A 57671-nucleotide genomic window follows, 5' to 3' on the forward strand; every position below is an offset into this window, starting at 1 on the left:
CCCTCGGCGATCCGGATCGGGTCGACCGACTCCAGTGGCACGAACGCGTCGATCTCGATCGCCTTCGCGGTCGGCAGGGGCAGGTTCGCGAGGTCGTCGTCCGTGACCGGGATGAGCTGCGTCTTCGTCAGCTCGTATCCCTTGCCGATCTCGTCCTGGGGGACCTCGCGGTCCTCCAGCTCGCACACCTTGCGGTAGCGGACCCGGCCCTGGTCGGGCAAGTGGTACTGGTGGAAGTGGATGCTGTGGTCCTCCGACGCACCGACCACGTTGATCGGCACCGTGACCAGGCCGAAGGTAATCGCGCCGGACCAGATCGTACGGGGCATGGCACACCTCTCCCACTCACCCCGAGCACCACCAGGCTATGAACCCACCCAGGGGCCCCGCACCCGCGCCCAGGCAACCACTGGCCGGGGTCGCGGCGTACTCCCGCTCCGCATCCGTGAACTGTCCCCCCGGAGACGAGCCCGCAAGAAGGACCTCCGGGCGCGCGCCAAGTACGCCGCGAACGGTCTGGCCTCCTCACGGGTTCCCACCGTTCTACCGGCGCAGTGAGGTCGCCGCAGCGGTTGCGTCCATCGGCAGCCGCGACGTCGACCACGACAAGCCCCGGCTCTCTGATGTGCGTCTCGTTGATCGGGTTCACGTACAACACCACGCCGCGACCCCCGCGAGGGTTCCGCCAGCCCGACGCCGCCCACCACGGGGCCATCCCCGCGGGCGCGGGGAGCAGCGGTCATCTCAGGTTCCTCTCGCTGGTGGTCGGGGGCCATCCCCGCAGGCGCGGGGAGCAGTGGGCGATGCTGTTCTCATTCGGGTTGTAGGCGGGACCATCCCCGCAGGCGCGGGGAGCAGCGCGAGCTCGCCCGCCGGGCGCCCGATGGGACGGGACCATCCCTGCGGGCGCGGGGAGCAGGCTACGGCAGCCGTGATGCGTCGCACCGTGGAGGGGCCATCCCCGCGGGAGCGGGGAGCAGGAGCACCTGACCGAGAAGTACGGGTCCGTGTCGGGACCATCCCCGCGGGCGCGGGGAGCAGTCGGGGTCGTCGGCTGCTGGTCTGGGTGCCTGGGGACCATCCCCGCGGGCGCGGGGAGCAGTCCACATCAAGCCGAAAACCTGCAACAGTGGCGGGACCATCCCCGCGGGCGCGGGGAGCAGTGGGGCGTTTGCCCGGTGTGTGGGTGATTGGGGGGACCATCCCCGCGGGCGCGGGGAGCAGATCGCGTCGGTCACCTCGGCCTGCAAAGGCAAGGGACCATCCCCGCGGGCGCGGGGAGCAGTCCACGGGCCCGAAGACGGAGGAATGGGTGGCGGGACCATCCCCGCGGGCGCGGGGAGCAGCAGCGCGGCGTCGAAAGCGTCCTCTTCAGGGAGGGACCATCCCCGCGGGCGCGGGGAGCAGATCGACGGCGAGAAGGTGCCGCTCGGCGGGGTGGGACCATCCCCGCGGGCGCGGGGAGCAGACTGAATGACCTGCGGTTTTACTGGCGCTGGGGCCGGTTTCCGAGCACTTTCTCCAACTCCGGCAAATGGGGCAAATGGCTTCTGGTGTGCATCAGCCTCTCCCGAACCTTCGGCGTTTGGCGGCTCTGCTCCAGCCGGATGGCGGGCCCCTCCGGGGAGCCGGAGCGGTGGGGGGTGCGTTCGGGTCGGGGCGGCGGATCAGGGTGATGCCTTCGTGGTCGGCTGGATGCCAGGCGTGGTCGTGGGTGCGGAAGGTGAAGCCCTGTTCGTTGTTGGTGGTGTGGGCGAGCAGGGCGCGGCCTTGCCCCGCGTACTGCTGGATTTCAGCCCAGAGCGCGTCGCGGATGCGGGCTGAGGGGTTGCCCACGAACACGCCGGCGGAGATTTCCAGCATCCAGCGTGTGAGGAAGCCGCGTAGTCCGGCGGGGCAGTTGGTGAGGACGATGACGGTCACCAGAGTTCGTCCCCGTAATCAGGCCCGTCGTAGTTGACGCCGGAGGCGACCTGGTGGTTGTGGTCGCTCTGGAGCGTGACGATGTCCCGGTCGTCGCCGGGGTCCGGGGTTGTGACCGTCTGCGGTAGCAGGAGGCGTTTGATGTCGTCGACGCACCGGCCCAGCAAGGATGTCTCGTTGATGCGGTCTCGCAGCGCGCGGCGGGTGCGGGAGCCGACGTCCTCCTCGCCGTGTGCGGCCACGTCGAAGGCGACCGGAATGCCGATGTCCGTCTTGTAGAGGTCGGCGATGTCCAGGACGAAGGACAGTTCGTGGCCGGAGTGGACGAAACCGAGAGCCGGGCTGCATCCCAGGGAGGTGACGACGGCATGGGCGATGCCGTACATGCACTGGGCGGCGGCGGTGATGGCCTGGTTGACGGCGTCGCCGCTGGCGAAGTCGCCGGGGGTGTAGCGGCGGCCCCGCCAGGGCACGCCGGTGCGGGCGGCCTGGGCACGGTAGCAGGCCTTGAGCCGTCGTCCCTCGCGGCCGAGCAATTCGTTCCTGGTGAGGCCGGCCGGGTCCTCGTCCGGGAACCGCAGCCGGTACATCTCGCGCGCGACGGCGAGGCGGCTGCGCGGGTTGGCCCATTGCCGGGCCTGGGCCTCCATGAGGGCGGAGGAGCGGCTGAGGGCGCGGCCGGAGGCGTAGTAGCGCACGCCGTGTTCGCCGACCCAGCAGACTGCCGCGCCGGTCTCGCCGAGCACGCTCATGGCCTGGTGGGTGACGCGTGTTCCGGGGCCGAGGAGGAGGGTGTTGATGGTCGCCGAGGGGATGTGGGTGGTGCCTTCGGCGTCCTGGGCGGTGATGGCGTTGGCGTCGCGGTGGACCGTGCAGCGTTCCAGGTAGACGAAGGAGAGGCGTTCGTCGGTGCGGGTGAGCTGGCGGGGGGTCAGTGCGGGGCGCTGGGAGGGTGTGCTCATGGTGTCTTCGGGGTGGGCGGGGTGAGGGGGGCGAGGGTGAGGAGGCCGCAGCCGTAGGCGCGGGCCCGGCCGATGCCCTGGGTGAGGGTGCGGCGCAGGGCGTCGGGGTCGGTGATCTCCAGGCGTCCTTCGAAGGTGACGGTGACGACGGTGACCGGCTTGTCCCGGCGGCCGCCGGCGCTGCGGGTCTTGTCGAAGGCGAGGGACCGTGTGTCTCGTATGGCCAGTTCGTAGCGGTCGCCGGGGTGGGGGCGCTGTTGGTGGGTGGTGCCTTCGGGCAGGAGCCGGCGGCCGGCCGGTTTCTCGCAGACGCGGAAGCCGAGGCGTTCTTGGCGTTTTTCGTCGAGCAGCCAGCCCATCTGGTGGATGGGTGTGAGGTGGGCGGTGATCTTGCGGGGTTCGCCTTCTGTGCGGCGGATGGTGTGCACGGGGTTCGCGGTCAGGCGGAACGCCCAGCGGTCACCGGCGGTCAGCCGGTCCAGGAGCGGGGCGTAGGGGCGGGTCTGCCAGCCGGGGTTGTCGGGGCCGGCGGCGGCGGGCCATCCGGCCTGCTCGACCAGGTGGGTCAGGTCGGGGCGCTCGGGGCTGACGATGTAGAGCAGTACCTCGGCGCGGGCTTGCTGGTCCAGGCGCCACAGGACGCGTGGTGCGCCGGGCTGTGGGGTGTCGGAGGGCAGGATGTGCGGGAAGGAGGACATGACGGCCGCGTGCATGGCCTGGGGTGAGGACAGCAGGCGGCGGGCGCCGGGCCGCGCGGTGTTGACGCGGAAGCGGGTGATGAACATCAGGCGCTGTCATCCTCCAGGACATCGAGGGCGGCGAACGGATCGTGCGTATCCCGCGGGCCGCCGCCGGCCGGGACAGGGGTGGGCACGGGGGTGGTGACGATGGTGCGCAGTGTGTGCCGCCGGTGTGCGGCGTCGAAGCTGACCGGCTGGTCGCGCAGGACGTCTGCCGCTGTGACGGGCTCGCCGGGTGCCCTCTCGCGCAGCACGGTCAGGGTGTGCGGGGTGGGGTGGCGCCTTTGGTACCAGTCGGAGGCCTGCCAGGGCACACGGATCAGTACGTCCTCCAGGCGGGTGTCGGCGTACAGTCCGAGGCCGACCGGTTCGGTGGGCGGGCAGGAGCGCCGTCCGAGGTAGGGCGGGTACGCCGGGGTGCGCAGGGCGTCGTGCAGGGTGGTGAGCAGGGTGTGGTCGCCTTCGAGTGCGGCGACGAAGACGGCGTCGGCGAGGTAGAAGCGTTCGGACAGGGGCATGGACGCGCCGGTGACGCCGTGGTGGGCGGTGTGGAAGTCCCGGATGCGGGTGCCGGGCTGGTCGACGCGGACGCCGAAGCGGAGCGCCGCCAGAGGGGCCAGGCTCGTGTCGTCGCCGCGTTCGATGCCGGCGGCCGCGGCGAGCAGGCCGACGACGCCGCTCTTGGTCGGGGCCGATTCGGTGGTGCGGCGGGTGAAGCGGGAGGCGGCGCCCCAGGACTGCAAGGGGCCTGCCAGGCGGAGGGCGAGGACGCCCGTGCGGCTCATGCGGGCTTCTCCAGGCGCTCGGCAACGGCCCGGGCGACGGCGGCGGCGAGTTCGCGCTGGCTGCCGGTCTCGGTGCCGAGCTCGGCGAGTTTGTGCGTGGCGGGGCCGACGCGCAGGACCCAGGTGAGGGTGGTGTCGGGGTCGCCGTAGGCACGCTCGACCTCGGCGGCGTAGGCGGCGAGCCGGTCTGCGGCCTCGCGCAGGTGGCCGCCGCCGTCGCTGCGGACCGGGTCCTCGAAGGCGGCGACATAGCTGATCGGCCGCGTGGTACGCAGCCTGACGACGACGGCGTCGGGCTGGGTGTGGTGCCCGAAGGTGTTGATCTTCCCGGTGGGCAGGGAGGAGACGAAGGCATGCACGAACGCCTCGACGGCGCGGCGTACCGGCTCGGTGCGCGGTTCGTCCTCGCGCAGGCCCTGGCCGAGGTTGCCGGCGAGCTGGTGCACGCCGAGCGCGGCGTAGCGGTAGAGGGTCGCGGAGTTGAAGTCGACGGTGCCGATCATTCCGGCGCCGGTCTCCTCGTCGGTGTTCTCGTCGTCGACGGCTGTGTAGTAGTCGGACTCGTTGTCCACCCGGTGGACGCTGAGAGCGTGTGCGACCTGCACGGCGGCGTCGACGTTGATGTCGGCGACGTCGGCGACCATACGGCCGAACAGGGCGATGTCCACGGAGTGGCGCAGGTCCGCGAGTTCCTTGGCCCGGGCCTTGTTCTCCTTGGTCTTCAGAAAGGCCGTGATGTCGGCTGCGCCTTCGAGGGCGTGGCGGGCCAGGCCGTCGAGTTGCCGGGAGCTGAGGAAGACCAGGTATTTGCTCTCAGGAGCGGGGGCGGGGACAGGGTTTGCGTCCTTCTTCGCCTGATCGGCTTTCCGCTTGGGGACCTCGGTCTTGATGCCCGCTGCCTTGATGATCTCGTCGGCGAGCGTGAGCGCGGTCTCCTGTCCGACGGACGGGTCGAGGGCGGTGATCCGGTCGGCCAGGAGTTCCACGACCTTCTTGGTTCGCACGCCCAGCTCGGCGGGGTCCAGGAGGTGCTCGTCCTTGAAGTAGGTGCGGATGGCACGCTTCCATGCCTGGCTGGAGACACGGGCGCGGGGGACGCCACCGTAGACGGCCGTCTTGGGCGCGCCCGTGTCGTCCCGGTTGAGATTGCTGGGCGGGACGGTCTGCAGGGCGTGCACGTCCAGGAAGATGCGGTTCACGAGGTGTCCTTATTCGCTGTCCGGGGTGGTGTTCTCGTCCGAGGCCTGCTGGGTCTGTCGCTGCTCGTGGAAGGAGCGGCCCCACGCGCGGCGGACGGTGGCGGGCCCCTCGGGCCACTGCCAGAGGTAGAGCTGGCCGGCCAGGAGGGCGTAGTCGAGCGGGATGTCGTCGCGGCGCAGCAGGGTGACGATGTCGCGCAGCCGCTGGGCGAGCGTGACGAGGTCGGGGGCGGTGCCCGCGCGGACCAGACGCTTGCGGACGGGCTCGTCGATGCCGTCGGCCGGCATCAGGCGCCTCACCGCCGCGCCCAGGCCGCCGGGCCGTTCCCAGGCGTGCCGGCGGTGCATGGGCGTGCCGCGGGACTGCTGGTGGAACGCCCACAGGGTGCAGGCGGCGTGCAGCGCGTTCTCAGCGCGCACCAGCTCCAGCTCGCCCAGCGGCCGCGTCCCCTCAATCTGAGTGTGCAGCGGGTCGGTGTCGATCAAGCTCCACAGGTCGGGGGTCTCGCCTGCCTCACGGCCCGCACCACGGCGCAGGCGGGCCAAGGCCGCGACGGCCTGGGGCCTGTCCTGGAGGTATCCCTGCTGCCAGGCGCCGATGTGCGTGGCGGCGAGGTCCGCGACCCGCCGGTGCACCGGGACCGCGACGGGCGCAGCCGGTGCGGGTACGGGTGTTGCGGGGGTCATACGGGCACCTCCGGGTCGGTCGCGGCGTGATCGGTTTCCGGCAGACGGGCGGGCCCCGGCCGGGGCGAACCGTCGTCGCCCGGGACGGCGGTACTCCCGCCGGGGCCCGCGGAGGCGGGGGCGTCGGGGTTTCCGAGCGCTCGGGCCAGGCGTCCGCGGAACCACACGTCGGCCAGGCCCGCGTTCAGCCAGTAGGTGCCGCCCTTGTCGCCGGTGTGGAGTCGCCCCTGCCAGGCCGCGTCGCCCGCGGCGGCGATGAGACGGTCACCGAGACGGCCCACCGTCTGCCGTACCAGGCGCTGCCAGGTCTCACGGTGCTCGAACGGGTCCTCGGCTTCGCCGAGTTCGGACAGCCAGCGGCGGTAGGGGTGGTCCAGTGCGTCGAACCCTTCGGCACGGGCGGTGGTCTTCGGTCCGTCCTGCTCGGCCCCGGTCGCCCGGGCCAGGTCGGCCGCGAGGTCCCCCAGGGCCCGCACCGCCCGGTCGGCGTCCTCGGCCGCGGCGATGGCCTGCCGGGCGTATGTGGGGTCCTGCTCGTGGAGCAGGACGACCGGCATGACCAGGCGGTCGTCGACAACCTCGTCGATCACAGACTGCTGGGTCCCGTACCCGACCCCGGCCACCCGGGCCCGGATCAGAAAACGACGGGGCAGGTGGCCCTCGGTCACCAGACGGGCGACCCAGTCCAGGATCCGCGGCCGCAGACGCGCCGGCCCCCCGGCACCACCGGTCTCCTCCAGCCGGTCGGCCAGGAGCGCGCTGATCCCCCGCCACGCCGAACGGGCCGGATCGTGCTCCAGGGGCAGGTACACAGGTGACTGCCCCAGCTTCTTCTCCTGCGCGGGGCTGCGCCGCCACGCAGTCATCGGCTCACTACGGTGCATGTTCCGCCAGGCGAGCGGGTCGCCGTAGCCGAGGACGACACCGTGGACGCCGTCCGCGTCGTGATGCAGCCGCACCCGGCGCGACTGCCAGGTGTACAGGTCGCGCAGGCCGCTCGCGGCACGGCCGGCCGAGCCTGGCCCGCACGGCTCCCGGCGCCAGGCCGGCCGGTCACCGTCCGAGAAGTCGAGTGCTTCGGTGTCCGCCGCCACCAGGTTGAGCAGCAGCGTCTGGCGCAGCGTCGCACCCTCCACGAAGACGCCGCCGAGCCCGCCCGCCCAGCCGGTGCCGAGCGGATACACCTTGCCGCCCTTGACCCGGTCGTCGCCCACCATGCCGGTCTTGATGCCGGAGGTGTCACAGGCGTGGACGTGCACGACCCAGCGCGCGGCCTCGGCGAAGGACAGCCGCTCCACGTCCGGCATCCGCGCGGTGAAGAACGGCTCCCCGGCGGGCACGTCGGCCACGATCCGGTTCAGTGAGAACACCTCGTCCTTCGCGGTACGCAGCCCGGCGCTCTGCAGGAACGGCGTGAGCGGGTGCAGAAGGTCGAACCGCTCGCGGTGCTCTTCCAGATAAGCCTGGACGGGGGCGAAGCAGTCGGGGTCCTCCCACAGCTCCGCCCACTCCTCGATGTCGGCCGGACCGTCCAGGGCATCGTGCGCGACGGCCAGCAGGAGGCGGACAAGGGCGAATTCCTGCGTGGCCAGGTCGCCCACGATCCGTCGCAGATCACTGGCGTGGGCGAAGACCTGACTCAGCGATAACTCCTGCTGAAAACCGTTGCTGTGCAGCACCGGGATCCACGGTCGGCGGGTCAGGTCGAAGGACAGTGCCTCGCCCGCACCGGCACCGGGTAATTCAGTCGTCTGCATCCTGGGTCACCTTCAGACCGTCGCTGGGGCTGTACTGGAGCGAGAATCCTGCCAGCCGGGTCTGACAATCCTCATCGAGCGCGAGAATGAGCTGGTCGGAGAGCCACGGGCTGTCCTTGCCCTGCCACTTGCGTACGTACAGCTGCTCCAGCTCCTGGATGGCCCGGTCCATGGTCTCGCCGGAGAACTGCATGGGCAGCCGCAGGGCGCAGCTCGCGGCCGTACGGGCCGCGAACCGTGTCGGCGTGGCGTCCTGCGGCAGGGCGAGGCCAGCTCGTTGCCGCTTCTTGCTGTCCGGCTTGAGCCACGGCAGGGTGGCAAGAGTTCCGTCGCCGCGGCGCTGGACGACGACGACCTCCAGGCTGTCGCGGCTGTCGCGGACCTGGGCACGCCCGGTGGGGGTGTCGTCCGTGTCCCCCACCCCGGCGGCGACCCAGCCGAACAGCGGACGCCCCGGTTTGCCGACACCCCCCAGACGGAACACGGCGGCACGCGCGGCCTGGTCGTCGCGGTGATGCTCGAACTGTTCGCGTGCCCTCTTCAGCGCGTCCTGCCAGTGCTCCGGGCCGACCGGTGCCTGGCCGTAGGCGCTCTGTACGAGAGGGCTGATGTCCGCCGGGAGCCGCACCGGCCGCCCGGGCTCCCCGTCGAGGTGGGGAAGGAGTACCGCGGCCGATCGCAGCAGGGTGTACTGCCCGTACACGGCGACCGACCCCCGCACCGGGGTCGGCACTTCTGCCGTCCAGTCGGCTCCCGTCACCAGGCAGCGTGCCGTCCGCAGCCGTTCGGGCCGCTCCCCCTGTCTTGGGCCGCGCTGGTGGCGGTGCAGGCGCCCCATGCGTTGCAGCAGCAGGTCGACGGGGCACAGGTCGCTGACCAGCAGGTCGAAATCGACGTCCAAAGACTGCTCGGCGACCTGGCTGGCCACCACGATGTGTCGGCCCGTGGGCCTGTCGTCCGTCTTCTCCGGCGGTCCGAACAGGCGCAGCAGCGTGCTGTCCTTGTCGGCCCGGTCGAGGTCGACGAAGCACGAGTGGGCCACGGTCACGTTCCCGGCCCCGAACCTGTCACGCAGCGCACCAGCGGTCTCGAGCACCCGCCTGACCGTGTTCCGGATCACCAGGGCGCACCCGCCGTCGGCCAGCTCGCTGGCCAGCCGATCACCGAGGACATCCAGGTCGTCGTCGAGGCGTTCCAAGCGGACGGCTGTCGACCGGGCCGACGCCTGCGGGCGGCGGCACAGCGCGGTGCCGCCCGGGGCCACTGCCGTCAGCAGCGGGTACGCGTCCGGTGCGGCCGTCTCCGGCTCGGCATCCGTCCGGCCGGAGTACGCCGCAACGAGTTCGCGTCTGCGGGAGGCCGGCAATGTCGCGGACAGCACCACCACTGGCACCCGGTAGGCCCCCAGCCAGGACAACACCCGGTCCAGGTACACGCTCATGTACGTGTCATAGGCGTGCGCCTCGTCGATGACGATGACCTTCCCCTCCACGGCGAGGTGCCGCAGCGCCAGGTGCCTGCTCTTCAGCCCGGCGAACAGCAACTGGTCGACGGTGCCCGCGACGAACGAGGCCAGCATGGCCTTCTTGTGGCCACGCAGCCAGGCATGCGCCACGAGTTCGGCAGCCGCACGGCGCCGCTCGTCGTGCCGCTGCCGGGATGCAGGCGGCGCTTCGTCCACTCCGACAGCCACGACCCGCCCGGCACGGGCCATCAGGCCGGCGAAGTCCTCGTTCAGAGCAGCCTTGGAATGCGCCAGATGCACCGAGCGCCGCTCACCGGCCACCCCCGGCAACCGCTCCAGCCAGTCCAGCAGGCGCGGGAACATGGCGTTGCCGGTGGCCATGGTCGGCAGGGCGAAGAACACGCCTCCCGCGCCCGAGCGCGCCGCGAAGATCTCGGCCACGGCGAGCGCTGCCTCCGTCTTCCCCTCCCCCATCGGCGCCTCGACGATCATCAGCCCGGGCGCCTCCATCTCCCGGACGAGTTCCACGGCCGCTTCCTGCACCGGCCGTATCCGCGCCTGCGTCGGCAGTGCAAACCGGGAGGCGAACAACTCCTGTGCGCTCTGGGCTGTTTCCTCGGCCCTCCAGGGTTCCGGCAGGTCCAGTCCCTGCCAGGCCGCGGCGAGACGCTCCTGGTCACCGCGGGACGCGCCGTCGGGGAAGTACGGGAAGAGATCGGGGTTGCTGGCGATCCAGTCGGAGACGATGACCAACGCGGTGAGCAGCACCTGCACCGGCTGCGGCAGCTTCACCGTCCGCCATGCCACCAACCGTTGCGCCACACCGAAACGCTCGGCGCAGGCGTCGAGCAGCTCGGTCTGCACCTGCCGCCACACGCGCCCGCTCGCACCAGGAGTACGCAGCAGCTCCTCGTGCTCGTACAGGGCGGTGATCTGGGCGTGTTCGGGCGGCACCCCGTGATGTCCGCCCACGGCCACCGTGAACTGCCCGGTCCGGGCAGGCGCCCACCCGTGCCGTTCCTCCAGCCACTCCCCCAGCAGCACCTGCCCGGCCAGGCCGTGCGGCGCGACCCGGCGGTCCGGCCCCATCGCCTTCGCCGAGCGCATCTCCAGCCCGTGGCCACGCATCGTGTCGGCGAGCTGATCGACCTGGCAGGCGAACGCCGGGGTGGCCTTGCCGATGTCGTGCACACCGGCAAGCCACACGGCGAGGACACGGGCGTCCGCATCACCCTGCGGCAGCGCCTCGGCCACCAGCCTGCGCACCCCTACCGGCAGCCACCGGTCCCACAACAGACTCGCCACCGCGGCGGCATCCTCCATGTGCCGCCACAACGGCAACCAACCCTCGGTGTCACGGTCATACTTCGCCCACACCGACCGGGCCGGCCCCCCAAGCCGGCCCAACAGGCCGGAACAAGCACTCCCCACACCACTCATGAGCGATAGATACAGGCAGCGACCACCACCTCACACCAAAACAAGCCAACCGGAGCATCTGCAGGGCAAACAGCCACCCCCGTCACGTAGGATCATCCGCTTGCCCCGAGCCCACGGAACACACCTACGAGACCAAATGCCACCAATGCCCCATTGGCCGGAATCCACGATAGTTACTGAAAACGTGTCCCCGCGGCAATAAACCCGCAGGTCAGCAAGTCTGCTCCCCGCACCCGCGGGGATGGTCCGACCTCGACCACCCGGTGTCCGACGCCGCCAAGCTGCTCCCCGCACCCGCGGGGATGGTCCCCTGTGCAGCTTCGCCATGGCGGGCACCACCCACTGCTCCCCGCACCCGCGGGGATGGTCCCGGCACCGCCCGCTAGGAGACGAGATGGCCACCCTGCTCCCCGCACCCGCGGGGATGGTCCGCCCTCTGGGGGGCTCCGAAGCTCGACGCCAACTGCTCCCCGCACCCGCGGGGATGGTCCCTGCACTCCGTCCAGGCCCGCGAGGCGCTGGGCCTGCTCCCCGCACCCGCGGGGATGGTCCCCAACGTGGCCAAGGCCATGGCGAACACCAGCACTGCTCCCCGCACCCGCGGGGATGGTCCCTGATCGCCGACAAGGGCGCCGACGGCAAGGAACTGCTCCCCGCACCCGCGGGGATGGTCCCGCCTCCCCGAGCCTCCAGGAATACGGCACGATCTGCTCCCCGCACCCGCGGGGATGGTCCCGAGCCCGGTGAGTGGTGACGTACCAGCCGTCACTGCTCCCCGCACCCGCGGGGATGGTCCCGAGAACGTGCCGTTCAGCGAGAACGAGCACAGCTGCTCCCCACACCCGCGGGGATGGTCCCTCGGCGGTTACCGCCCCGATTTCCCGGAGCGCCTGCTCCCCGCACCCGCGGGGATGGTCCCGCACCGGATATACGGCCGTGTACCGCCCAGACCTGCTCCCCGCACCCGCGGGGATGGTCCCCCCCAGACGTTGAGTGCGGCGCGCAGCTCCGCCTGCTCCCCGCACCCGCGGGGATGGTCCCTGAGGCATGGCTCCACGGTGGCGCCAACTCGTCTGCTCCCCGCACCCGCGGGGATGGTCCCGGCTGGGCGCAGCGCCGGGTCGCCATCTTCGCCTGCTCCCCGCACCCGCGGGGATGGTCCCATCGCGCAGGTCGGCATCCACACGTTCCGGCGCTGCTCCCCGCACCCGCGGGGATGGTCCCCGCGCCCTGAGCTGCGCGAACGGTGGTGTCCGCTGCTCCCCGCACCCGCGGGGATGGTCCCTATCGCAGCCGGGTCGATAGTGGCCGGGTCGACTGCTCCCCGCACCCGCGGGGATGGTCCCGCCGGCTACCTCGCCAAGTCCTACTCGGACGGCTGCTCCCCGCACCCGCGGGGATGGTCCCCGGGCACGCCTGTGCAGGTGCGGCGCCGGGTCCTGCTCCCCGCACCCGCGGGGATGGTCCCGGGGGTTGCCCATGGTGGCAGGATCGTCCCCACTGCTCCCCGTATCCGCGGGGATGGCCCCTGCTCGAAACGCAGGATCGGCATGGACTGGAACTGCTCCCCGCACCCGCAGGGATAGCCCCTCTGGAGACCGCCGTGTCCGCCCTGCCGTCGGCGAACCTCACCTCCCGGTCAGCCGAGATCCGCGAGGCGGCACTCGAACGCATTTACCAGCACATGACGGTTCTGCCGCTCAAGCCCGCCGAGACGACGACCCCGGGGCTCGCCCGTCCCCTGGCCGGCGTAGTGCAGGCCGAGGGCTTGCGCCGGGCGCTCGCCTTCCGGTGCGACGTACGTGAGTGGTCCACGGATGTGGCCGCGTGGACGACGGAGGTAGTCACAGACTCGATCCGGGCCGTGACGGGAGTCTCAGGGCACATCCTCATCACGGTCTCCGTACAGGCCTGACCGCGCGCTCAGCCGGTATAGCGCACCCAGCCCCCGCCCGGACCGGCGGGCCCACTCGAGCCAGGCACCCACCGGGTCGCCAAGCGCCATGACGGGTCGGCAGCCACGCGGCGGCCGGCCTCGGCCTGCAAGGAAGAAGCGCGTACAGCTCGCCGTGGTCGGCGGCAGCGCGGGACGGGAGGGTGCACGCCCGATCGCGGCGGCGATGGCTGTGTTCACGAGTTGCGAGTTGCGGTTCTGGCTCAGCCTGTGTGATGTTGCCGCCGCTGGGTGATCGGCGGGTGCCTGGGGCGCTGGGTGTCCCTGAGTCAGAACGGTGGGTCTTCGCAGTAGCCGCCTGTCCGGGAATCACGTGCCGCCTTGAGACGGGTGTAACGCTCGCGGGCTGCGATGTCGGCCGCGTTCTTCAGACCGCTGGTGTCGTGGCCCCATGCCTTCATCGCGTTCAGGACGCGGTCTCGGTTGTAGCGGTCGGTGCTGGTGGCCAGCAGATGACGGGCATGGCCGACCAGCTCAGCCCGGTGCGCGGTGAGCATGGGGTGCTCTGCGAGGGGGATCGCGGCGACGAGTGCCGCGTCGCGCACCTCCGCGTTGTCGTGGCCGAGAAAGGGATGGACAGCGCAGAAGATCGCCGGGCGCAGGTCCCGGAACGCGCGCATCTCCTCGTACTCGTTGAGGAACTCCTTGCCGCAGTGGCGTTCGCCGATGGCGACGCACTCGTCGTCGGCGTCGTAGGCGGTGGCGCTGAGCCGCTCAAGCAGTCTCACGAGGGTGGGGCGGCGCGGTGGCATGCCGGCATCGTGGCCGAAGTCGCCTGCCTCGATGGCAGGGGGTGGAGGATGGACGCGACGTAGAGCGCCACGGGCACGGTGGCTTCGTAAATGGTGTTCTGGTGGGTTACTTCCCTGAGCGCGTCATCGGTGGCGGCCGACCTGACGACGGGGTCAGGGCTGAGCATGCGTGCCAGCGCCGTCGGCAGGGATTCGCCCGTCCCGCGCGGGGTGGCGAGCGATGCCCAATCTGTGCCGTCCAGGAGCGCTTGGTAGTGAGGTAGCTCGTGGGGGCGAGGATTCTCGATCCGGCTCGGGCTGTTGGTCACAGGCGGAGGCTATAACGCGCCGGGCCCCGGGCGTGCCAGGGCAGCCAGGACCGCGGGAACGTTCGTGGTCCAAGCGTCGGGATCGGCCGCCGCCAGGCGCTGCAGCGCGGTCACATAGCCGACGGCGCCCGCCTTTGGGGGCGCCGGTGAAACCGGCCGCGACCGCGAGCGGGCTGGCCACAGCGACCAGTTCACACACTTCCAGCTCGATTGCAGTGTGACAGCGCGGCCGCGGGCGCGGCGGCCCGCGGGTCGGCTGGCCCCGGCGCACCCGGTCAGCAGCGGACCGAAGCCGGCCAGCAGTGGTGCGGGCAGAACCGGCGACCACGTCCACATCCGCAGCCAGGACGCGAGCGGCTCCACGGCCCCGTCGGCCCGGCCAACCGGCCGGCGCCGGTGGCACCGACAATGGCGGCTTTGGGGTTCGTGGAGGCCGGCCGCCCGCGGGGCCGCGCCTGTGAAGTGCGAGCACCCCCGTGCTCGGCCGTCATGTCCAGGCACCTGTCCAGCTTCTCCAGTGCTGCCCGCTGCGGCAATCCGGCAGACGGGGCAGGGGGCGACAGGGCGGGCAGTTGCGGCGTGGGCGTTGCTCGTTCATCGTCCGCTATGACCACAAGCTATTCACCCGCTTCGACTCCGAGACAGGTGGACCGGTGGTTTCGTCTCGTCGCGGCTTCTCTGCGATCGCCGTTGCCACCATCCTCACAGGGCGGGGGGAAGCTGTTTGGGCTCGAAGACGTTCTGCGGTTCACTCGGCCGGGGAGTGGACGCTTGGCCCATTACCTGTGCCAGGGTGCGGCGTATCCGGTCGGCTTCACCGCGGACCTGGACGGGGATGTCGCCGCGTTCGGCGACGAGGCGGTCGTAGACGGGAGTCTGCTGGAACACGGGACAGTTTCCCTTCAACGGGCGGCTCGCTGGACGGGTTGCAGCATACGGGCTGCCTGATCATGACCCCGCGGCATGGGGCACGAGTCGTGAGCCGTAGGCAGCGAGCGGGTCCAGCAGAGCGGTGCTCGCAACGCGCGTGGGGCGGCCGGCCCGGTGGCCCCGGGGCGGGCACGCCTGCTCCGACGAGCAGGCGCGCGAGATCGCCTGGCTGCGCTCCCGGCTCGCGGCCGCCGGCCCAGCCGTCCGATCAGGCCCCGTCACCGCAGTCCTGCCCTGTCTCCTGGGAGGAGCTCGTCGAGCGGGTCGAGGCCGAGCTGGACCGCCTCGTGCTTGGTGACGTGTTGGCGACCGTCCGGCCTTTGCGCGGCCACGCCTTGGAGACGACTTGGCGCCAGCGCACCTGGGAAGCCTTTCGTGCCCTGCAGGCGTACGCCCGCGCGAAGGCGCGGCAGCGAGCCGGGCGGCGCGGTCTCACGCCGGGACGGCGGCAGCGGGCAGCGGGGACCGTTACGGCGGCCACCGGAAGGTTCTCCGGCCTGTCGGCGCCCGTCGGTGCGGTCGGTCAGGAACAATTCGGACTGGAGCCCGTCCGTGCCCTTCGCACGTTGCCCGGACGGGCCGCCCGCCCCTCCCCTGCCACAAGCCCACCGTGCGGCAGGGGCACGGCGTCACCGCCCGCCGGCGAGACCTCCGTTGTTCCGGTCTGCCCTCGTACCCGCCCGGTCCCGCGCAGCTCGCCGGCCCCGAGTACGACACCACCGCCCCGCACGGCCCCGCACGGCGAGCCGGGACCGCGCGTCCAGGAAGGTACTGCCGCCCGCTACCCGCGTCGGCCATCTACGGCTGGATCCGGTTCGCCGCAGCGCCCGTGCGGACCCGTCGGCCGCCCGGGGCTGGGGCACACGAGTGCCGGGGCGAGCAGCAGTTCGCCTGCGCGACGGCGTCGATGTTCGGGACGACGGAGGCGGGGGCCGCGCAGCACGATGCGGGCCGGGGCTGGGGCGGCCCTACCGAGCCGGACTCTGAGGCGGTCAAGCCGAGAGCGAGACTGCGCGGTGACCGGCGGCGGGGTGAGCAGAGTCGGGGCCGGGGCCGCGCCGCGCGAGACCATGAAAGAAGGACCGCTCGGGGAACACCGGTGTCGTGCTGGACGACCATGGCGAGTGCGGCGACGGGGGGAAGGTGGTGCGTGGGCCGGGAGCCGGGCGGCGGCCGAGCGGCACCGGAGGCGAGCGTCCCGGGCGGCCGCGAAGACGCAGTCGGCGGGCGGAAGACCGTCCCCCGGGACGCCCGGAACGAGCGCCGGGAGGGCTCCTCCGTCCTCGAGCAGCACGTCAGGACGTATCGCGTGGTGTCTTCGACGACACTTATCTGGCTGTCCGTCTCCGACTGTCCCTGCACCGGCCTGTTGCGGTCGATCGCAAACGTGGGTGAACTCCGACCTGCTCACGGCGTCCTTCGCTCGTCGCCATGCGGTCACCAGCCGAAGAACGGGGCCTTCGACCGACGGGCAGACGGCCCACAGAGGGGACACGACAGACACATAAAGCAACTGCATTCACACGAAAGGTGACGTTGACTGGAAAGTGGCTCGCTGTTCCAACCGGAAGTACCGACAATCCAGTGGTTCCGTCCTACCGGACCCAGGAGGAGAAGGATGACCCCAAGGATTGCCCTGCGCGTTCAGTCGGACGGTGACGGTGACGGTCACCCGGGCACGCCGTGGACCCCGCCCGAAGAGCCCCCGAGCCCTGACGGCTCCAGCCCGGAGGGGGATGGAAAGCACAGGAAGTGACATCTGCCGCCCCGCATACGGACCGGCCCGGCCGCATAGAGCTGGGGCGGGTGCTGCTGGAATCCGGTGCGCTGTCGTCGGACTGGATGCCCTCGTTCTCGGCCGTGGACCGGGCCGCCTTCCTCCCGGATCTGATGTGGCCTTACGACCTGTCGACCCGTACGAGCGCCTGCGTCGACAAGCGCGCCGACCCGGTTGCCTGGTATGCGGCGGCCGACAGCAACGTCCCCATCGTCACCCAGTGGGATGACGGCACGCACCTCGGTCCCGGTCCGGGGAAGCTGTCCACCAGTTCGTCGTCCATGCCCTCGACCGTCTTCTCCCTGCTCCAGGACCTGGAGGTGGACGCGGGTATGCGGGTACTGGACGTGGGCACAGGAACCGGTGAAACGGCCGCTCTGCTCAGTCACCGGCTCGGCGAGCGGAACGTGACGAGCATCGACGTGGACGCCGTGGTGGCCGCGACGGCGCGTGACCGCCTGCTCAAGCTGGGTCTGCGTCCCGAGGTGATCACCGGCGACGGGTTCAAGGGGTACGCCGACGCCGCCCCCTACGACCGGATCCTGGCCACTGTCGGCCTGCGCCAACTGCCCATGGAGTGGATCGAGCAGACCCGGCGCGGCGGTGTGATCCAGGTTCCCTGGGGCACGCCCTACACAAATGGCGACGCCGTAGTCCGGCTGCTGGTGAACGGCGAGGAAGCCACAGGGCCTTTCACCAGACTGGTGGAGTTCATGAAGCTGCGCGCGCAACGGGGTCCCGCGGTCCGTCCCGCGGACTACCTGTCCGCGGGCCCGCTGGAGGACGCCGACCAGACCATCGTGGCCCTCGCCGAAGAAGACTTCTTGACAGGTCAGTTCACCACTCTTCCGTTCGTCCTGAGCCTGCGGGTTCCTCACTGCCGCCAGGCAGTGGCAGAACGGCGAGGTCGTGACCGCCCCGTCTGGTTCTACAGCCTGACCGACACCTCATGGGCCTGCGTGATGTTCCGCGACGGCCAGGACCACGCCCGCGTGTGGCAGTCCGGATCCAGGCGTCTGTGGGACGAAGTCCGTGAGGCCTACGACTGGTGGAAGGAGCGCGGGTCCCCGGACGTGACGCGGTTCGGACTCACCATCAGCGCATCCGGCCAGAGAGCCTGGCTGGACGATCCGGCGAAGGAGTCCTGGACCATTCCCGCGCCGCCCCGCTGACACGGCGGTGGAACAGAACGGTCCGCATAAGTGGAGGGGCTCCAGGAATCCTGGAGCCCCTCCAACCGCTGGACGGCGGGCCAGCGGCATCGCCCGCCCACCCTACGTCGTCACCGGAGGTTGTCGTCCCTCAGCGCCTCGAACCGGGCCTCTTGTCCAGGCCCGTCAGGACCCGCCTCCATGACCGGTGCACGTCGGCACCGTCTGGCGCGGTCGGAATCGTCACCCGCACCATCGCCTCGTGCTCCACCAAGCGTTTGGCTGGCGAGCAGGGCGGCAGCTGGGGCCTGTTGGACGGTGTCGACGGACAAGTCCGGTGCAGCGCGCTCGCGCAGACGGCGAGTTGCACGGCGGCGGCCGGTTCGGGGACGAGTTGGGCGGGCGAAGCGCTGACACGGCGGCCGGAGCGGCCGATAACCAGGAAGGCCACAGGTGGATGGCGGGCAGTGGCCGATCCCTGCGGGCGGTGATACGGCGGCGCAGGCCCGCGTGGCGGGGCGAGGCGGGCCGGGCGGGCTGGGATTGGCAGCAGTTCCTCCTCCGGGCGCCTTGGAGCGAGTGCCGAGCATGATCGGAGACTCGGGCAGTACGCGGACGCGGGCAGCCACCGGCGTGGCGGCGGTCGGGCGCGGTGGTCTGGGGCGCGGTTCCGGCGGTCGGGCGAGGCCGCGCCGGACCAGGCCGGTACGGGGCCGGCCAGACCACCAGAGGCGGGGTCGACGCGAGCGCGTGTGGGCGGGGCAGGTGCCATCACGGACCAGTACAGGCGGTGGCCAGCATCGGGGACGGCGGGCCAGGTGCGCCGAGGAGAACGCGCCGGGGCGCGTCACAGCAGTCTGTCGATGAGATGGATGTGTCGCTGCTTCAACTCACCTCTTCGGTGGTTTCGGTGGTGAAGGGCGCCGCATCCGCGGCAGTGTCGGTGCCGGCAATTTGCCCTGGGCGTGCCCGGGCGTGGCATGCGAGTGCGGGAGGGCTTGATGGGTGTGGGTGAGCGGGAGTCGTGGACGACGGAGGAGTTCGGTGCTTCGCACGAGGGTGCGGTGGGTGTGCTGCTGGCCGACGGCAGCGTGCCGGACCCTGTCTTCATCGCGATGACCTCTGCGGGCGTCGGGGAGGAAGTGTCGCAGTGGAGCGTCTACGACGGGGGTGACGGTTTCGTGCGGGCACCGCGGGCTGCAGCGCTGCGGGCTGTGTGCTCGTGCGGCTGGAACGGTCCGCCCCACACCCTGCAGTGGGAGGAGTTCGGTGAGCAGAGCCTGGCCGAAGCGGCCGGGGACATCGCGGATACGTGCACCCGGGAATGGGACGTGCACACCGTGGAGGTGGAGCGGTCGGCCATCCCCGTGCCGGAACCACTGGCCGGCCTGCTCACGCGGGTGGAGTCGGAGATCGAGAAGCTGGCGAGGACCTCACCGCTCGCGGCCCTGCGGGCCGCACGCCGGCTGGAGGTGATCGCCGTGCAGACGGCGTACTGGCCGGCCCTGGACGTCAGCCGCGACGCCACCGGTGAGCAGACGGCCGCGGCCCTGGGACTGAACGAGGACGCGGCGCAGGACCTGCTGGCCCGCTTCGGCCGCCTGAACCGGTACCGCTGAGCACCCGCCCTCGCCGTGGAGGAGCGCCTCGCGCACGCTACCGAGCTCGACGGTCGTGCACGAGGCGGGCCGGGGCTCCTGCCACTCCGCACACGCAGGACCTGGCCCCTGCGTGTGCGGAGTGGCAGGCTGCGGTCTGTGCACATCGTGGGGGACGTTCTGCCCAGACCGCTCGTGCCGTGCCGGCGTCCTGGGCTGCCATACCGACGGGGGACCAAGCGGGTTCATGACTGCCTTGGGCCTTGCACGCCCCGCGGGGCATCGGTGTTCTCGCTGACACCCCCGCCACTGACCGTCCGTTCCCGGTGGTCCAATAGGTCCATGTACCGAGCAGTTTTCACGTCCCTGGCCACCGCCGCGCTCTTTGTCGCGGCCGGGCCGGCGCCCTTGGCCAACGCGGCCGGCGCGGCGCCCCGGCAGTGGTACCTCGACGCCATGGGCGCTGACGACATATGGAAGGCCAGTACCGGCAAGGGCATCAAGGTCGCCGTCATCGGCACGGGGGTGAACCCCGACACGCCCTCACTGCGCGGGCAGGTGCTGCCGGGGAAAGACGCCTTGGTCGCCGACGGGCTGGTCAGCGGTGACGTCACGGACACGCGCGACACCACCGGCGCTGGCACCACGGCCGCCGAACTCATCGCCGGCACGGGCCGCGGCGGCGGGCTGAAGGGCCTCGCCCCCGGCGTGAAGGTCATCCCGGTCCGGGTGCCTCCGGTCGGTCACGACGAACTCCCCGATCCGAACTACCCGTTGTCCACCGCCATCAAGGTCGCCGTCGACGCGGGCGCGCAGGTCATCGACATCACCGTCGGCAACCAGTACGTGATCGGCAGCGACTACGACCATCAGGCCCTGGAGTACGCGGTCAAAAAGGGCGTGCTGATGTTCGCCGGTGTCGGGGACAACGCGAAGGAGGGCAACAAGCCGCAGTACCCGGCAGCGTATGACGAGGTCGTCGGGGTGACCGCCATCGACCGCACCGGCACGGTCGCCCCGACCGCCCAGTACGGTGATCACGTCGACATCGCCGCACCAGGAGTGGACATACCCCGCTGGTGTGACACCAGCTTTAGCCGGTACTGCGCGCACGGCGGCGGTACCGCGGCGGCCTCTGCCCTGGTTTCGGCCCAGGCGGCGCTGGTGTGGTCCAAGCACCGCGACTGGACTGCCGCGCAGGTCTGGCGCGTCCTGGAGGACACCGCGGTCCGGGACTGGCCCGTCGACAACCTGAGCAAATACCTCGGCTATGGTGCCGCCCGTGTCCGGCAGGTCGTGTTCCTCGGCCGGGGCCGCCCCGGCCTCCCCGACCCGAACACGTCGCCGGCATACGTCCGCCCCCTGCCCGCGGCCCCCAGCAGCACCCCCGTCCCCAAGCCGTCGAAGAAAAGCATCCCGGCCGCCAAGGCCGACCCCCAGCACGATTCCGGTCTGCCACTGACGGGTATCGCCATCGGCGCGGCCGCGATCCTCGTCCTCGGCGGCGCACTGTGGGCCGCGCTGCGCCGCCGCCCCCGATGACCCGGGCACGCAACGCACGGCTACAGGGAAGGACCATGGCCGAGTTGCGTCGCGAAGGCTCCGAGTACCGCTGGGATGTGCTCCATCGCGTGCAGCTCGCATCTGAGGCAGATCCATGCCCACGGCCGCGGGGCCCTGTCACCGGTGCCGGCTACGGCCCGCGGCCGCGGTGAGCGGTGAGAGGTCGCGTGACGGCGCCGGTCTGGCATTCTCGCCTTGGCTGGTTCTCGATGGCTACTCTGTTCGTGTTGACGACCCCTGACCGGCATTTCGCCGCCTGAGGATGAGCACCCTGGTGACGCAGGAGACGAACGGCCCCGCCCCGATCGGACGTCACCTGGCCGAGTGGCGAATACGCCGTGGCCTCACCGCCTCTCGCCTGGCAGCACGTTGTGGCCTTCCGGAACAGTCGATCACGGACCTGGAGTCGGGCAGAGACTGGGTGGACCGGCGGCGGGTAGTGAACTCCCTCGCGGCCGGCCTGCGGCTGGACCCCATCGAACTGACCGGTCAGCCGTACCTGCCCTACGGGGCGAGCCATGCTGTCGTGCACGCGACCGCGTGGCACGTACGCCGGCATCTGGCGCGCGTGGTCGCCGGGGGTGCCGGGATGCAGGATCCCGTTCACGCGGAGGAGGTGGCGGCGCTGGTTGCGGCCGTACGGTCGGCCGATGAGGGCGGGGACCTGCACTCGGCGGCGGATGGTCTTCCACGGCTGCTGGAGATGACTGCTTCGCCGGTCACCGACGCGAGCCTGCGCTCGGAGGCGTCCGTGGCCGCGGCTCGGTTGCTGCGCCGCCTCGGGTACCGTGACTTGGCCTACAGCGTGCTCCATCGCGCCCGCCCACCAGGCGGGGCCCCGACGCCATTGGAGATGGCGGAGGAGGTCTGGCTCCTGCTGGATATGGGCCGTCCGGCCCTCGCTGTGAGCAGAGCGCCGGGCCCGGAGGCCGTGCTGCCTGTTGACGTGCTACTGCCGCTGGCCTTGGCGCATGCTTGTCTCGGGCAGTGGGTGCACAGCGCGCGGCTCCTCGAACGCGCACAGACGATCGCCCACGCCCCCAAGGAGGTGTCCGCGGTCGCGTCCGCCAGGGCCTTCGCCGAGGCGGAACGGGGCGCCTTCGAGCAGGTGCTCGCCCATGCCGGAGAGGCCGGGTATCTTCCGCCCGGCGAGCGTGCCGGTCTGTTCCTGCTCACTGCGTCCGCGCGGGCGCGGCTCGGCCGCGTCGGCGAAGCCGTCACGGACCTGGTGACGGCGGAGTCCGTGGCGCCGCTGCACACCCGGCTGAACCCGCTGGCCCGCGAACTGGTGCACGTCCTCTCTTCTTGCCCGGGTGTTCACGGCGATGGGCCGAAGGAAATGGCAGCGCGATTCGGCATGAAGTGATCAGTGTTCAGTGCGGGGACGCCCGGTGACAACCGGCGATGATGGCCTAGCCTACGGTGATCGAAGAGTTGGTGGAGCGGTGATGGACGAGCAGCAGCAGGAAACGGCCAGGCTGATCGGGAAAAGGATCCGGACGCTTCGCGGTGAACGGAGACTGTCGTTACGAGTGCTGGCGGAGCTGGCGGGCGTCTCGCACAGCTACCTGTCGATGGTGGAGAGCGGCAAACGGCTTCTGAAGGACGCCGCGTATATCAACGCGATCGCCGAGGCGCTGAGGGTGGCGCCGTCGGAACTGCTGGGGCAGCCCTTCTTGCCCGTGGATCCGTACGCCGCGGAGGTCCATGCTGCGATCGCTGACCTGCGGCTCACGCTGATGGGGATGAGCGTGGACAGTGCGCCGGACCGGCGGCCGCCCGACGAGCCCGTGACGCGCCTGGCGGCGCGGGTACGGCGGGCGAACCGGCTGTACCACGCGGCCGAGTACGAAGCCCTGGCGGTCAGACTGCCGGCGCTGCTGGCCGATCTGCATGCGAAGGCTGCGGCGAGCGAGGGCCGGACGCGGCTGAGAGTGCTCAGGCTGCTGGCCGGCGCCTACCATCCGGCCTGCGCTCTCATGCTGAAAGCGCTGGGCTACACGGATCTGGCATTCATCGCGGTCACCCGGGCCGGCGAAGCGATCGCCGAACTCGAGGACCCGCTCTACACCGCTCTGAGCGGTTTCTTCACTGCACACATCCTCATGGCCGCCGGCAGCCCGGAACAGGCACTGACCAAGGCGAGCGCCATGGTCGACCTGCTGGAGCAGCATCTGTCCCTGCCGGGTGCCGAGGCGCTGCTCGGTGAACTTCACCTGATCTCCGCGACGACCATCACGAAGGACCAGCGCCGACCGGCTGGTGACCGTAGCGCCGACGTACGCGCGCATCTGGCCGAGGCGGAGCGTCTGGCCGAGCGTGCGGCGGAGACCAAGGTCTTCCACCTGAACTTCGGGCCGACGAACGTCAAAATCCACCGGGTGAGCCTCAACACCGATCTCGGACGCCACAGCGACGCGCTCCAGGCAGGCGCCGACGTCTACCCGGAGGTCATCAACGCGCCCGGCCGGCAGGCGGCTTACCACGCCGACCTTGGCCGGGCCCTCACCCACTTCCGCGGCAGGGAAGCGGCCGCCGCCGCGCGATTCCTGCGCGCAGAGCTCATCGCCCCCCAGAGAGTCCAGGCCGACCCCTTGGTCGCCGATTCCGTCAGCTACCTCCTGGGGAAGCGACTCCCCCCTCACGTTCAGCGCGACCTCGTCGGCCTGGCGCACCGCATGGGTCTCGGCCGGTAGCCCTGAAGCCGCACACCCGCCCTCCCGTCTCCACCATGCCCCGACTGCCGCGAAGTCGGGCATTCCCGGCACGTTCACAGCTGTGACCAAAACGGGTGGCCCGTGCTCTACCGTCTGTCCTCGGTACCACGCGGCGCGCCGGGCCATTGCACGCACACGTCGATGACCCAGGGGTGAGAGAGGGACGCCCATGCCCGGATCCGTCAGCTCCCCGAAGAGGGCGGGGATGGTGGAACCGCCCGCTCGGGTGGTGATCGGCTTCCTGACGCAGGGCCTCGCGCGACGGACACGGACACAGACCGGCGCCTGCCCCGACGGAGTTGGCCTGCGCTGCGGGTACCGGAACGACACCTCAACAGTGGATAGGACGAGGAAGTTGGCATCAGCGAAGGCCCGCAGGGGACTGGTCGCCCTGACCGTGGCGGCCGGTCTGGCCGTCGCGCACGCCACCCGGGTCCGCGTCTTCGGCTTCACCGACAGCCTCGGCACCACCACCCACGGCGTCGCCCTCTCCAAGCGGCGCGCCGACGCCGTACAGGCCGTGCTGGACCAGGACCTGAACACGCCGTCCATCACCTTCGACGTCCGCGGCTACGGCGAGCAGTACCCGATCGCCGACAACTCCACCGAGGCCGGCCGGAAGAAGAACCGCCGGGTCGAGGTGTCCTTCCCCCGCACCAGGCAGTGACCGAACCGGGCGAAAACGCTTTGCCCCCCATGAACGCATCCGGGCAGACACAGGTCTGCCCGGCGAAGAAGAGGAGCAGGTGATGGCGCAACCCCGCATCGCCGTTATGGGAGCTGGGTCGTGGGGCACCGCGTTCTCCGTGGTGCTTGCCGACGCCGGCTGTGACGTGACGCTCTGGGCCCGCCGCCCCGACATCGTCCAAGCCGTCAACGACACTCGTGGCAACCCTGAGTACATGCCGGGTGTGCGTCTGCTGGCCGCCGTACGGGCAGAGCACGACCCGGCCAGGGCGTTGGCCGGCGCCGATGTCACCGTGCTCGCGGTCAGTTCGCAAAGCGTCCGGCTGCTGCTGGCGGACTGGGCGCGGCACTTGGCGCCCGGCACGGTGCTGGTGTCCCTGATGAAGGGGATGGAGCAGTCCACGGGCATGCTGATGAGTCAGGTCATCGCCGAGGTGACCGGCGCCTCTTCGGACCGGGTCGCCGTGGTGTCCGGGCCGAACCTGGCACGAGAGGTCGCGCTGCGGCAGCCGGCCGCGACCGTCATCGCCTGCGCGGACGAACCCACGGCGGCGACACTGCAAGGCGTGTGCCGGACGCCGTACTTCCGTCCCTACACGAGCACCGATGTCATCGGGGTCGAGATCGGCGGTGTCGTCAAGAACGTGATCGCTGTGGCGGCCGGGATCGCGGACGGCATGGGGCTCGGCGACAACACGAAGTCGGCCCTGATCACCCGCGGGCTCACCGAGGCGATGCAGCTCGCTGCCGTCATGGGTGCCGATCCGCGCACCCTGAGCGGACTGGCCGGCATGGGCGACCTGGTGGCGACCTGCACGTCCACCGCGTCACGCAATCACAGCCTCGGCTACTGGCTCGGGCGCGGCCTGCCGCTCCGGGAGGCGCAAGCGCACATCACTCAGACCGCCGAAGGCGTCTTCTCCTGCACGGCAGTCCAGGCCCTCGGCCAGCGGTACGCCGTCCAGATGCCCATCGCCGAAACGGTGGCCGGCATCATCCACGACGGCCGCAACCCACGCGAGGCCCTTGCCGCACTGCTGTCCCGTCCCGTCAAGTGTGAGACTGCCGGCGGGCCCGGCCCGGCCGTGAAGGACGTGCGATGACACGAGCGCCGGCTGGCCCGGCCGACCCGCGGCCGCTGGAAGGACAGGACGAGATGGAGGCGCTCGCCGGCAACCCCACGCTCTGGCAGCCCGTCACCAGCAGACCGGGCTGCCAGGTGTGGCGGGTGTCCGGACCTCAGGGCGCATGGGCATACAAGATCGGCCGGCTGCAGGGTGCGGCGGTCGTCGCGCGGGAGACCGCCGCCGTCCGCCGTATCGCCGGGACGGCTTCGGCCGCCGCGCACGCCCAGCGTGCCCGGTTCGGCCGGGGTGAGTGCTACGCCTGGCTCGCCACGCCGTGGCTGGACGGATCGTCCCTCTGGGATGCCTTCCAGCCCGTGCGGGACCACGCCGGCGACCGCGGCAAAGCACTGGACGCTGCAGTCGAAGCCGCCACGGCACTAGGCAGCCTTCACCAGGCCCGGTGGATACACGGCAGCCTGGAGCCCCGGCACATCATCGTGACCCGGGAGGGCGCCCGGTTCGTGGACTGGGCCTGGGCCTGGTCGTGGAATAGCCTGCCGCCCTCCACCCACTTCACCGGTGGACTGGTACACCTCAGCGCCCCGGAACTGCTGGCCCAAGCCGCGTCGGGGCAGCGCCCGGTGACCACGTCCCAGCCGGACGAGGTCTGGACACTGGCCGCCTCCCTCTGGTGGGCAGCGACCGGCCAGTGGCCGCGCGACTACGCAGCAATAGGCGTCGACCCGGCCGAGCACACCACAGCCGAACTGACAGCCCTCCTGCTGCACACCCCGGCTCCACTCGGCCGCATCACCTGCTGGCCTGACCTGGAAGACGCCCTGCGCACCGTGCTCACCACCGTCCCGGCGAGACGGCCGACCGCACTGCAACTGGCCGACATGCTGCGGCAGATTCGCTGCTGACCGGCCAAAGAGAACGTACTTCCCGGCCTGCCGCCTGGCGTACAGGGCGTCGGACCCGCCTGCGCTCTCAGCCGCCCGAAGGGCGAGTTACTCGTGCAGACACTTCGTTCGGCGGCCCTTGGGGAGATGTGGTCGCCAAGGGCGTCCTGCCCCGCCAAGCCCGCCGGTCCTGGCGGGGTTGTTATGTACGCACAGGAAGACACGATGGGAGCTGACTGACGGTCATGCTGGAGTTCCGCGTTCTCGGGCCCGTTGGACTGTGGTCCGACGGTGCGGAGGTTCCACTGGGCGGCTGCAAGCAACGGACCACACTGGCAGCCCTGCTACTCGCCGACGGCGCGGTCGTCTCCGACTCCGACCTCGGCGGGGTGCTGTGGGAACAGCGGCCGCCCGCTACGTATCAGGCACAGATCTACACCTACGCCTCCCGGCTGCGAGGGCTTTTCCGCGCCGGCGCGACGATCACGCGGCGCGGCCGCGGATACCGCATCGAGAGGGGGGATGCTCGCTTCGACCTGGACGAGTTCCACCGTCTGGCCGAAGAGGGCCAGGCGCTGCGGCGTTCGGGACGGACCGGCGACGCGGCGGACCGGTTGCGGGCGGCGCTCGACCTGTGGAGCGGCCCCACCCTGACCGGGGTGACGGACGCGCTGGTCGACAACGAGCGGTCCCGGATCGAGATGGCCCGGATGGAGGCGTTGGAGAGCCGGATCGATGCCGATCTCCACCTGGGCCGGCACCGGCAACTGATCATCGAGCTCACGCAACTGGTGGGAGCCCACCCGTTGCGGGAGACGTTCCGGGCGAAGCTGATGATCGCCCTGCACCGCAGCGACCGGCAGGCCGAGGCCTTCGAGACGTTCCACGCGGGCTGCGCCCTGCTGCGGGAACAGCTCGGGGTCGACCCCGGGCCGACGCTGCACAGCGCCCACCGGGCTATCCTGGCGGGCGTTTTCGCACCGGCGCTCTCCGGGCGGGGGGATCTGGTGGCCGGTCCGACCGGGTGACGGCGGGCGGACGACATGGGCAGGGGGCCCCGGTCGGGTGGGCCGCAGAACGGGGGGCGGCTCGGCGGCAGCGCCGACGTCAGCCGGACCGTCCGGGGCGGAAAGAGGCCCCGGTGTGCTCACGAGGGCGGGCGGCACCTTGGCATCACCGTGCCGAGCAGCCGAGGCTCCGGCCGACGGGCGCAGGCCCGAAGCAGGCGGGCGGGGTCGCGTGGCGCAGCGGACGATCTGGGCCGACGCGGGCAGGGATGCGGACGTACGAGCGGCGAGCAGCAGTACCTCTCTGGACGCGCACGCCCGGCTCGACGGGGCGCGCGGGCGGGACGGCGCGTGCGACGGGCCGGGCAGGGGGGCCGGCTTCGACGTCACCGACGACGTTGACAGCGCCCGCGCGCTGCTGGAGGCCGAGACCCACGCCCAGGCGTTCGGCTGACCCGCGCCCCATCCCGCCACGTAATCGTCCCTGAGAGACCCCGAGATGACCGCCACGGCCAACTCCGCCGCCGCCCCGGAGTCGTGCGAGAAGAGAAGGCCAGGCGGGTCAGCAGCCACATTGTGTCCTCGCGGGCGGCCGGTGGTCCGGCCACCGCGGTCCGGGCCAGGAACGGCACCGCGTGCGCGGAGGCCTGGTAGCGCGAGCCTTGGTGGAAGCGAACCGCCCTTCTAGGGGAGCGGCTTGTGCACTGGAATCCGTTGTCCAACGTCTTGTCCCGAGCCGGAGGCCCGAGGGCACCGGTTCAGCGTCGTGGTGGTGCGGTCAGTCGGGCACCGGCAGGTCGGTGGTGTAGTCCGCGAGGAGGGCGGACCGGTTCGCGGCGTACTCGGCGCGCGCCTGGAGGTCTTCCTCGCTGGCCGTGGGGTGGACGGGTGGTGTGGCCGGTGCGGGCCAGAGCTGGATCAGGTGCCGTTCACCGTGGTCGCCGATGGCGGCTTCGGGGTCGTCAGCGTGGCAGGACAGACGCATCCGTATCCAGCGGTCCGGGCCGGGAGCAGGGGGCAGATGCAGGGGCGGTTCCTCATGCGGCCATGCGTCGATGACGTCGCCGGGATCGACCGTGGCAAGGTGCACACGGTCGGTCTCGGCCAGCAGGCTGATCTCTTCCGCCGGTTCCCAGCCGCTGTCCGTCTCGGGGGCGGGCTGGCTGTCATGGATCTGGAGGGTGAGCTGCAGGGGTCCGGTGTCGGTGGTCGTCAGGACGATGGCGCTGGAGGCGCCGGCAGGTCCGCAGCGCCAGCCGTAGGGCATCTCGTCGGGGTAGTCGTCGTGTTCGGCGAAGCCGATGAGGTATCCGCTCTCGCCGAGGTCGACGGTGAACTCCGCTTCGTGGACCAGCATGAACAAGCTCCCGTTTCACACCTAAGGGGCGCTCCTTCCCGAGGCGGCCGGGAAGGAGCATCCTTTGGTCTAGCACAAGGTGGTGCGGCAGTTGGGACGATCATTTCGCCGCAGGCCGCGCCTGCGCGGCCCGGGTCCTGGGCCTCGCTCGGCCGCCTGGCTGCCACCGACCTGGTCCCGCCCGCTGTGTTGCCGGACCCTTCGGTTGGCGCCGTTGCGTCCGTCACCGTCACTGCCGCGATTGTCTAGGGCTCGGCCATCGCCTGTGCCGTTGCAGACAGTTCCGTACGACTCGGTGCCGAGGCCATGTCCGCCTCGAGCGCCAGCGGTGCCTTTGGTCGAGGATCCTCCATCACCGCGTTACCGCCGCCGCTGTACCCGGCCTCGCCGGCACCCGCGGCACCGTCGGTGCCGGGACGGCCGGGGCTCTCGCCGCCTCCGCCGCCACCACCTCCGTAGGCGGTGGCCAACTCGTTTCCGGCAGAGTCTTGGATCCTGGCCAGACCGCCCGTGCGCGCCGCTGCCGGTGATCCGCCCGTGCCGTCAAGGGCACCGTTCGCCCCTCCGCCGCCGCCCGGGGAGCCAGACCGGCTCCCCGGGCGCTCTCGCGTTCCGTCACAGCTTAGATTTTCCGTGCCCAAGTGGCGCGGGCGCTGTACCCGTCTTGCTGAGCCGGTTCCCAGTCGAACTCGACTTGATCTTCGGGGAGAAGGGCATCCGCTGTGGAGGACGGCGGCTGACCGAAGCGGCGTGACGACCGCCTCGCCGGGATCGCTCACCCAGTGGAGCCGTCGAGCACCTCGAAGCCCATCTCCACGGTGCCACGGAACGCCAGCGCCCGGCGGTCGAGGCCGAGGGCCTTGAGAAGGATGTCCAGCGCCCATTCCACGTCCTCCGCCGAGCGGCTCACCCAGACAAACGTATTGGGGACGGCTGCCCCTTCAAGCCTGCTCAGGGCAAAGTCGACCCGCTCGATTCGGAACATGGCGACGTCTACGGGCCCGAGGTCTTCCCAACCTCGTTCGAGCGTCAGACGCAACCGTGCCGCAAGTGCTTCCAGCGGCGGCTGCAACCCGGCCACCAGTTGGAAGGAGCTGGCAGCGAACTCCCACATGCTCTCCTGGAAGGCAGGATTGCGCTTCCCACGCTGGTACGACGGAGCTGTCTCCCACTCCGGCTCGGGACCCGGAACCTCGATCACCGCCATGCCGCCCTCCCCACTCGAACACCACCGCTGAATTCGGCGATCACCGTAGCCCACGGCGAACGCCGGGCGAGCCACTGCCGGAGACCGGCCGGCCCCGGTCGACCACAGCGTGTTCCCGCGCGGCGGTGCCGTTGTAGGGGATGGCGGAGGCCGAGCGACAGCGGGGGCCAGAACTGGGGCGGCGAGCGAGCCGGATGGGGCAGCGGCCGAGGGCCAGCGAGACGAGGCGGCGGGTCGGATCCAGCCGGTGGACGGCCGAGGGCCGGCCCGGACGGCCCGAGCGCCGAGCGGGATCGCAGCCTCGGACTGCATGCGGACGCGCGCGGCCAGCGGAACGGCGGAGACCGGGCGCACGCCACGCCACCGCACGGGCCGGCGCGGTGGCCGACTCCGTGCGGTCCTGACAGCCGGGCGGCGGCCGAGCGGGGCGATGGTGTCGCACGCGGGGCCAGCGAGCCGCGCGGGGCCGGTACAGGGCCGGCCGGGACGCCGGAGGCGGGATCGGCGCGAGCTCGGGCAGGCGTACGGGCCACGCCCACAGGCAGCCGGGGCCCGGCAGGGACGCGGTGGCCCGGTGCGCGGGCAGACGGCGGCCGGGCGGCGGGTGGTGGCCCGGCGGGCGCCAGGCGGCGCGGCCGAAATTCGGTGCCAGGCAGGGAACCGGAGGCAGCGGCCGGGCGCCGGACGGCACAAACCCAGGCGGACGGCAGGACGGCGGACCAGGCGGGAATCGGGCGGCACGCCCCCGGTAGCGGCCGGACAACGACATGGCAGCGGACGGTGCTGACGCGCGGCAGCGGACCGGCGAACGGGCGGCGTGGCCAGTGCCCGGCGCGCGACGGCGGGAGACGGACGGCGAACAGCGGGCGAACGCCAGCCGGGTGAGGTCGGACCGCACCGCCGGGTAGGGCGGGGTCCGAGCGGCGTGGCGGGAGGCGGGTGGCCGGCGGCAAGAGCCCGACCGCAGGCGGACGGCGACGACGAACCGATCAAGGCCAGGCAGTGGCCGGGCGGCGGGGAGGGCGGACCGATACCGACGGAGGCGAAGGCCTGCGGGACGCCCAGGTCGTCGTTCCTCGCCTCGGCGGTGATCGGTGGCCGCAACCCGGTGGCGGAGGCGCTGCGCGGGGCCGCCACCGCCTCCGCACTTTCCGTCCAGCAGTTCATCGACAACGACGAGCGCGTCCACCGCCTTCACCCGCAGTGTGCTGGCCCGTGGCGTCTTGAGCGCCGGAGCAACTCGCCTTCCGCGTGCCGGGGCTGTTTCAGTCCATGAATGATTCGGTGTCGGTCCGCTGCATGCTGTCGGCCCCGAAGCCTTGCCAGTCCACCGTCATGACGGATGTCCTGGACCTGTAGATCTTGCCCAAAGCTCGGTCGGTATTCCCGTCATCACACTTCAGTCTGATCACGTGCCTGCCGTCCTCCTTGCCCAGAGTTCCTCGACAGTGGCTTTCGCCCAGCAACTCCACGCGGAAGCCTTCGATGCGCAGGACGACCGGGGGGCCGGCCGAAAAGGACGCCCAGGTGCCGGTGAGGGGGGCATCGGCTTTGTCATCGGCGCCCTGAGCCGAGGGCGTGCCGCTTACAGCGCCGCCGGTCGGCGTGGACACCGGTGACGCGGACGGCTTCGCCTTCCCCGATTCCGCGGCGCCGCATCCGCTGAGGGCGACGACTGCCGCCGCGACCGCCACGGCCGGGTGCACCTGTTTGATCACGTCAACCCTTCGAAGGAGCGGCCGGGCGGGGACCGGCGTTCATGCCGGCCGGCGCGCCGAGATTATCAGGCCGACAACGCACGTGCTCTGCGCAGAGTCCGGTGCCTGGAGCCATGCTCGAAGCCCATCGTCGTCTGCCACTACAACCGCACACCTCAGCTGGATACCCGCTGTCGGTCCCGTACCGCGCGAGTCCGGGACGAGCCGGAAGTGGCTGGTTGTCCGGGGTCAGCCAGATCGGCGTCGCGGTGACCCGCCCTGGTGCACGGTCGGGGAATCCCCGGACCGCACCGACCGCCCCCCTCCCCGGGTACCTGCACGGCCGGTGCGGCCGCCGCGGCGGACACCGCCCCGGCCACCCAGTGGCCGACGACGGGTAGTAGAGAACGGTGCTCCAACGGGGCCCGACGGTCCCGGCTCTCGGGCACCCGCTGCGAGAACGGCTGGCCGCGCTGCGCATGCGGGTGCTCTCGACGGCGGGCCGGCAGTCGGACGCGCTGGCCGTGTTCGAGGACGTATGGGGCGGGCTCGCCAAGGAGTTGGGTGCCGATCCTTCGACGGAGCTGCGCGCGGCAGGAGACCGGGGCGCACACCGGACGGCCGCAGGTTCGGCTACCGGCATAGGGTCAGACCCGGTGTATGAGCCGCTCCGGTACCGGTTGCGGTTCCCGGCGATGGCGGTGACGATGGCCAGCGGCGAAGGGACACGCATGGAACTGGTCCGCACTGTCACGCTGCTCACCCGGTGGCTCGAAGAGTACGGTCCAGGTGATTACCGGCAACTGGCTCCACCCGCAGGCCGCGAGGCCATCGACACGGTGACGGAGGGGAAGTTCCCGCTCCACCCTGACGTACAGGCCTGGCTTGCCCTGCACGATGGGTCGGCCTATGAACGGCCCTCACCGGCCGGAGCGTTCGTGCCCATCGACTACGCCTTGCTCGACACTGCCCGTATGCGTCAGGGGCTGCGAGACATGGAGGAGGAGGTCGCCCGCGCCATGTCGGAGGGCGACGAGGAGTATGTCGTCGGGACGATGGCCGACGTCTGCTGGGTGCCCGTGGCGGCGAACCACACGGGGGGCCTGCTCGTCGTCGACCATCGTGACGGTCCCGGCCACGGAGCCGTGTTGGAGGTTGACCCGTCCATCGGCTTGGAAGGGGTGCGGCGCTGGGACAGTCTGAGCCACCTCTTCGACTCCGTGCTGGACGCCCTCGTGCACTCCCGCCCCCTTCTCTCGGGATCCGGGGTCCCGGCCGTGCCTCGTGTGCACGCTACGGGACCGGTCCCACCACACGTCGTGTGGGAGTTGCACCGCGGCTGAGTGCGCCGCGGTGAGATCGCCGATGCGATCAACCGGACCCACCGCAACCCTGGATACTTCCCGGACGTCGAGCTGCCGCACACGGTGTCTGCGACGACCGATCCAGCCGCCGCGCTGGACGGCGCGGACGTCCTCGTGCTGTCCCTCCCCACGCAGTGCCTGCACGCCAGCCTGGCGGCCTGGGCCCCGCACATCCGCCCGCACACCGTGATCGTGTCGCTGATGAAGGGCATCGAGATCGGTTCGGGGCCGCGGGCGAGCCAGGCCATCACCGAGGTGACCGGTATCGGCGCCGACCGGGTCGCCGTGCTGTCGGGCCCGAACCTGGCCCGCGAGATCACGAGCGGCCAGCCCGCCGCCGCCACCATCGCCTGCCCCGACGAGGCCACCGCCCACCGCGTCCAGCGTGCATGCCACACCCCGCACTTCCGGCCCTACAGCTCCACCGACGTGACCGGATGCGAGCTCGGCGGCGCGGTGAAGAACGTCAGCGCCCTCGCCGTCGGCATTGCCTCCGGCATGGGGCTCGGTCACACGCGCAGGCCATGCTCCGCGGGCCGGACCAGGGGCGCCGACGTCGCACGGGTCCGGTGGGTGTGTGCGCCGCTGCCGGGCGGCCGGCGGTGCCTCCGGTGCGTGGCGTGGGCGTGCGGGGTGAGCGTCGCGTTTCTAGCCTGGTGGTGCTCGGGATGATGAGGAAAGGGTGGTCATGCCCCGCACTATCTGGTCCGGCGCGATCTCGTTCGGCCTGACCAGTTGACTGAACTAAAAGCTGTAGACCAGCAGGTCAGAGGCTCTTGCTGCTAGCTTCCCGGTCGTGCTCGGACAAGGTGGTTCGGAAAGAGACCTCGCGGGCTTCGTGCTGCCGGAGGTAGGGCGGCTGGTGGAAACCGCGGACCCGTGGATGCCGTATCGGCTGCTGGACGGCCACGGCCTGGTGGTCGAGCCTGTGGAGGCGTTCTTCGCTGAACAGCAGGCCCAGGCGAAGCCTGCCTCGACGATCCGGTCGTACGGGATGGATTTGCTGCGATGGTGGCGATTCCTTACGGCCTGGAAGGTCGAGTGGGACCGTGCGGAGCGGGTGGATGCCCGGGACTTCGTGCGGTGGATGCAGATCGCGGACAAGCCGTTGCGGGTGCACTGGCGACATCGACGGGCGGGGCTGACCGCAGAGACAGCGCCGGCCCCGCAGCGCAAGAGGCCGCTGCCGCCGGGGGCGCCGAATCCGGTGACGGGGAAGGCGGCGCCGGGTCCGAAGTACTCGGTGCGTACACGGGTGCACTGCGAGACGGTTCTGCGTACGTTCTACGACTTCCACCGCGAGGAGGGCACGGGACCGGTTCTCAACCCGTTCCCGCTGGACCGTGCGCGCAGATCGGGCCGGGCGAACGCCGCTCGCCGGCCCGGGCAGCCGTTTCACGCGGAGCGGCAGGGGCGTTACCGGCCCAGTGTGCCGGCCCGGGCGCCGCGGCGGATCCCGGACGAGATGTTCAACGCGTTGTTCGCCGCGCTGCGGTATCACCGGGACCGGGCACTGGTCGCTTTCTGGGTGTCCAACGGGGCGCGTGCGGAGGAGTTGTTGACCAGTTGCGGGCGGGATGCGCTGCCCGGGGAGCAGGTGCTCGGCGTGGTACGCAAGGGCAGTCGGGCGTATCAGGAGGTGCCGAGTTCGACGGATGCGTTCGTGTGGCTGCGGCTGTATCAGGAGGAGAGCGAGCGGTCGGGGGTTCCGCAGGGGGCTGATGAGGTGCTGTGGTGGACGTTGCGCCGTCCGTGGCGGCCACTGGTCTATCACGCGGCCCGGGCCATGTTCGTGCGGGCCAATGACCTGCTCGGGGCCAACTGGACGCTGCACGATCTGCGTCATACGGCGGCGTACCGGATGGCGCGGGACCCGCAGGTGTCGTTGACGGATGTGCAGTGGGTGCTCGATCACGCGCATCTGTCCACGACGCAGATCTATCTGGAGGCGGGGGCCGACGAGGTGATCGCGACGCTTCGGGCGCATCATGCCCGGCAGAGCAGGGCCGCCCAGCGCCCGGCGGTTCCCGCGCCGGGCTACCGTCCCGAGAGCCTGCGTACGCTCTTCGGGAGTACCGGGTGAGCGCCCCGTCTACGGCGGCAGCTGTTGCGGTGCGGAGTGCGAGAACCAAGCGGTTGTCGGGTGCGGCGCTGAAGGCGGTCAGGGAGCGGTTCGTGCCGCGGGCCGTGGCCGAGGTGTGGCCGGCCACAACAGCCGGGTATGCGACAGTGCCGTCATGCTGATCGTGATGGCCGGTCTGCCCGCAGCGGGAAAGAGCTCGGTTGCCGAGGGACTGGGACGGGCGCTGCCTGCTGCGGTGGTGCCGGTCGACCCTGTCGAGGCGGCGATGTGGCGTGCTGGGGTGGACCGAGGTCAGCCAACTGGGCTGGCGGCCTACCTCGTTGCCGAGGCAGTGGCCGACGGTGTGCTGGCGCTGGGCCAAAGCGCGATCATCGACGCGGTCAACGCGGTGGAGGCGGCTCGCCGGCAGTGGCGGACGCTGGCCGCCCGCCACCGGGTGCCCGTGGCGTTCATCGAGGTGGTGTGCTCAGACTCGCGGGTGCATCGGCAGCGATTGGAGCGTCGATCCCGCGGCATCGTGGGCTTCGAGGAGCCGACCTGGCAAGCAGTGCAGAAGCGACGGGCTGAGTACGAGCCCTGGACCGATCAGCGGCTGGTGCTCGATTCGATCGCGGACCTGCCCTCGAACGTGGCGAAGGCCCAGGAGTACGTGGTCATAGCGGCACAGCCCCCACAGGCCGCCCCCTGAGAAGGCCGCAACCACACACCTGCTGCAAGGCACAGCGAGTGCAACCGCCACGAGGCGAACGTTGCCTGATGCCGCACTAGCTAGGGTCCGTCTTCAAAGGGATCTTGCCCAGAGCAGGAGTGACGCGAGTGTGACCGCTGCCTCGTAGGAAGTAGCGGTCTTGTCGTACCGGGTGGCGATGCCGCGGAAGCCCTTGAGCTTGTTGAAGCAGCGTTCGACGACGTTCCGTCGGCGGTAGATCTCCCGGTTGAAGCCCGGCGGCCGACCACCGCCGCTCCCGCGATTGTGCCGGTGCCGCAGTTGGTCGGCCTTTTCGGGAATCGTGTGCGGGATGCCGCGTTGCCGGAGGTAGCTGCGGAAGCCGCGCGAGCTGTATGCCTTGTCCGCGATCACATGGTCAGGTCGGCGGCGTGGCCGGCCCGGGCCGGTGCGAGGAACACGGATCCTGTCCAGCAGGGCTTGTGCGCAGAGCTGTCGTGGCGCTGGCCTGGTGTGATCAGGAGCGCGAGAGGGCGGCCCCTTCCGTCGCAGGCGAGGTGGACCTTGGTTGTCAGTCCTCCTCGGGATCGGCCGAGGGCGTGATCGTCCGGTTCGTCCGGCCGGTACCTCCCCCTTTTCGGCCGGTGGCGGCAGCGTGCTGGTGAGCGCGGACGATGGTGGAGTCGATCTGGACCAGCCAGTCGATGTCACCGGTGGCGTCGGCCCGGGCCTGTATCTGCTGCAGGGCCCGGGTGAACACGCCGTCCAGGGCGTAGCGGCGGAAGCGGGTGTAGACCGTCTGCCACGGCCCGTAGCGTTCGGGCAGGTCACGCCAGGAGATCCCGGTACGGATCTTGTAGACCATCCCGTTGATGACCTGCCGGTCTGCCACCCGGGGCCGGCCTGTCGCGGCCCGCGGTATCAGCGGAGCGACCAACTCCCACTCCTGATCAGTAAGTTCATGGCGGCGAATCACCCCACCATGATCCACCACCAGATGATCTTTGAAGACGGACCCTAGTTCACCGAGGACCACAGCATCCATTTCCACCAGTTCCATCTGCGCGACCAGGGCAGGGTCCGCTATCGCAAGGTGTGCGAGCTGGAGGACCGCGAGGTCTCTCAGGACGAGATCGGCAAGGGCTACGAGGTGTCCAAGGACCAGGTCGTCCCGATCACGGACGAGGATCTGAGCAACCTGCCGCTGCCGACCGCGAAGGCGATCGAGATCGACGCGTTCGTGCCGCTGGGATCGGTCAACCCGATCCGGATCGGCGAGGGCTAGGGTCCGTCTTCAAACGGATCTTGCCCAGAGCAGGAACGACGCGAGACTGACCGCTGCCTCGTATGAGGTGGCGGTCTTTTCGTATCTGGTAGCGATGCCGCGGAAGCCCTTGAGTCGATTGAAGCAGCGCTCGATCGTGTTGCGCCGTCGGTAGGTCTCCCGGTCAAACCCTGGCGGTCGGCCGCCGTGGCCACCGCGCTTCAGCCGGTGCCGCCGCTGGTCAGTCTTCTCGGGGATGGTGTGTGCAATGCCGCGTTGTCGCAGGTAGGCACGGAAGCCTCGGGAGCTGTAAGCCTTGTCTGCGATGACCCGGTCGGGCCTGCAGCGCGGTCGGCCAGTGCCGGTGCGCGGAACCCGGATCCGTTCCAGCAGAGGACGTGCACAGACACTGTCGTGGCGTTGGCCGGGTGTCACCAGGATCGCCAGCGGGCGGCCCTTGCCGTCGCAGGCAAGGTGGATCTTGGTCGTTAGTCCGCCTCGGGATCGGCCGAGGGCGTGATCGTCCGGTTCGTCCGGCCGGTGCCGCCCCCTTTTCGGCCGGTGGCGGCGGCGTGCTGGTGAGCGCGGACGATGGTGGAGTCGATCTGGACCAGCCAGTCGATGTCGCCGGCCGCGTCGGCATGGGCCTGGATCTGCTGCAGGGCCCGGGTGAACACGCCGTCCAGGGCGTAGCGGCGGAAGCGGGTGTAGACGCTCTTCCATGGCCCGTAGCGTTCGGGCAGGTCACGCCAGGAGATCCCGGTACGGATCTTGTAGACCATCCCGTTGATGACCTGCCGGTCTGCCACCCGGGGCCGGCCTGTCGCGGCCCGCGGTATCAGCGGAGCGAGCAACTCCCACTCCTGATCAGTAAGTTCATGGCGGCGAATCACCCCACCATGATCCACCACCCGATGATCTTTGAAGACGGACCCTAGTTGGCAGTTGTGCTGGACATGGGGAGTGGACGGTGGGGATGGATCGTTCCGGACGGTTTGTGGGAGATTGCGAAGCCGTTGCTGCCGCCGGCGCGGGCCCGGCCGCAAGGGGGCGGGGTCGCGAACATCGATGATGAGGCGGTCTTCGCCGCGATCATTTACGTGCTGGTCAGCGGCTGCGCCTGGCGGGCACTGCCGCCGTGCTTCGGAGCGTCGAAGTCGACCGTGCATCGCCGCTTCGCCATCTGGTCTCGTGCGGGAGTCTGGGGACGCCTGCATCAGCAGGTGCTGCAGCTCCTGGACGAGCAGAACTTGGTCGACCTGTCCCGCGCGGTCCTCGACTCCGCGCATGTGAGGGCCAAAAAAGGGGCGAACTTGCAGGTCCGAGCCCCGTGGACCGGGGTAAGCCCGGTTCCAAGATGCACGTCCTGTCCGACGCGCACGGACTGCCGCTACGCGTCGGGATCTCTGCGGCCAACACTGAGCGTTTTCAGCGTTGCCTCTCCAGGGTGAGGATGGCTTTGGCGATGACGGTCATGCGGTTCGGGCTGATGCGGGATCTGCGGAAGATCTGCCAGGACTTCAGCCGTGCCATGCCGTGTTCGACCGGTGCCCGGGCTGCGGCCAGGGCCCGGTTGACGGTGCGCTGGGTGAGGGTGAGCTCGCCGCCCGGTGGCCGTTTGAGTCCAGTGGTGACCCAGGGGCCGGCGCCGGTGTAGGCACGGTCGGCGAGGACAGGGACACCCTGGCGTTCGCAGATCCGGATGATGCGATGGGTGCGGGCTGCCGTCAGATCGTGGGTGCGACCCGACAGGGCGGGCGAGATCCACAGCAGCTCGCCGGCCGGATCAGTGAGGACCTGGACGTTCACGCCGTGCCGGCGGTGCTTGGCCGAGTAGTCAGCCCGGCTGTCACCGACGCGGTCGCACTCGGCGAGAGGGCCGTCCAGGAGGACGAAGTCCGGATCGTGCTCGCGCAGCGTCTTGAGTAGGCCAGGGGCTCGCTCGGCGAGCAGGTCGGTCACGCTGATGACGTACGCGTGGACGGTGCCGACGGATATCCCGAACCCGGCCGCGATCCGGGCGAGGGTGTCGTGGCGGCGCAGGTACACCAGAGCGACGAGCGCACGCTGGTGCGGCGGGAGTTTGCACCGTCGGTCACCCTCGCGGGTGACGATGAGCATGGTGACCCACAGGACCAGGGCGTGGGGCAGGTCGAGTGCGGCAGGATGGGGAACCAACAGGGCTCCTGTGCCGGTGGGTTGAGACGTCGAACACCTCTCTCAACGGCACGGGGGCTTTGTGCGTTGCGGCCCTCACCTCGACCTGACCGGCGTCACCCGACCAGTGGCCACGCTGAAAACGCTCACTCACGACAGCCAGGCCCTGAAGTCGATGCTGTCCCATTTCCACATGGGACACGAATCCCACGCGGCCGATTCCAAGCCTCAGCGCCTCCATGCCGACAAGGCATACGACGTGCCTCACCTGCGGCGATGGTTATGGGGTAAGCGCATCGGGGTCTGCATCGCCCGCAAGGGCATCGACTCCAGTGAACGGCTCGGCCGACGTAGGTGGGTCATCGAGCGCACCATGTCCTGGTTGACCGGCTACCGCCGACTCAACCATCGCTACGAACGGAAACCAGGCAACTACCTGGCCTTTCTCGGACTCGCAGCCGCCCTGTGCTGCTACAAACGACTCCTCAAACTGACCATGTAGGACACGGTCTAACTACGGCTCCATGCTCGCCGCGTGGATACGCAGTCACACCCACGTGTTCTGTCTGACCCCGCCCAGAGCCACGAAGACCTCCTCCTCGCCACTCGCCCGGCCACCGGACTTCTCCCTCCCCGCCCGGCCGCGACTGCGCCTGCGGCTTTCGCATGGTGACGTATCAGCCCAGCAGCCCAAACCCCCACCCGGGCCGCCCCTGTCCGGCTCGAAGCCGCCTACGGCACGGACGAAGCCGTACGCCTCCTGCACAACTACCACCACCACAACACCCGCGACCCCGCCGCCCTGCGAGACGCCTGGACCGACACGGTCCTGACCCTGTGGCCGGTGTGGTGGCAGCGCCTCGGCCAGCCCATCGCCGCCCACACCCCTCGATCCAGCCGTCGAAGCACGCCTGACCCGCCTCGAAAACGCCCGCGGCGTCGCCGGCGGGGACTCCTGCTGCCGGCAGCGCAATTACCGGACGGCAGCCGGACAGCCAGGACATCGTGCGTTCGATGACCCAGCGGCGGTGGCTCAATTGTTCACTGGATTCGATGCCTTTGCGCGCAATCCGTACTCCGATGCGTTGGCCACGTAACCATTTCCGCAGGTCGGCGCGACCGTAGGCTTAATCCGCGTGGAAGCGCTGGGGCTTGAAGTACCGGCCGCGGTGAGGGTCGTGTCTCGTTTGGTGACCCTCCACCATCGGCTTCAGCCCTTCGCTGTCGTGGGTGTCGCCAGCGGAAGACGCCGACGAGGAGGGGCAGGCCGTTCGCGTCCGACAGGACATGCATCCTGGAACCCGGCTTGCCCCGGTCCACGGGCGCGCACAGGGGGAAGCGCGGCATCGTCCCCATCGATGTCATCCAACGTCCACCCCCGCGGAGTCCACTTGCTGCAGTGGAGACCGGGCATCACCGCTTGTGCACCACGGCATCGGAGACGCGGCGTCCGATACACGGCATCGGGTGCGCTCGATGGTCGGCCTCCCGGTCCCGGTGCGGGTTCGGGCTCCTGCAGGCGATGCGCCTGCAGGTCATCTGGGCGCTCCAGGTGCGCTGCTTCGACATCGTCCTGTGCCGCCTAGCGGTCCGCGGCGGCGCGGAAGTGTCGGCCGCCCTGGTAGAGGCACAGCCCCTCGGCCATGAGAGGGCGGGCTTCCACTCGGCGGACATCACGCATACAAGCTCAACTAGTCAGAGCGAGGTGCCCGCTCATTGCGGCGCCACAGAAGGCCAATGCCGCGACAGCTGCTACGGTCTGTGACACTACACTCACCCGGTATCCCATTCGGAACAAGCCGATCGCCGAGAGGAGTACCAAGCCCCCGAATCCTCCCGTGCAGACGAAAACAGGCGTCAGCGACGCGTGGGGGTCCGGCTCGAAAGGGTTGAAGTCGGTCCGCGCCAGTCCGGTCAGCAAGGCAACGATTCCGATGATGGCGTCCAGTAACCACAGCAGGACAGCGAAGAGCACGTCTTCACCTATGCTGCGGCGGGATGGTGAATGATGGTTCATGAGCCAATCTTCTCCGTGCACGACAGGCTGGGGCCTGAGTACGCATACTCAGGCCCCGCCCTTGATTCAGTGGTTCCTTACCTGAGGGCACGCTCCAGCACGTTCGCATACAGCCGTGCACCGGCGATCTTCGGGTGGAAAGACGCCATACCTACTTCGAGTAGGCCGGTCTTGTCCGCTTGGGACAGGCCAGTCTTGACGATGCCGTGCACATCTTCTGGGTCACCGCGCACGGCCTTGCCCTCGAACTCGTCGCGTGGGTCGGCGAAAACGACGTTCGCGCCCGACTGGGTTCCCGCATCTGCCGCAGCACCCTTCATCTCCTCGTCTAGGGTGTCCGCAACCGAGTTCAACCAGGGCGCTTCCTCCGTGCCGATTCCGGGGACGCACTGTCCGCCAGCGGACAGCAGCTGCGGGTATCCCATGAGGATGATGCGGGCTTGCGGAGCACGCTTGTGTATTTCGGAGAGGACGTTGGCGATGCGCGGACGGACCTGTTCGTGTAGCCACTTGGGGGCCCAGTCCTTGAGCGGCCCGGTGTCTCCGGAAGCGTCCTTGCCCGTGTCCGGGTCCTTGTTCCCGATTGCGGTGTCCTGGCACAGATCCAGCCCGGCCTTCAGTGCACACTGCATGAACACATCGGTGAACCGGGCGTCGTTACCGCCGACCGACAGAGTGACCCGGGTGGTGTTGTTGTCGAGGTAACCCGCGTCCGTCTGCGCCACTTCGCTGTTCTGGCCGTCACGAAGCATGTTGAAGGTACGTGCTCCGGAGCAGGCCACGAACTGGTAGTCCATCTTGGGGTCGAGGGCGTCGGCCATGGTCCCGATGAAGACCGACTCCCCAGGCAGAACGGCCTGCCTAGACCAGGCGAGCGTGGAACGGTGGCAGCTGTCCCACGCGTTGTCGCTGTTCTTGTCGTAGTGGTCGGTCTCCGGATAGAAGTCGCCGCCTCCTGGCGCGCTGGCGCCCTCGCCGGAGGAGTACGGGTCGCCCATCGCGACGATGGAGTCGGCCGGCTTACCCGGCAGAGGCTGGAAGGCCACAGCGCCCCAGGCGATGTCCTCGTCTGCGGTTCCGTCGCCGGCCGCGTTCGACAATTCGACTCGCGGGGTGCCGGTGAAGTGGAACGCACCCAGGCTGACCCATCGGCATGCGCGCTGGAGCACGTAACGCTGGGGGCTGGTGCTGTCCGTGCCCAGCACCTTGTAGGCGGCCTGCCGGGTCTGTGCGCCAGTGTCGGGCAGGTGGACCAGGACGCGTGCCCAGTTGAGGTTCTAGTGTGGGAGCAGCACGGGCCCCGGATACTGGCCGAGGCGCACCGGATCGGCAGGACAGTACGCAGTTGCTGCCGGTAAGCCTCACCACCATGGACCGCCCGGCTCGTGCGACAGCAGGCCGCCCTCCGCCTGAGATGGCCGGCCTGCGGAGGCGCGGCTCGGCCGCCCGGGTAGCCGATACACCGGCGGCCGGCCGCCGCACCGGGCGGGCCGGGGCTCGCGGGAGCAGTCATGCTGGGGTCCACCCACATGGCTGGCCGGTGATTGCCTCCTGGCGGCCCGGGCAGTTCCGGCCGGCGCCGGCAGCACTCGTCGTCTCCTCGTCCTTGGGGATGAGCGGAGCAACAAGTTGCCGCACCGCTCAGGAACGCCGTTGCGGCAGTCGGCCCGCCGCGGCACGGATGCGCAGCACGCGGAGCTGGCCGAGTCGTTGCTGCAGGAGGTACTGGGCGGTGCGGTGCCGGGCCTGTTCGGCGGCTTCCTGGGCGGCCTGGTGTGCGGTGGGGTGGCGGCGCAGGACCATCTCGTACACCGCCTCTGCCTCCGTGTCGGCTTCATCGCTGCGCAGCAGCCGCTTGAGGGCGCTGGTGCGGCGTTCGGCCAGGATGCGGTCGGCCGCTTCCCGTTCGGTGAGGGACTGAAGTTCCGGCCGGCTGTCGTCGAGCCGGCTGGCCTTGGTGAGCAGGGACTGGGTGTCGGCCGTGCACCGGTCGGTGAGCCGGGCGACTTCGTCAGGGTCGTCGAGGTCTGCGCGGACGGTGACGGCCAGGTCGACCGCTTCCTTCAGGATGTCCTGGATGCGCTGCCGGTGGGTGCACTGCGGGCACACGCCGGTCGCGTCCGGCAGACCGCACTCCGCGTAGGGGGCAGACCGGCGCGCCTGCGCGGCGGCTTCCTGCTGTGCACGGCGGCAGGCTGCCACCGCCCGCCGCTCCTGGACCGCGGCGGCGCCTGTGGTCCAGGCGCCAGGTGCCCGACGGCTGGAGGTACGAGGTGGGCCTACCGGCGTACCGAAACGGCCCCGGGGACTGCCTGCCGAGTACCGGGTCTGGGTGCGCGCTCCGGACCATGTGCGGCCCGTGGACGGCGTCGCATACGACCGGGTGCCCACGAAGTACCTGCCGAAGCCGTCGCTCGTGGAGCAGGCCCTCGGGCCGAGCCGTCCGTCGGGCTGGGTGATGGCCAAGGCCGGCGGTCGCGGCCGGGGCGGTGTCGTGCACGCCGTCGACTGCGACGAGGCCCCGGCCGGGGCGCCGGTGCTGCCGCTGGAGCGGGCCCTGGACGTGGCACAGCAGCCGGACGTCCGGCTGTGCTCACTGTGCGGCGCCGCCGCCGAACTGGACCCCGTCCTCAAGGGCTTCGGCGAGGGCTTGGGCGAGCAGTAAGTCGCCGTGGCGTCCTGTCCGTCCCGCGCTCGTTAGCGGCGGGTGACGGTGTAGCCCGCGTCGTTGACGGCGCGGGTCCACACGTCGCGGTTGAACCACTTGGTGATGTCCGGCTGCATCTCGGTGATGGTGCGCATCCGGGCCTGCCAGTCGTGTCCGGCCGGGCCGCGGCTGCCGTCGCACCCGGCGCAGCCGTCCTCGCCGTGGATGTGGCCAGCCATCCAGGCGTTGACCGCCACGTTGAAGATGACCGCGTACAGGTCGCCGCCGGTCTGGGCCAGGGAGTCCGGCACCCCGGCGAGGACCAAGGCGAGCTCCGGATTGTCGATCGGCGGCATCGGGGCCTGCCCGGCGTCCTTCTCGCTGCTGCTCTCCTCGTAGGAGGCCTGGCTCTGCGCAAGCCGGTCGGCCAGGACGGAGGCGTCGAAGTACCGCCAGGCGGAACGCACCTGGATCCCGAGCCGTTCCGCCACGGTGCTGATGTTCTTCTCGATCGTGTCCTCGACCGTCGACGGCGCGAACGTCACCCCCCGGTGAGCCAGTTCCGCGAGCGTCTGGGCAACGGCTTCTTTACCGGTCCTGAGTAGTCGGCGTACAGAAAATCCCGGTGAGAACGTTACACATCCAGCCCCACCCACCCGCGGCCCAGCCGGGTGACACCGGCCCGGAACCGCCCGGCCGGGCCGCGGAGACAAACCGAAGGCCCGGTGTCCGTGGCACCGCTGCGGAACGCGTCCACCGACGGCACACGGGCACCGGGCCCAGAACAGGAACAGCAGCCTCAGCCCTCTTCCCAGTCCACGCTGCCCACACCCGTGCTGAGCGGGCCATCACACCGGGCGGAACTTGTAACATGATCACCGGGGTTCAGCGTGATCCAATCACCGGTTTGGTCGGCCATCCAACCGCAGACCACCTTGACGCGGAAGGCGATAGCCCTGTTGGTGTTGTTCCTACAATCGGCTACGCCATAGCTCCCACCACCACCAACGTAGGTGTGGCAGGTAAGTTCCTTGCCCTGCACGCCGGCGGACGATGGCCCAGCAAAGGACAGCGTCAGTGCCATGCCGACGAGCGCGGCAACAGCAGCCTTACGGAACATGCATGTTCCTCCTTGTGGTAGCACTGCCACCGAACCTAGAACCGAGCTGGTGCGACCCGCGAGGGCAGGCAGGGGTACGACGAGGCGCGCGGGATCACGACAGTGGCGCGCGACAGTGCCGACGCGCTCCCGCACACGGTCGGCCGTCGGCGCCCGGCACCATCCCGGCGCCGTCCCGGGCGGACCCGCCCGCGCCCGGCCGGGGACACCGGCCCGGAACCGCCCGGAGGCGCCGACGACGTGTGGCAGGGTGCGGGCCATGAGTTCTGCGACATGGGGCCTCACAGTCCTCGAAGCGGCCGACGGCGACCGATGGGCGTCCGTCCTCCTACAGCCCGACACCGAGGAGCAGTACGGGAGCTGACGGTCCGGCGGAAGGCGGCCGGGCTGAAACGGACCACCAACCGGGAGTGGCAGGCCGGACTGTGGCCCGTGACCTGCTGCTCGGTCACGGTCGCCGCGGGCCGCGTCACCCAGATGCACACCGGCCGCTCCCGCATCCTGACCGAACCGCCCCATCCCGCGACGCCCACCTGGCAGACCGCCGCCGGGCGCGGCCGGGTCCTGCTCGCCCTGGTCCGGCCCGGCGTCCTCGACCCCGAGCACGCCACCGGCAAGCAGCTGGGGCCGGAAGGCTGGGCCGGCCTGGACACCGCGGTCCAGGCCGGCGCCGTACTGGCGGGCCTCGCCGACGCGCGGACGGACCCGGAACCCTACGGGCGACGCTGGTAAGCGGACGGCAGGCCGGCGCCCCGAGGTGCCGGGGCCGCCCGCCCGGTCAGCGCGCCGGCCCGGGCCCGAAGACCGGGACGTCGGCGGGGGACAGGTCCGGGCGCATCCGGTGCCAGCGGGCCGGGTGCCGCCAGCGTCCGGCGCCGTCCCGGGCAACGTCGACTCCGACCTCCACCACCAGATCCGGCACCACGAGGGTGACGTGCAGCGTCTCACGGGTGCCCCACCCGGCGGAGAACGTCCGGCCCCTCCACGGATGATCGTCCCCAGCGGGAGCGAGGAACTCGGCGACCGTCCGGCCGGCGGCCCGCGGGAGCGTCGTGCTGCGCCCGACGTACCGCAGACGCCCGCCGGTGTCGTACCGGCCCAGCAACAGCGTGCGCGGAGCCGCTGGAGAGCCGGTGACCGCGCCGACGACGGCGTCCTCGGTATGCCGGGCCTTGTACTTCCTCCAGGCCCTCACGCCCGGCTCGTAGGCGCCCTCCAGCCTCTTGAAGACCACGCCTTCGACACCGACGGCCGTCCAGTCCGTCAGCCACTCCCGGACGGTCGCCGGGTCGGCGGTCGACGGGCACAGCGCCCACGGAGCGGCGAGTCGATGCTCGGCGAACAGACGCTCCAGCGCGACCCTGCGGCGCCTGTAGGGCCAGGCGGTGGTGACCGTGCCCGCCAGCCGCAGCACGTCGAAGGCCACGTAATGGGCGGGCCACTGCTCGGCGAGCCGGGCCGCACCGGCGCCCCGCCGCTGGAGGCGGCCCTGGAGCCTTTCGAAGGCGAGCCTGCCGGACTCCTCCAGGGCCGTCGCGTCGGGGAGCTGGGCCGCGCCGGCGCGCAGCTCAGGAAAGCAGCCAGTGAGGTCTGTGCCCCGGCGGGAGCGCAGCACCAAACGCCCGGCATCCCACGACAGAAGTGCTCGCTACCCGTCCCACTTGACCTCGCCCGCCCACCCGTCGGGTAGGGCTGGGTCTGCCACGGGGACCGCGAGCATCGGTTCCGGGAGCATCCACATGGGCCCATGCCTTCCACGCCGGCGCCGGACGCCGTCAGTCGAGCAGGCCGAGTTCCGTGTCCGGTCGGCAGTGGACACACGGCGCCACGTGCTGCCGCAGGGCGTCGAGCGCCTGTTCCCTGCTGACCGGCCGGCACCGTCCGCTCTTGGCCGCCGCCCAGCAGTCGCCGATGTGGACGGCGTCGAGATTCGTTCGGTTCAGGCCGTACTGGACCAGCCAGGCCGGTGGCGGCGGCCGCCGCTCTTCGCCCTGACACCGTTCGGCCTCGCGCCGCTCCTCGTCGGCGATCCAGCCGTCGATCTGGTTCAGCGCCGCGGTCGCCTGCTGGACCACGACGCGGCGGGCGAAATGAAGCAGGTCGAGACGCGAGGGCTGATCGTTCACAGCCGGCGCCGACCGGTGGCGGGCGCTGCTGGAGGCGGCCGAGCCCGGGGCCGGTCTGTTCCGGGCGCTGGAGACGGCGGTGGAGCGGTCGCTGGCGGCGCCGGACGAGGAGGCCGCCGCGGCGCTGGAGCGGACCCGGGGACTGCTGCGGGCCGCAGCGGACGATCCCGCGCTGCGCGCGGTGTGGTACCGGGTGAACCAGGAGTCGGAGGAACGGCTCGTCCCGGTCGTCGCCCGGCTGGCGGACGGGCGCCCGGACGACTTGCGGGTGCGCCTGGTGGCGGCGGCGGCCACGGACGCGATCCGCATCGCGCTGGAGACCTGGGCCGGCACCGAGGCCGGTGTCACGGGCGAGGGGTCACCGGCCGCGCTCGCGCTCCAGTGCCTGCGTCAGCTCCTGGGCGGTACGGAGGCGTCGACGCCGCACGGGGACCGGTAGGGCAGCGGATGGGAACCCGCATCTTCTGGGGGCTGGGCTTTGAACGCTCCGGTCTTCGCCATACCGCGCGGGCCGCCCGGCACACCGTCCCCGACAACCGGGCCCGGTCACCGGTCTTTCGACCCGGCTCGGCCGGGAATGCGAACAGACTGCCCCGTGGCGCTCAACGTCCGCTCCCCGGCCCGGCGGAAGATGCCCGGGCCGGAGCCGTGGGGCTGTCCACGCTCGGCGATCACGGGCCGGATGCCGCGCTTCCACGGCAGGCGGCGGTACTCGTCGAAGTCGTAGCCCCGGTCGGCGGACAGTCGCCGGGGCTCGCGGCGGGGGCGTCCGCGCAGACCCCGGATCGCCGGGACCGCGTCCAGCAGTGGCATGAGCTGGGTGACGTCGTGCCGGTTGCCGCCGGTGAGCGTGACGGCGAGCGGGGTTCCGTGAGGGTCGGCGATCAGATGGCGCCTCGCGCCGGGGCGGCCCCGGTCAGCGGGCGAGGGACGCTCGCACCGGTACGGGTACCGTCAGTTCGGCGGCAGGCTCAAGGATTTTCCGACCGGCACCGCGGTCCGGGCGCTGCCGCGCCCGGCTGTCGCGCTGGAGGTCGCGCCAGGGTTCGCGCCTCGGTGACCGCGCCGGCCCGCGACTGCTTCACCGACCACGTGGCACCAGCGCACATACATCTGCCCACCCGCGTCGGGCCGCCCCGGCCGAACCGTCACCGGCCCCCCGGAGCATGTCCGTTCACGGCCGATGTCACCTCAGCGGTGGCCCGGGTCCCCACGCCGAGGGCCGCGTTCCCGGGATCTCTCCCGGGAACGCGGCCCTCGGCCCCGCGGCTAACGCTCCGCGGCCCCCCGCAGGGAACGGGCGATGGCCAGGTCGTCGTCGAGGGCGCTCATCCGGACGGGGTCCCTCTCGTCGTCCAGAACGACGGCGCGGACCACCGTTCCGACAGCCGCCTGCTGGTCACCGTCCGGCCAGCGCGGGTCCTTCGTGTTGTCGATCAGGCCCGCGGTGCCGTCCGGGAGCACCACGTCCAGCCCCCAGGGCCGTACCGCGAGCACATGGACGTCGTACTCCTGATGAAGTGTCGAGGGCATGGCACTCAGCCTCCTCACGGCTTGGGTATCCAGGTGCGGGCGACGGTCAGGGCGTTGAACTCGTCCAGCCTGCTGTAGTCGATCTCCCACTCGATCCTGGGGGTTCCGTTCGGGCCCTGCCAGTCGTAACGCTTGGCCGCCTTGGCGAACTGCGTCAGGAACTTCATGTCCATGTCGTACCGGTACATCCCGGAGGCGTAGGTACCACGCCCCCAGTATTCGGCGGCGACGCTCTGCTCACCGAAGTACACCTTGCCGTTGCTCCCTTCCTCGGCCCCCCGGGCCGGGTTCGGACCGTGCAGCTTCTCATAGGCCACGTCCACGGTCTTCGGGGTCCGGAAGATGGGGAAGGTGCAGCCCGTGTCCGCCTTCGGCTTGTCGTCGCCGGCTGCCGCGGATCGCTGGCCGGCTGCCGCCTTCGACTGCCGGCCAAGCTTGCCGTCTGCGAAGCCGCGATCGCAGAACGACCTCAGCCGGTCCAGATTCTCCTTGGCGCCGTCCAGCTTCTCGGTGAAGGCGTCGACCTTCTTGCGTGCTTTGTCGACCTTCTCCAGGAACCCCTTGATGCCCCAGATCGCCTTGCTGATTCTCGGCAGCTTGCTCCCGATCTTCACCAGCTTGACCGGGCCGGCGTTCTGGACGACGGCCCAGATGCAAGTCCCGATGTCAGGATCGTCGATGCACTCCTCGATGTCGCCCGCGAACAGCTCCACCAGGATCTCGGCGCCGTTGTCCTTCAAGTACTCCAGAAGGTCCTGGCCGGAGAGGTCCCGGACCAGCGCCAGCTCCTCCTCGCTCAGTCCGAGCTGGGCGAGCGCGTACTCGGTGGCCATCCGCAGGATGAGCGCGTCCAGGGCCTCGGCACCGCTGCCGGGCTCGCCTTCCCCGCCGCCGGGCTGCGGATCGGTGTACTTCGGGTTCTTCCTGGCGGCCTCGGCCAGCTCCTCGCGCTGCCGCTCGCGCTCGGCCTCCTCGGCGCGTTCGGCGGCCTTCATGGCCTCCTCCGCGTGGGAGTTCGCGTTCTCGGCCGCCTCCTCCGCCGTCTTGGCGTCGCTTTCGGCGGCCTCGGCGACCTTGTCCGCAGCGGCGGCGTCGGCCTGGGCGGAGGTTGCTGCCGACTGCGCGCTCGCGGCATCACGTTCGGCGTCGGTGGCCTCGCGGTCGGCCTGGGCGGCTGCGGACTCGGCGTCATCGGCCGCGAAACCGGCGTAGACGGCGTCGGCGCCGGCCTGCGCGTCGTACTCCTGCGCGCCGGCGTCGGCCTTTTTGGCGGCAGTCGCGTCCGTGGACGCCGCTGCTGCTGAGGCGCGGGCTGCGTCTGCGGACTTCTGCGCCTGCGCCGCGTAGGTGGCGGCGTCGGCTGCGGCCTGGAGGGCGATCTTAGCGTCGCCGGCCGCCTTGTCGGCGAGCGTCTTGGCCTGGGCGGCCGCCTTGTCGGCCTCGTTCGACTTGGCCTTGGCCGCGGCGGCCTGCTGTTCGGCGAGCGTCTTGGACATTTGGCCGATCAAGACGGCGAAGGCCGCCGAGGAGTCCGTCTCGCGGTAGGGGGCACCGAGGCTGATCGCCTCGTCGGCCGCCTTCGTGACCGCGATCGCCGCGTCGCGGGCGCCGCCGGCGTATTGGGCGGTGGCATAGGCGTAGCCGGCCGTCCTGGCAGACCAGGCCGTTGTTTTCGTGGCCTCCACCACGGCGGCGGCGGCTTCCTTACGGGCACTGACTGCCGCAGCCTGCGCCTTTTTCGCCTCGGCTTCCGCTTGGTCCGCGTTCTTCTGCGCAGCAGCCGCCGCGTCGATCGCCACTGCCGCAGCGGCGTGGGCAGTGGCCGCCGCGGCATGCGTCTTCTGGTACGCCGACCGGGCGGCTTCAGCCGCGGATCTGGAGCGCGCCGCCGCGCCTTCGGCACGCGTCGCGGCGGCGCGCGCGTTCACCGCGGCGGTCGTCGCGTCGTTCGCCGCCGCTCGGGCCCGCTGCGCGGCACCAGCCGCATCGTTGGCGGCGTTACGCGCTTCTGTGGCTGCCGCCCGGGTCTCGCTCGCCGCCTCGGTGCCCTCTGAGGCGGCAGCCACTGCTTCCAGGGCGGCCGCCCTGGAAGCAGTGGCATTCTTCTCGTGTTCGGCCTTCACCGCTTCGTCGCGTGCTTTGGACGCGCGCCATTCGGCGTCTTCGGCCGCCGCCAGTTTTTCCGCCGCCGTGCTGCCGGCGGCCTCGGCGTCGGCACGGGCCTGGCTCGCCGCGGTCTTCTCTTGCTGCGCCCGCTCTTCCGCGGCCTGGGCCTTCTTCCGTTCGCTGGCGGCGTTGTCGCGTTCCCGCTCAGCGGTGGCCTTCTCGGCCTCCGCGATGCCCCGCTGTCGCTTCGCTTCGGCCGCGCCGGTCTTGGCGTCCTGTTCGGCTTTTTCGGCGGTCGCGCGGGCCTGCTTGGCGGTTGCGGCGTTGGCGGCGGCTTCCTGGGCTTGCTTGGCCGCGGCTTCCGAGGCTGCCCTGGCCTGCTCCTTGGCTTCGAGTGCGGCTGCTTTGCGGAATTCCGTGGCGACCGCGTGGGACTGGGTCTGTGCCAGGGAGTAGTAGGCCTGACTGTTGGCGCTGTTGGCCTGGATGGCCTTGAGGGCGGTGTCGACGGTTTTGGCGGCGGCCTGGGCCGCGGCTGCGGAGGCCTGGGCGACCTGGACGGACTGGGCGGCGTACATCAGGCCGCGGCCGCGCGGATAGTGGTTCTGGTCGGCGATGGCCCACGCGTCATTCTGCGCCGCGGTGGCCTGGTCCGCGGCGGTCCTGGCTCTGGTGACGGCCGCGTTGACGTCGGGGAGCAGGTGCGAGGTGGTGTCGCGGATGGTGGCCAGGAGCCGGGTGGCGTTCTTCTGGTCGTTGAGCGAGGGTTTGTCCAGGGCGGTGGGGCGGTCACGCCAGTACTGCTGCCAGAAGAGGATCTGGTCGGCCTGCCAGGACTGCCGGATGGCCTCGATCATGTAGTCGGCAGCGAGTTGCGCCTCTTTGGAGGCGGCGATCTCCGCAGCGACGATGTTCTCGCGCTGCGGTGCCTGGGAGGAGTACTCCGCCTCCCACTCGGTGTGGGCCTGCAGGACCGGTCCGGTCAGGACGCGGTTGATGTCGACGGGGTTGCCGCTGTCGCAGGCGGCCCAGGCGGCTTTGAGCGCTTCGACCTCGGTGCGGAATTCCAGGGAGTCTGGTTCCGGGGCCTTGGTGGGAAACCCTCCGAACCGGAGGAACGAAGCGATGTCGTTCGCGGAGCCGGTATTCCTGCTTCCGGATGTGACACCTAATTCGCCGGCCGCCAGCTCCGTGTACCTACTGGTCCAGTCGTCACCGCTGGCGGGGATCGCCGAGTACACCTCCTTGGCCTTGGAAAGTGAGGCCGGAGAAGGTTTGGGGGTGAGGTCCTGCGGTACGGCCGCGCGGATTTTCTCGCGGCCCTCCCAGGTGAAGGCGAGGATGTCGGCGCCGAACTCCGGGGCATGGTAGGGGCGCCCCCCTTCGGAGTTCACATAGGCGTACGGAGTGTTGGTCTTGTCGAGCTGAGCCTGCCGGTCTTGGAACTCCTTCCTCCGCGTCGACTCCACACCGCTGTCGGAAAGTCCCGCATTGAAGTATTCGGTGCTGGGGTAACCAGACCCTCCGTAATGGAGTGTGTCATGGATTTTCGAGTCCGGGCCCGCGAGGGCGTCGTTTGCGAGCGCCTTCTGTATAGGGCCCGCCACCCGGATGTCGCGGCTCAGGGCACAGCGGTCCTGGCGTTCGTGCTGCCCCAGGCTGATGCGCAGAGTGCGCTGGTAGGGGTCGCTGGGGAAGTCGCCGGGCTCGTCGGCGCGTGCCGGGGCCGTGGCCATCAGGGTCGCGGTCACGGCCAGGGACGTGGTCAGCGCCGTGGCGTGGAGCGCGCGTGCGAGCCGGGACCGGCGGGCCTGTCTGTGTGCTGGTGGGTCGGGTATCCCCACGTGTCTCTCCTCTGGCTGTCGTGAAAGGCAGGGAGGGAAGACCGAGGCAATCCGCGTTCGTCGCACGCCGCGGATTGCCGCTTTTTCCCTTCCCCCGGCAAGGCAGAGGAGATCTTTACATGTGGCCGACTGTTTCCGGAAGAGAATTTTTTGACGGCTTTACATTTTCCGGAGAGTAAGGGGTTCATATCGAAAAAGGGAAAGCCGCGCAGCGGTCTGTGGAGGCCACGACCGCTCCGCTCTGCGTGGATCCCGGAATTGATCCCGGGTCCGTCGAGGAAATCTTAGTAGAGGGCTTTGTGCATGTTCCAGCTGGTACCGACCTTGACCTTGGTGTGGAGCTTTCCCGCGCCGTCAGCGTCATAGCGCCAGAGATCACCGGCCGCGTCGGCGCCAACGAGATCGGCCAGCCCGTCACCGTTCATGTCGCCAGGGGACGCGATCTTGTTGTACACGTTCCAGCCACCGCCGATGTCGACGCGGGCCCCGAATCCGGTCTTCTGAGCGCCGGGGTAAAGCCACAAGTGTCCGGTGGAGGATTCCCGGGCAAGGAGGTCGGGCAGCCCGTCACCGGTGACATCGCCGGAGCCGACGAGTACGTCGAAGGCGTTCCATCCGGTGCCGAGGTCGGTGCGGGCGCCGAGGCCGTTTGTCCCGGTGCCGGGGTAGAAGTAGAGGCGGCCGTCGGAGTTGCGGGCCAGCAGGTCGCCCTTGCCGTCGTTGTTGATGTCTCCGATGCCGGCGAACGCGGTCATCACGTTCCACCCGCCACCGACGTCGTTGCCGCCGATCTCCAGGTGCCCATCGGAGCGGACCAGGGTCAGCGTGGACCAGCGGGAGCGGTTGTCCAGCGATGAGGCGCTGGACAGCTTCGTCAGGCCGTAACCGGACATGTCGCCGTCGATGAGGAGCCGCCCGGCGAAAAGACCGTTGCCCAGACTGAGGTAGTAGTTGAGCGTGTTCGTGGTGTCCCAGCCGATGAGTTCGCCCTTGCCGAAGAAGGGGTTCCCGCCCGTGTTGACGAGCGTCGCCCCCTGCCAGCCGGTGCCGAGCTGAACGCGCGCGCCCAGGCCGCCCTTGTCGTCCCCGGGGAACATCCACAGCGCGCCGGAGACGTCCCGGGCGATCAGGTCGACGTGGCCGGAGCTGTTGTCCAGGGCGAGGATCTGGTTGTAGCCGCCCCACCCGGACCCGGTCTGCACCCGGGCTTTCAAGGGCGCCGAGGCGTCGCCGGTGCCGGCGTAGAAGTAGAGGTCCCCGGCCGGGGTGCGGGCGACCACGTCACCGTATCCGTCGCCGTTCATGTCACCGGCGCCGGTCAACTGGTCGAACATGTCGAAGCCGTAGCCGACCTTGACCGACGCCGCGAGCGGAGCGTCGACCCTGCCCGTGCCGGCGTAGAGGTGGAGATCACCGCTCGGGGTCCGGGCCATCAGATCGTTCCTGCCGTCACCGGTCACGTCACCCGGCACGAAAATCTTGTTGAACTTCTGCCAGCCCGACTGCGTCCACTCCTTCTTGCCCAGGTAGGCCTTGGAGGGCTTGAGGGTCAGGGCGCCGTCCGGCGCGAGGACGAACAAGTCGGGCACGCCGTCGCCGTCGATGTCGCCCGGCTCGATCACGTCCTTCCACACGTCCGGAAGGACCGGCAGGTCGTAGTCGGGCGGGTAGGCCTCCGCGCGACCGGTCTGCCAACGCTTGACGTACGCGGCGTCATCCAGGCCGCGGATCAGGAGATCGCTCACGCCATCCCCGTCGACGTCGAAACGCGGTGTCACCGACCCGGCCGTCCGCACACCGGCACGCGCGGAACCCCGTACGGCCGACGGCAGTTCCGCGGTCGGCGGCGTCCAGCGCGGAAGCCCGGGCCTGACGAGCCCCGGCCCCCGCTCGTGATCGCCTGCTGCGGCCGGAACCGGCAGAGCCGCCATACAGGCCGCAACAGCCACGACGACCGCGAGGCCACGCGCACGTGCCTTTGAAGTACTCACCGCACATCCCCCACAGGAACAACGTGCTTGGCAACGCCACTGACTGGGGCGTCCCCTGACCAAGCACCTCCTCCCGCCGGACACATGACGACTCACCTGGTGCACGTATCTCCACGGGATCTTCATGCACCCTACAGACGGCTCACGGAAACCTGGAGATCGTTTTCGGCCCGAGGGTCCCACGGATGCTGCCGCAGGTGAGCTGGAACAGGCCGAGGTGGAGGCCGGTGTATGTCTCGTAGTGGGTTCGCAGGTGTTTGAGCCGGAACATGCTGAAGTCGTGTCGGTGGTGAGCGACGTGTACGCCGTGCTCTCAGCAGGGTGAGCCCGTGGTGGCGCGGTGCGCGATGTACGGAGTACTGCCACAGCTCCGCCGTCCCCGGCCGACCGGCCGCCAGTGGTGGAGTCGCGCGCAGCTGACCAGCCCTCGCGCCGGGCCGGCCGCGTACGGCCCGTGAGACGGCCCGAACGCGCCGGGCCCGGGCCGGGGATACCTCCCGCCCGGGCCCCGGGTGAGTTCACCGCACCCACTCGTACTCGTCATCCTCCCCGCCGGCGTCCCGGTCGTCGACGCTCAGCTGGTCGTTCATCTCGTCCTCGGTGAGCTCACGGGCGTCGTCCGCGCAGGTCGAGGATCATCACGCCCTCGGTCTTGAGGACTACCTCTCGTGACCGGCCCCGCCGTTCTGCTGCGGGACGCGGCGGGCCCGGAGTCCGCCGCCCTCACCCGCGCGGCCGCCGCGCGCGGCCAGCAGGTGCACGCCGCGACCTCCGAAGCCGCTAGGCGCGAGCCGGCGGCCAAGCTCGCCGGGCAAGTCATCACCGACTTCACCCGGCCCGCCCGGGAACAGATCACCGCCTATGCCCGCCAGCACGATGTCGGCGCCGTCCTCACCGTCAACGAGTACCTCACCGAACTGACCTCGCTGGTCTGCGCCGAGCTCGGCCTGCCCGGAAACGACTCGCACCTTGCCCAGGCGGCCCGCGACAAGGCGGTCGTGGCCCGTGCGCTGGCCGGAGCCGGGGTGCGCATCCCGACACCCGGCTCGCGCGCGGTGACGCCGAACTGCACGATGCCCTGCACGACCGCCAGGTCGGCTTCCCCTGTGTCAAGCCGACCGACGGCGCGAGCTCCGCCGGCGTCACCGTGGTCACCGCTCTGGCTGAATCCGCAACAGCGGCCGGCGTCGCCCGCTCGGCACACCGAACGGACGGAGGCGAAGTGCACACGGGCATCCTCGTGCAGGCGTATGCCGCCGGCACCGAGTACAGCGTCGAGTCCGTCACACAGATGGCGGGCGGTCGCCACCCGGTTCGACAAGCTTGCCGCTCGCTACCGTGCGGGCGTGCTGATCGCATCGCTGGTGCTGTGGTTGCGGAACACCACGGGCTGACCTGTTTTCGACGGGTTATTGAAAGCTAGTAGGGGGCCAGTACGGGAGTCAGCGATGGCCGGGGACCCGCGTGGCTGGCTGCGGTTGGCGCTTGATCGGCAACGAGTTTCGCAGTCACCCCGCTCGAGTGACGTCGAGCGACGCGGGCATGGCTCGCTCGGCCTGTGGCGGTGGCTCCGGACAGGTTCAGTGCTCCGGGTTCGTTCGGACTGCGCCCCTGACAGGCACTTCACCACGTGCGCTCAGGTGCCCTGTCGGGTGCGCGCGTAATGGCGCCGGGCTCGGTCCCGGTTGCCGCAGTCGCCCGAACTGCACCAGCGGCGGGCACCGTTGCGGCTGCGGTCTAGGAAGAACCAGCCGCAGCCCGGCCCCGCACAGCGGCGTACACGGGGCAGCGCACTGGCGTCGCCCAGCAACTCCTCCGCCAGCAGCGCGAGTTTGCCGGCGATGGTCGCCGGGACCGGACGCAGCGGGAAGCTGCGGGGCAGCGCGGCGTCCTCGCGGGCTGCGAGTGCGGCCTGGCGCAGGGCGTCCCAGGCGTGGGCTGGGGGCACCGTGCCGTCGACAAGGGCGTCCAGGGCCGCCGTGAGCGCCTCGCGCAGGCTGTGCAGGGACGCCTCGTCGGGGAGCGGGGTCGCGCCGAGACCGGCTGCGGCGGCCCAGCGTGTCCAGGCCGCGGCGTTCGGCACGCGTTCGACTCGACGGCTGTCGTCGGTGCGCCAGGCCACGGTGTTCACGAAGTCCAGGACAGGGTGGCCCGCGATGTGCGACGGCTCGATGTTCCCGGTGGTGCCGGTCATGCCGGTCGTCTTGGCCATGGGTTTCCGCTCGTCGCTCACGCCCCCACCTTAACGGGCCCCGCATGGAATCTAACGAACAAAAACGGAATAGCCTGTTAGGGTGCCTGGATGGACAGCCCAACGCGGTGCGAACCCAGCACCCCCCATGACAGCACCAGGAGCTTCCGGTCCGGGCTCAGCACGGGATCCGGTCTCGCAGCCGCCTCGTTCCTGCTGGCCATCAGCTTCGGTGCGCTCACTCAGGCCCAGGGGTGGGGCCCGGTCGCCCCCGTCATCTGCTCCCTCGTCGTCTTCTCCGGCTCCGCGCAGTTCGCGATGGTGGCGACCCTGGGCGCGGGCGGCGACGCGCTCGCCGCCGTGATCGCCGCCGCACTGGTCAACAGCCGCTACGTCCCGATGGGCATAGCCATCGCCGGGGTCCTGCGGGGCGGACGGCTACGCCGGGCACTCGAGGGCCAGGCAGTGGTCGACGGTTCGTGGGCGGCGGCCCATCTGGGCGGTGGCCGCTTCGACAGGTCGCTGCTCCTCGGCGCAACTGTGGTCCAGTGGCCGGCCTGGGTGGCGGGCACGGCCATCGGTGTGGCCGTCGCCCCTGATCCCGGACTCCTGCACACCTTCGGCCTCGACGCCCTCACCCCGGCACTGTTCGCCGTCCTGCTCTTGGACGAGCTGAGGCGGGCACGGGAGGGGTGGCTGTCCGCTGGCATCGGCGCTGGAGTCGCGGGCGCGGGCATCGCTGTCGTCTCGGCAGGGCCCGCCCTGGTCGCGTGCGCGGGGGCGGCGGCGCTGGTCGCGCTCGCGCGTGCGGGCCGGACCGGCCGGGCGGAGGAGGCGGCCCGGTGAACACGGCACACCTGTGGACCGCGATCGCCTCGGTCGCCTCGGTCGGCTTCGCCCTCAAGGCCGTCGGCCCCGCCGTCCTCGGC

General features: G+C 70.6%; 43 protein-coding genes, 12 pseudogenes and 2 CRISPR repeat arrays (1 of these 57 running past the window's edge). Of the genes and pseudogenes, 24 read left to right on the forward strand and 31 right to left on the reverse strand.

Annotated elements, in window-relative coordinates; translation table 11 throughout:
• The 10 genes and pseudogenes from SCK26_RS00005 to cas3 form a co-directional block, all read right to left on the reverse strand.
• The coding region (locus SCK26_RS00005) for a Ku protein (protein ID WP_318199132.1) at positions 1–329 on the reverse strand (329 nt) is incomplete at its 3' end.
• Between the two features lie 167 nt (positions 330–496).
• Positions 497–661, reverse strand: a pseudogene (locus SCK26_RS00010) (DUF6207 family protein); the annotation flags it as partial.
• Between the two features lie 46 nt (positions 662–707).
• Positions 708–1468: a CRISPR direct-repeat array (repeat unit 29 nt; unit sequence GGGACCATCCCCGCGGGCGCGGGGAGCAG).
• A 92-nt stretch (positions 1469–1560) separates the two neighbouring features.
• Positions 1561–1923 (reverse strand): type I-E CRISPR-associated endoribonuclease Cas2e, encoded by a 363-nt coding sequence (gene cas2e, locus SCK26_RS00015; protein ID WP_318199133.1) that lies wholly within the window; start codon positions 1921–1923, stop codon positions 1561–1563.
• Positions 1920–2885, reverse strand: a complete 966-nt coding sequence (gene cas1e / locus SCK26_RS00020) for a type I-E CRISPR-associated endonuclease Cas1e (protein WP_318199134.1) — start codon at positions 2883–2885, stop codon at positions 1920–1922. Before cas1e ends, cas2e begins: the two co-directional genes overlap by 4 nt.
• Positions 2882–3670, reverse strand: a complete 789-nt coding sequence (gene cas6e, locus SCK26_RS00025) for a type I-E CRISPR-associated protein Cas6/Cse3/CasE (RefSeq protein WP_318199135.1) — start codon at positions 3668–3670, stop codon at positions 2882–2884. Before cas6e ends, cas1e begins: the two co-directional genes overlap by 4 nt.
• On the reverse strand, positions 3670–4410 hold the full coding sequence (cas5e, locus tag SCK26_RS00030) for a type I-E CRISPR-associated protein Cas5/CasD (RefSeq protein ID WP_318199136.1): 741 nt from the start codon (positions 4408–4410) through the stop codon (positions 3670–3672). The genes cas6e and cas5e overlap by 1 nt, the downstream gene beginning before the upstream one ends.
• Complete coding sequence (gene cas7e / locus SCK26_RS00035; RefSeq protein WP_318199137.1) at positions 4407–5609, reverse strand: type I-E CRISPR-associated protein Cas7/Cse4/CasC; 1203 nt, start codon at positions 5607–5609, stop codon at positions 4407–4409. The genes cas5e and cas7e overlap by 4 nt, the downstream gene beginning before the upstream one ends.
• Positions 5610–5618: 9 nt before the next feature.
• Positions 5619–6296, reverse strand: coding sequence for a type I-E CRISPR-associated protein Cse2/CasB (casB, locus tag SCK26_RS00040; protein WP_318199138.1), 678 nt, complete (start codon positions 6294–6296; stop codon positions 5619–5621).
• Positions 6293–8053: a type I-E CRISPR-associated protein Cse1/CasA gene (casA, locus tag SCK26_RS00045; protein ID WP_318199139.1), complete on the reverse strand. Its 1761-nt coding sequence runs from the start codon at positions 8051–8053 to the stop codon at positions 6293–6295. The genes casB and casA overlap by 4 nt, the downstream gene beginning before the upstream one ends.
• On the reverse strand, positions 8040–10958 hold the full coding sequence (gene cas3, locus SCK26_RS00050) for a CRISPR-associated helicase Cas3' (RefSeq protein WP_318199140.1): 2919 nt from the start codon (positions 10956–10958) through the stop codon (positions 8040–8042). Before cas3 ends, casA begins: the two co-directional genes overlap by 14 nt.
• Before the next feature lie 220 nt (positions 10959–11178).
• Positions 11179–12548: a CRISPR direct-repeat array (repeat unit 29 nt; unit sequence CTGCTCCCCGCACCCGCGGGGATGGTCCC).
• A gap of 13 nt (positions 12549–12561) precedes the next feature.
• On the opposite strand from cas3, the gene SCK26_RS00055 reads away from it, so the two are divergent.
• On the forward strand, positions 12562–12873 hold the full coding sequence (locus tag SCK26_RS00055; protein ID WP_318199141.1) for a hypothetical protein: 312 nt from the start codon (positions 12562–12564) through the stop codon (positions 12871–12873).
• Positions 12874–13181: 308 nt separating this feature from the next.
• Here SCK26_RS00055 and SCK26_RS00060 read toward each other — a convergent pair whose 3' ends face one another.
• The gene (locus SCK26_RS00060) at positions 13182–13664 is read right to left on the reverse strand and encodes a hypothetical protein (RefSeq protein ID WP_318199142.1); all 483 of its coding nucleotides are present in this window, start codon (positions 13662–13664) and stop codon (positions 13182–13184) included.
• Positions 13665–14674: 1010 nt separating this feature from the next.
• The gene (locus tag SCK26_RS00065) at positions 14675–14860 is read right to left on the reverse strand and encodes a hypothetical protein (protein WP_318199143.1); all 186 of its coding nucleotides are present in this window, start codon (positions 14858–14860) and stop codon (positions 14675–14677) included.
• A 1848-nt stretch (positions 14861–16708) separates the two neighbouring features.
• On the opposite strand from SCK26_RS00065, the gene SCK26_RS00070 reads away from it, so the two are divergent.
• The 10 genes and pseudogenes from SCK26_RS00070 to SCK26_RS00115 all read left to right on the forward strand — a co-directional run bounded on the left by SCK26_RS00070 (position 16709) and on the right by SCK26_RS00115 (position 27825).
• Entirely contained in the window at positions 16709–17851 is a 1143-nt protein-coding gene (locus SCK26_RS00070; protein WP_318199144.1) for a methyltransferase domain-containing protein, read from the forward strand.
• Positions 17852–18831: 980 nt separating this feature from the next.
• Entirely contained in the window at positions 18832–19449 is a 618-nt protein-coding gene (locus SCK26_RS00075) for a hypothetical protein (RefSeq protein ID WP_318199145.1), read from the forward strand.
• Positions 19450–19770: 321 nt separating this feature from the next.
• Complete coding sequence (locus SCK26_RS00080; protein WP_318199146.1) at positions 19771–20970, forward strand: S8 family serine peptidase; 1200 nt, start codon at positions 19771–19773, stop codon at positions 20968–20970.
• Between the two features lie 295 nt (positions 20971–21265).
• A complete protein-coding gene (locus SCK26_RS00085; protein ID WP_318199147.1) occupies positions 21266–22357 on the forward strand; it encodes a helix-turn-helix transcriptional regulator in 1092 nt (363 codons plus the stop codon).
• Between the two features lie 82 nt (positions 22358–22439).
• Positions 22440–23687, forward strand: coding sequence for a helix-turn-helix domain-containing protein (locus SCK26_RS00090; RefSeq protein ID WP_318199148.1), 1248 nt, complete (start codon positions 22440–22442; stop codon positions 23685–23687).
• 361 nt (positions 23688–24048) lie between these two features.
• Positions 24049–24375, forward strand: a pseudogene (locus SCK26_RS00095) (OmpA family protein); the annotation flags it as partial.
• Between the two features lie 82 nt (positions 24376–24457).
• On the forward strand, positions 24458–25498 hold the full coding sequence (locus tag SCK26_RS00100) for an NAD(P)H-dependent glycerol-3-phosphate dehydrogenase (RefSeq protein WP_318199149.1): 1041 nt from the start codon (positions 24458–24460) through the stop codon (positions 25496–25498).
• A complete protein-coding gene (locus SCK26_RS00105) occupies positions 25495–26385 on the forward strand; it encodes a hypothetical protein (RefSeq protein ID WP_318199150.1) in 891 nt (296 codons plus the stop codon). Before SCK26_RS00100 ends, SCK26_RS00105 begins: the two co-directional genes overlap by 4 nt.
• A gap of 224 nt (positions 26386–26609) precedes the next feature.
• On the forward strand, positions 26610–27392 hold the full coding sequence (locus SCK26_RS00110) for an AfsR/SARP family transcriptional regulator (protein ID WP_318199151.1): 783 nt from the start codon (positions 26610–26612) through the stop codon (positions 27390–27392).
• Positions 27393–27603: 211 nt separating this feature from the next.
• Positions 27604–27825 carry a hypothetical protein gene (locus SCK26_RS00115; RefSeq protein ID WP_318199152.1) on the forward strand — a complete coding sequence of 74 codons (222 nt, stop codon included), beginning with the start codon at positions 27604–27606 and terminating at the stop codon, positions 27823–27825.
• A 324-nt stretch (positions 27826–28149) separates the two neighbouring features.
• Here the strand turns inward: SCK26_RS00115 and SCK26_RS00120 are convergent, their stop codons facing one another.
• From SCK26_RS00120 to SCK26_RS00130, 3 genes are all read right to left on the reverse strand, one after another.
• Positions 28150–28728, reverse strand: a complete 579-nt coding sequence (locus SCK26_RS00120; RefSeq protein WP_318199153.1) for a hypothetical protein — start codon at positions 28726–28728, stop codon at positions 28150–28152.
• A gap of 775 nt (positions 28729–29503) precedes the next feature.
• Complete coding sequence (locus tag SCK26_RS00125) at positions 29504–29935, reverse strand: hypothetical protein (RefSeq protein WP_318199154.1); 432 nt, start codon at positions 29933–29935, stop codon at positions 29504–29506.
• A gap of 1265 nt (positions 29936–31200) precedes the next feature.
• Positions 31201–31653: a hypothetical protein gene (locus tag SCK26_RS00130; protein WP_318199155.1), complete on the reverse strand. Its 453-nt coding sequence runs from the start codon at positions 31651–31653 to the stop codon at positions 31201–31203.
• Positions 31654–32042: 389 nt separating this feature from the next.
• Between SCK26_RS00130 and SCK26_RS00135 the strand changes: the two genes are divergently transcribed.
• The 4 genes and pseudogenes from SCK26_RS00135 to SCK26_RS00150 all read left to right on the forward strand — a co-directional run bounded on the left by SCK26_RS00135 (position 32043) and on the right by SCK26_RS00150 (position 35767).
• Positions 32043–32975: a BTAD domain-containing putative transcriptional regulator gene (locus SCK26_RS00135; protein WP_318199156.1), complete on the forward strand. Its 933-nt coding sequence runs from the start codon at positions 32043–32045 to the stop codon at positions 32973–32975.
• 3 nt (positions 32976–32978) lie between these two features.
• Positions 32979–33506 (forward strand): annotated as a pseudogene (locus SCK26_RS00140) (NAD(P)H-dependent glycerol-3-phosphate dehydrogenase); the annotation flags it as partial.
• Positions 33507–33792: 286 nt separating this feature from the next.
• Complete coding sequence (locus SCK26_RS00145) at positions 33793–35079, forward strand: tyrosine-type recombinase/integrase (protein WP_318199157.1); 1287 nt, start codon at positions 33793–33795, stop codon at positions 35077–35079.
• Positions 35080–35233: 154 nt separating this feature from the next.
• Positions 35234–35767, forward strand: a complete 534-nt coding sequence (locus SCK26_RS00150; protein ID WP_318199158.1) for an AAA family ATPase — start codon at positions 35234–35236, stop codon at positions 35765–35767.
• Positions 35768–35860: 93 nt separating this feature from the next.
• Here the strand turns inward: SCK26_RS00150 and SCK26_RS00155 are convergent.
• Positions 35861–36719 (reverse strand): annotated as a pseudogene (locus tag SCK26_RS00155) (IS5 family transposase).
• A 66-nt stretch (positions 36720–36785) separates the two neighbouring features.
• Here SCK26_RS00155 and SCK26_RS00160 point away from each other — a divergent pair.
• Positions 36786–37028: pseudogene (locus SCK26_RS00160) on the forward strand (Ku protein); the annotation flags it as partial.
• A 12-nt stretch (positions 37029–37040) separates the two neighbouring features.
• Here SCK26_RS00160 and SCK26_RS00165 read toward each other — a convergent pair.
• Positions 37041–37900, reverse strand: a protein-coding gene (locus SCK26_RS00165; RefSeq protein ID WP_412080825.1) for an IS5 family transposase whose coding sequence is annotated in 2 segments (ribosomal slippage) — positions 37041–37555 and positions 37555–37900 — 861 coding nt in all. Because the reading frame shifts where the segments join, the coding sequence is not laid out codon by codon here.
• A 66-nt stretch (positions 37901–37966) separates the two neighbouring features.
• Here SCK26_RS00165 and SCK26_RS00170 point away from each other — a divergent pair.
• Positions 37967–38430, forward strand: a pseudogene (locus SCK26_RS00170) (IS5 family transposase); the annotation flags it as partial.
• 8 nt (positions 38431–38438) lie between these two features.
• On the opposite strand, the gene SCK26_RS00175 reads toward SCK26_RS00170, so the two are convergent.
• Positions 38439–39188 (reverse strand): transposase family protein, encoded by a 750-nt coding sequence (locus SCK26_RS00175; RefSeq protein ID WP_318199159.1) that lies wholly within the window; start codon positions 39186–39188, stop codon positions 38439–38441.
• 124 nt (positions 39189–39312) lie between these two features.
• On the opposite strand from SCK26_RS00175, the pseudogene SCK26_RS00180 reads away from it, so the two are divergent.
• Positions 39313–39669 (forward strand): annotated as a pseudogene (locus SCK26_RS00180) (transposase); the annotation flags it as partial.
• Positions 39670–40147: 478 nt separating this feature from the next.
• On the opposite strand, the pseudogene SCK26_RS00185 reads toward SCK26_RS00180, so the two are convergent.
• The 4 genes and pseudogenes from SCK26_RS00185 to SCK26_RS00195 form a co-directional block, all read right to left on the reverse strand.
• Positions 40148–40493: pseudogene (locus SCK26_RS00185) on the reverse strand (transposase); the annotation flags it as partial.
• A 361-nt stretch (positions 40494–40854) separates the two neighbouring features.
• Positions 40855–41184: a DUF6234 family protein gene (locus SCK26_RS37870; RefSeq protein ID WP_412080686.1), complete on the reverse strand. Its 330-nt coding sequence runs from the start codon at positions 41182–41184 to the stop codon at positions 40855–40857.
• A 77-nt stretch (positions 41185–41261) separates the two neighbouring features.
• On the reverse strand, positions 41262–42389 hold the full coding sequence (locus SCK26_RS00190) for an SGNH/GDSL hydrolase family protein (protein WP_318199160.1): 1128 nt from the start codon (positions 42387–42389) through the stop codon (positions 41262–41264).
• A gap of 436 nt (positions 42390–42825) precedes the next feature.
• Complete coding sequence (locus tag SCK26_RS00195) at positions 42826–43386, reverse strand: hypothetical protein (protein ID WP_318199161.1); 561 nt, start codon at positions 43384–43386, stop codon at positions 42826–42828.
• Between SCK26_RS00195 and SCK26_RS00200 the strand changes: the two are divergent.
• A pseudogene (locus SCK26_RS00200) lies at positions 43365–43849 on the forward strand (DUF6233 domain-containing protein). The gene SCK26_RS00195 and the pseudogene SCK26_RS00200 sit on opposite strands and share 22 nt — an antisense overlap.
• 32 nt (positions 43850–43881) lie before the next feature.
• Here SCK26_RS00200 and SCK26_RS00205 read toward each other — a convergent pair.
• Both SCK26_RS00205 and SCK26_RS00210 read right to left on the reverse strand, forming a co-directional pair.
• The gene (locus SCK26_RS00205) at positions 43882–44376 is read right to left on the reverse strand and encodes a hypothetical protein (RefSeq protein WP_318199162.1); all 495 of its coding nucleotides are present in this window, start codon (positions 44374–44376) and stop codon (positions 43882–43884) included.
• Positions 44377–44630: 254 nt separating this feature from the next.
• A complete protein-coding gene (locus SCK26_RS00210) occupies positions 44631–44951 on the reverse strand; it encodes a hypothetical protein (RefSeq protein WP_318199163.1) in 321 nt (106 codons plus the stop codon).
• 432 nt (positions 44952–45383) lie between these two features.
• Between SCK26_RS00210 and SCK26_RS00215 the strand changes: the two genes are divergently transcribed.
• A complete protein-coding gene (locus SCK26_RS00215) occupies positions 45384–45683 on the forward strand; it encodes a hypothetical protein (RefSeq protein WP_318199164.1) in 300 nt (99 codons plus the stop codon).
• A gap of 46 nt (positions 45684–45729) precedes the next feature.
• Here SCK26_RS00215 and SCK26_RS00220 read toward each other — a convergent pair whose 3' ends face one another.
• Together SCK26_RS00220 and SCK26_RS00225 are read right to left on the reverse strand one after the other, a co-directional pair.
• Positions 45730–46590 (reverse strand): ATP-dependent DNA ligase, encoded by an 861-nt coding sequence (locus SCK26_RS00220; protein ID WP_412080826.1) that lies wholly within the window; start codon positions 46588–46590, stop codon positions 45730–45732.
• A 136-nt stretch (positions 46591–46726) separates the two neighbouring features.
• Positions 46727–47077, reverse strand: a complete 351-nt coding sequence (locus SCK26_RS00225) for a DUF6233 domain-containing protein (protein ID WP_318199166.1) — start codon at positions 47075–47077, stop codon at positions 46727–46729.
• On the opposite strand from SCK26_RS00225, the pseudogene SCK26_RS00230 reads away from it, so the two are divergent.
• Positions 47076–47516 (forward strand): annotated as a pseudogene (locus tag SCK26_RS00230) (TetR family transcriptional regulator); the annotation flags it as partial. The gene SCK26_RS00225 and the pseudogene SCK26_RS00230 sit on opposite strands and share 2 nt — an antisense overlap.
• Positions 47517–47677: 161 nt before the next feature.
• Here SCK26_RS00230 and SCK26_RS00235 read toward each other — a convergent pair.
• The 4 genes and pseudogenes from SCK26_RS00235 to SCK26_RS00250 form a co-directional block, all read right to left on the reverse strand.
• A pseudogene (locus SCK26_RS00235) lies at positions 47678–48007 on the reverse strand (transposase); the annotation flags it as partial.
• 339 nt (positions 48008–48346) lie between these two features.
• On the reverse strand, positions 48347–48610 hold the full coding sequence (locus SCK26_RS00240; protein ID WP_318199167.1) for a hypothetical protein: 264 nt from the start codon (positions 48608–48610) through the stop codon (positions 48347–48349).
• A 14-nt stretch (positions 48611–48624) separates the two neighbouring features.
• A complete protein-coding gene (locus SCK26_RS00245) occupies positions 48625–52467 on the reverse strand; it encodes a hypothetical protein (RefSeq protein ID WP_318199168.1) in 3843 nt (1280 codons plus the stop codon).
• Between the two features lie 377 nt (positions 52468–52844).
• Positions 52845–54677, reverse strand: coding sequence for an FG-GAP repeat domain-containing protein (locus tag SCK26_RS00250; RefSeq protein WP_412080687.1), 1833 nt, complete (start codon positions 54675–54677; stop codon positions 52845–52847).
• 1163 nt (positions 54678–55840) lie between these two features.
• On the opposite strand from SCK26_RS00250, the pseudogene SCK26_RS37875 reads away from it, so the two are divergent.
• Positions 55841–55945, forward strand: a pseudogene (locus SCK26_RS37875) (IS5/IS1182 family transposase); the annotation flags it as partial.
• A gap of 242 nt (positions 55946–56187) precedes the next feature.
• Here the strand turns inward: SCK26_RS37875 and SCK26_RS00260 are convergent.
• Positions 56188–56784, reverse strand: coding sequence for a CGNR zinc finger domain-containing protein (locus SCK26_RS00260; protein ID WP_318199170.1), 597 nt, complete (start codon positions 56782–56784; stop codon positions 56188–56190).
• A gap of 69 nt (positions 56785–56853) precedes the next feature.
• Here SCK26_RS00260 and SCK26_RS00265 point away from each other — a divergent pair, with 69 nt between their 5' ends.
• Positions 56854–57588: an AzlC family ABC transporter permease gene (locus tag SCK26_RS00265; protein ID WP_318199171.1), complete on the forward strand. Its 735-nt coding sequence runs from the start codon at positions 56854–56856 to the stop codon at positions 57586–57588.
• Positions 57585–57671: the beginning of an AzlD domain-containing protein gene (locus SCK26_RS00270; protein ID WP_318199172.1), read on the forward strand. 228 nt of this gene lie beyond the right edge of the window; only the first 87 of its 315 coding nucleotides appear in the window; its start codon is at positions 57585–57587; the stop codon falls past the right edge of the window. Before SCK26_RS00265 ends, SCK26_RS00270 begins: the two co-directional genes overlap by 4 nt.

It is taken from the genome of Streptomyces sp. SCL15-4 (assembly GCF_033366695.1).
Taxonomy (GTDB): domain Bacteria; phylum Actinomycetota; class Actinomycetes; order Streptomycetales; family Streptomycetaceae; genus Streptomyces.

Coding starts and splice junctions, on each gene's coding strand:
- SCK26_RS00100 (WP_318199149.1), top strand. CDS start 24,458: ATGGCGCAACCCCGCATCGCCGTTATGGGAGCTGGGTCGTGGGGCACC.
- SCK26_RS37870 (WP_412080686.1), bottom strand. CDS start 41,184: ATGAACCATCATTCACCATCCCGCCGCAGCATAGGTGAAGACGTGCTC.
- cas3 (WP_318199140.1), bottom strand. CDS start 10,958: ATGAGTGGTGTGGGGAGTGCTTGTTCCGGCCTGTTGGGCCGGCTTGGG.
- casA (WP_318199139.1), bottom strand. CDS start 8,053: ATGCAGACGACTGAATTACCCGGTGCCGGTGCGGGCGAGGCACTGTCC.
- cas6e (WP_318199135.1), bottom strand. CDS start 3,670: ATGTTCATCACCCGCTTCCGCGTCAACACCGCGCGGCCCGGCGCCCGC.
- casB (WP_318199138.1), bottom strand. CDS start 6,296: ATGACCCCCGCAACACCCGTACCCGCACCGGCTGCGCCCGTCGCGGTC.
- SCK26_RS00265 (WP_318199171.1), top strand. CDS start 56,854: ATGGACAGCCCAACGCGGTGCGAACCCAGCACCCCCCATGACAGCACC.
- SCK26_RS00075 (WP_318199145.1), top strand. CDS start 18,832: ATGGGTGTGGGTGAGCGGGAGTCGTGGACGACGGAGGAGTTCGGTGCT.
- SCK26_RS00110 (WP_318199151.1), top strand. CDS start 26,610: ATGCTGGAGTTCCGCGTTCTCGGGCCCGTTGGACTGTGGTCCGACGGT.
- SCK26_RS00090 (WP_318199148.1), top strand. CDS start 22,440: ATGGACGAGCAGCAGCAGGAAACGGCCAGGCTGATCGGGAAAAGGATC.
- SCK26_RS00150 (WP_318199158.1), top strand. CDS start 35,234: ATGCTGATCGTGATGGCCGGTCTGCCCGCAGCGGGAAAGAGCTCGGTT.
- cas1e (WP_318199134.1), bottom strand. CDS start 2,885: ATGAGCACACCCTCCCAGCGCCCCGCACTGACCCCCCGCCAGCTCACC.
- SCK26_RS00105 (WP_318199150.1), top strand. CDS start 25,495: ATGACACGAGCGCCGGCTGGCCCGGCCGACCCGCGGCCGCTGGAAGGA.
- SCK26_RS00125 (WP_318199154.1), bottom strand. CDS start 29,935: ATGGCGGTGATCGAGGTTCCGGGTCCCGAGCCGGAGTGGGAGACAGCT.
- SCK26_RS00210 (WP_318199163.1), bottom strand. CDS start 44,951: ATGTTCCGTAAGGCTGCTGTTGCCGCGCTCGTCGGCATGGCACTGACG.
- SCK26_RS00120 (WP_318199153.1), bottom strand. CDS start 28,728: ATGCTGGTCCACGAAGCGGAGTTCACCGTCGACCTCGGCGAGAGCGGA.
- SCK26_RS00080 (WP_318199146.1), top strand. CDS start 19,771: ATGTACCGAGCAGTTTTCACGTCCCTGGCCACCGCCGCGCTCTTTGTC.
- SCK26_RS00250 (WP_412080687.1), bottom strand. CDS start 54,677: ATGAAGATCCCGTGGAGATACGTGCACCAGGTGAGTCGTCATGTGTCC.
- cas5e (WP_318199136.1), bottom strand. CDS start 4,410: ATGAGCCGCACGGGCGTCCTCGCCCTCCGCCTGGCAGGCCCCTTGCAG.
- SCK26_RS00240 (WP_318199167.1), bottom strand. CDS start 48,610: ATGCCCTCGACACTTCATCAGGAGTACGACGTCCATGTGCTCGCGGTA.
- SCK26_RS00060 (WP_318199142.1), bottom strand. CDS start 13,664: ATGCCACCGCGCCGCCCCACCCTCGTGAGACTGCTTGAGCGGCTCAGC.